At 71.4% G+C, this 57,671-nt stretch carries 49 protein-coding genes (2 of these 49 only partly in view); 20 read left to right on the top strand and 29 right to left on the bottom strand.

The features are described from left to right. The 4 genes from L3078_RS16040 to L3078_RS16025 all read right to left on the bottom strand — a co-directional run. Positions 1-1,127 carry the 5' portion of an ABC transporter substrate-binding protein gene (locus tag L3078_RS16040; protein WP_239754345.1) on the bottom strand. The gene continues 211 nt to the left of window position 1, outside the view, so the window shows 1,127 of its 1,338 coding nt (coding positions 1-1,127); it begins with the start codon at positions 1,125-1,127; its stop codon lies beyond the left edge, outside the window. A 122-nt stretch (positions 1,128-1,249) separates the two neighbouring features. Then, complete coding sequence (locus tag L3078_RS16035; RefSeq protein WP_239754344.1) at positions 1,250-2,506, bottom strand: ROK family transcriptional regulator; 1,257 nt, start codon at positions 2,504-2,506, stop codon at positions 1,250-1,252. Between the two features lie 175 nt (positions 2,507-2,681). Further along, entirely contained in the window at positions 2,682-3,515 is an 834-nt protein-coding gene (locus L3078_RS16030; RefSeq protein WP_239754341.1) for a hypothetical protein, read from the bottom strand. A gap of 223 nt (positions 3,516-3,738) precedes the next feature. Next, positions 3,739-4,275, bottom strand: coding sequence for an HNH endonuclease (locus L3078_RS16025; protein WP_033526416.1), 537 nt, complete (start codon positions 4,273-4,275; stop codon positions 3,739-3,741). A 314-nt stretch (positions 4,276-4,589) separates the two neighbouring features. Here L3078_RS16025 and L3078_RS16020 point away from each other — a divergent pair, with 314 nt between their 5' ends. Continuing rightward, a complete protein-coding gene (locus tag L3078_RS16020; RefSeq protein WP_239754338.1) occupies positions 4,590-5,687 on the top strand; it encodes a mechanosensitive ion channel family protein in 1,098 nt (365 codons plus the stop codon). Between the two features lie 157 nt (positions 5,688-5,844). Continuing rightward, positions 5,845-6,465: a Uma2 family endonuclease gene (locus L3078_RS16015; protein WP_239754336.1), complete on the top strand. Its 621-nt coding sequence runs from the start codon at positions 5,845-5,847 to the stop codon at positions 6,463-6,465. A 74-nt stretch (positions 6,466-6,539) separates the two neighbouring features. On the opposite strand, the gene L3078_RS16010 is transcribed toward L3078_RS16015, so the two are convergent. From L3078_RS16010 to L3078_RS16000, 3 genes are read right to left on the bottom strand one after another with little or no spacing between them, the layout of a single operon-like run. Further along, positions 6,540-7,901 carry an ABC transporter permease gene (locus L3078_RS16010; protein ID WP_420864066.1) on the bottom strand — a complete coding sequence of 454 codons (1,362 nt, stop codon included), beginning with the start codon at positions 7,899-7,901 and terminating at the stop codon, positions 6,540-6,542. Next, positions 7,898-8,611: an ABC transporter ATP-binding protein gene (locus L3078_RS16005; RefSeq protein WP_239754334.1), complete on the bottom strand. Its 714-nt coding sequence runs from the start codon at positions 8,609-8,611 to the stop codon at positions 7,898-7,900. The genes L3078_RS16010 and L3078_RS16005 overlap by 4 nt, the downstream gene beginning before the upstream one ends. Next, positions 8,608-9,141, bottom strand: a complete 534-nt coding sequence (locus L3078_RS16000) for a PadR family transcriptional regulator (protein ID WP_239754333.1) — start codon at positions 9,139-9,141, stop codon at positions 8,608-8,610. Before L3078_RS16000 ends, L3078_RS16005 begins: the two co-directional genes overlap by 4 nt. A 195-nt stretch (positions 9,142-9,336) precedes the next feature. Here L3078_RS16000 and L3078_RS15995 point away from each other — a divergent pair, with 195 nt between their 5' ends. The 3 genes from L3078_RS15995 (at position 9,337) to L3078_RS15985 (ending at position 12,253) form a co-directional block, all read left to right on the top strand. After that, on the top strand, positions 9,337-9,573 hold the full coding sequence (locus tag L3078_RS15995; RefSeq protein ID WP_239754332.1) for a hypothetical protein: 237 nt from the start codon (positions 9,337-9,339) through the stop codon (positions 9,571-9,573). After that, positions 9,574-11,688, top strand: coding sequence for a 4-alpha-glucanotransferase (malQ, locus tag L3078_RS15990; protein ID WP_239754331.1), 2,115 nt, complete (start codon positions 9,574-9,576; stop codon positions 11,686-11,688). Positions 11,689-12,001: 313 nt separating this feature from the next. Beyond that, positions 12,002-12,253, top strand: a complete 252-nt coding sequence (locus tag L3078_RS15985; RefSeq protein ID WP_239754330.1) for a hypothetical protein — start codon at positions 12,002-12,004, stop codon at positions 12,251-12,253. 106 nt (positions 12,254-12,359) lie between these two features. On the opposite strand, the gene L3078_RS15980 is transcribed toward L3078_RS15985, so the two are convergent. After that, entirely contained in the window at positions 12,360-12,959 is a 600-nt protein-coding gene (locus L3078_RS15980) for a TetR/AcrR family transcriptional regulator (protein WP_239754329.1), read from the bottom strand. Positions 12,960-13,069: 110 nt separating this feature from the next. Between L3078_RS15980 and L3078_RS15975 the strand changes: the two genes are divergently transcribed. After that, entirely contained in the window at positions 13,070-14,620 is a 1,551-nt protein-coding gene (locus tag L3078_RS15975; RefSeq protein ID WP_239754328.1) for an FAD-dependent monooxygenase, read from the top strand. A 34-nt stretch (positions 14,621-14,654) separates the two neighbouring features. Here L3078_RS15975 and L3078_RS15970 read toward each other — a convergent pair whose 3' ends face one another. Beyond that, a complete protein-coding gene (locus L3078_RS15970) occupies positions 14,655-15,173 on the bottom strand; it encodes a MarR family winged helix-turn-helix transcriptional regulator (RefSeq protein ID WP_239754327.1) in 519 nt (172 codons plus the stop codon). 125 nt (positions 15,174-15,298) lie between these two features. Between L3078_RS15970 and L3078_RS15965 the strand changes: the two genes are divergently transcribed. Then, positions 15,299-16,318 (top strand): EamA family transporter, encoded by a 1,020-nt coding sequence (locus L3078_RS15965; RefSeq protein WP_239754326.1) that lies wholly within the window; start codon positions 15,299-15,301, stop codon positions 16,316-16,318. Between the two features lie 10 nt (positions 16,319-16,328). Here L3078_RS15965 and L3078_RS44575 read toward each other — a convergent pair whose 3' ends face one another. The 3 genes from L3078_RS44575 to pepN (L3078_RS15950) all read right to left on the bottom strand — a co-directional run bounded on the left by L3078_RS44575 (position 16,329) and on the right by pepN (L3078_RS15950) (position 20,788). Further along, positions 16,329-17,399 (bottom strand): CU044_5270 family protein, encoded by a 1,071-nt coding sequence (locus L3078_RS44575; protein ID WP_275593147.1) that lies wholly within the window; start codon positions 17,397-17,399, stop codon positions 16,329-16,331. Then, entirely contained in the window at positions 17,396-17,950 is a 555-nt protein-coding gene (locus tag L3078_RS15955) for an RNA polymerase sigma factor (RefSeq protein ID WP_239754325.1), read from the bottom strand. Before L3078_RS15955 ends, L3078_RS44575 begins: the two co-directional genes overlap by 4 nt. A gap of 258 nt (positions 17,951-18,208) precedes the next feature. Then, on the bottom strand, positions 18,209-20,788 hold the full coding sequence (pepN, locus tag L3078_RS15950; protein WP_239754324.1) for an aminopeptidase N: 2,580 nt from the start codon (positions 20,786-20,788) through the stop codon (positions 18,209-18,211). Between the two features lie 114 nt (positions 20,789-20,902). On the opposite strand from pepN (L3078_RS15950), the gene L3078_RS15945 reads away from it, so the two are divergent. Further along, complete coding sequence (locus L3078_RS15945; protein WP_239754322.1) at positions 20,903-21,406, top strand: DUF1203 domain-containing protein; 504 nt, start codon at positions 20,903-20,905, stop codon at positions 21,404-21,406. A gap of 102 nt (positions 21,407-21,508) precedes the next feature. On the opposite strand, the gene L3078_RS15940 is transcribed toward L3078_RS15945, so the two are convergent. Further along, positions 21,509-22,528 carry an aspartate-semialdehyde dehydrogenase gene (locus tag L3078_RS15940; RefSeq protein ID WP_239754319.1) on the bottom strand — a complete coding sequence of 340 codons (1,020 nt, stop codon included), beginning with the start codon at positions 22,526-22,528 and terminating at the stop codon, positions 21,509-21,511. Positions 22,529-22,885: 357 nt separating this feature from the next. Between L3078_RS15940 and L3078_RS15935 the strand changes: the two genes are divergently transcribed. Further along, positions 22,886-23,416, top strand: coding sequence for an RNA polymerase sigma factor (locus L3078_RS15935; RefSeq protein WP_392311432.1), 531 nt, complete (start codon positions 22,886-22,888; stop codon positions 23,414-23,416). Between the two features lies 1 nt (position 23,417). Continuing rightward, the gene (locus L3078_RS15930; protein WP_239754317.1) at positions 23,418-24,386 is read left to right on the top strand and encodes a hypothetical protein; all 969 of its coding nucleotides are present in this window, start codon (positions 23,418-23,420) and stop codon (positions 24,384-24,386) included. A gap of 134 nt (positions 24,387-24,520) precedes the next feature. Here the strand turns inward: L3078_RS15930 and L3078_RS15925 are convergent, their stop codons facing one another. Next, entirely contained in the window at positions 24,521-27,835 is a 3,315-nt protein-coding gene (locus L3078_RS15925; protein ID WP_239754316.1) for a S8 family serine peptidase, read from the bottom strand. 224 nt (positions 27,836-28,059) lie between these two features. Between L3078_RS15925 and L3078_RS15920 the strand changes: the two genes are divergently transcribed. From L3078_RS15920 to L3078_RS15910, 3 genes are all read left to right on the top strand, one after another. Then, positions 28,060-28,524 carry an NUDIX hydrolase gene (locus tag L3078_RS15920; protein ID WP_239754315.1) on the top strand — a complete coding sequence of 155 codons (465 nt, stop codon included), beginning with the start codon at positions 28,060-28,062 and terminating at the stop codon, positions 28,522-28,524. Positions 28,525-28,851: 327 nt separating this feature from the next. Further along, positions 28,852-30,633, top strand: coding sequence for a TIGR03767 family metallophosphoesterase (locus L3078_RS15915; RefSeq protein ID WP_239754314.1), 1,782 nt, complete (start codon positions 28,852-28,854; stop codon positions 30,631-30,633). Positions 30,634-30,746: 113 nt separating this feature from the next. After that, entirely contained in the window at positions 30,747-31,943 is a 1,197-nt protein-coding gene (locus tag L3078_RS15910) for a serine hydrolase domain-containing protein (RefSeq protein ID WP_239754313.1), read from the top strand. Between the two features lie 88 nt (positions 31,944-32,031). On the opposite strand, the gene L3078_RS15905 is transcribed toward L3078_RS15910, so the two are convergent. Then, complete coding sequence (locus tag L3078_RS15905) at positions 32,032-33,108, bottom strand: hypothetical protein (protein WP_239754312.1); 1,077 nt, start codon at positions 33,106-33,108, stop codon at positions 32,032-32,034. A gap of 283 nt (positions 33,109-33,391) precedes the next feature. Next, the gene (gene pepN, locus L3078_RS15900) at positions 33,392-35,986 is read right to left on the bottom strand and encodes an aminopeptidase N (protein ID WP_239754310.1); all 2,595 of its coding nucleotides are present in this window, start codon (positions 35,984-35,986) and stop codon (positions 33,392-33,394) included. A gap of 156 nt (positions 35,987-36,142) precedes the next feature. Here pepN (L3078_RS15900) and L3078_RS15895 point away from each other — a divergent pair, with 156 nt between their 5' ends. Next, positions 36,143-36,796, top strand: a complete 654-nt coding sequence (locus tag L3078_RS15895) for a mycothiol-dependent nitroreductase Rv2466c family protein (protein WP_239754309.1) — start codon at positions 36,143-36,145, stop codon at positions 36,794-36,796. Positions 36,797-36,992: 196 nt separating this feature from the next. Here the strand turns inward: L3078_RS15895 and L3078_RS15890 are convergent, their stop codons facing one another. The 9 genes from L3078_RS15890 to L3078_RS15850 all read right to left on the bottom strand — a co-directional run bounded on the left by L3078_RS15890 (position 36,993) and on the right by L3078_RS15850 (position 46,448). Then, positions 36,993-37,211 (bottom strand): SH3 domain-containing protein, encoded by a 219-nt coding sequence (locus L3078_RS15890; protein ID WP_239754308.1) that lies wholly within the window; start codon positions 37,209-37,211, stop codon positions 36,993-36,995. A gap of 224 nt (positions 37,212-37,435) precedes the next feature. After that, positions 37,436-38,077 (bottom strand): superoxide dismutase, encoded by a 642-nt coding sequence (locus L3078_RS15885; protein ID WP_239754307.1) that lies wholly within the window; start codon positions 38,075-38,077, stop codon positions 37,436-37,438. A gap of 171 nt (positions 38,078-38,248) precedes the next feature. Then, entirely contained in the window at positions 38,249-39,634 is a 1,386-nt protein-coding gene (locus tag L3078_RS15880; RefSeq protein WP_239754306.1) for an amino acid permease, read from the bottom strand. A gap of 112 nt (positions 39,635-39,746) precedes the next feature. Beyond that, positions 39,747-40,664 (bottom strand): TauD/TfdA dioxygenase family protein, encoded by a 918-nt coding sequence (locus L3078_RS15875; protein ID WP_239754305.1) that lies wholly within the window; start codon positions 40,662-40,664, stop codon positions 39,747-39,749. A 35-nt stretch (positions 40,665-40,699) separates the two neighbouring features. Next, a complete protein-coding gene (locus L3078_RS15870) occupies positions 40,700-42,082 on the bottom strand; it encodes an LLM class flavin-dependent oxidoreductase (protein ID WP_239754304.1) in 1,383 nt (460 codons plus the stop codon). 65 nt (positions 42,083-42,147) lie between these two features. Beyond that, complete coding sequence (locus L3078_RS15865; RefSeq protein WP_239754303.1) at positions 42,148-42,924, bottom strand: ABC transporter ATP-binding protein; 777 nt, start codon at positions 42,922-42,924, stop codon at positions 42,148-42,150. After that, complete coding sequence (locus tag L3078_RS15860; protein WP_420864065.1) at positions 42,900-43,832, bottom strand: ABC transporter permease; 933 nt, start codon at positions 43,830-43,832, stop codon at positions 42,900-42,902. Before L3078_RS15860 ends, L3078_RS15865 begins: the two co-directional genes overlap by 25 nt. After that, a complete protein-coding gene (locus tag L3078_RS15855) occupies positions 43,829-44,893 on the bottom strand; it encodes an ABC transporter substrate-binding protein (protein WP_239754302.1) in 1,065 nt (354 codons plus the stop codon). Before L3078_RS15855 ends, L3078_RS15860 begins: the two co-directional genes overlap by 4 nt. 250 nt (positions 44,894-45,143) lie before the next feature. After that, a complete protein-coding gene (locus tag L3078_RS15850; RefSeq protein WP_239754300.1) occupies positions 45,144-46,448 on the bottom strand; it encodes an ROK family protein in 1,305 nt (434 codons plus the stop codon). Positions 46,449-46,909: 461 nt separating this feature from the next. On the opposite strand from L3078_RS15850, the gene L3078_RS15845 reads away from it, so the two are divergent. Next, the gene (locus tag L3078_RS15845; protein WP_239754298.1) at positions 46,910-47,494 is read left to right on the top strand and encodes a biotin transporter BioY; all 585 of its coding nucleotides are present in this window, start codon (positions 46,910-46,912) and stop codon (positions 47,492-47,494) included. Positions 47,495-47,546: 52 nt separating this feature from the next. Here L3078_RS15845 and L3078_RS15840 read toward each other — a convergent pair whose 3' ends face one another. Then, the gene (locus L3078_RS15840) at positions 47,547-48,302 is read right to left on the bottom strand and encodes a cell wall protein (RefSeq protein WP_239754296.1); all 756 of its coding nucleotides are present in this window, start codon (positions 48,300-48,302) and stop codon (positions 47,547-47,549) included. 261 nt (positions 48,303-48,563) lie between these two features. On the opposite strand from L3078_RS15840, the gene L3078_RS15835 reads away from it, so the two are divergent. Next, positions 48,564-50,564 carry a serine/threonine-protein kinase gene (locus L3078_RS15835; protein WP_239760337.1) on the top strand — a complete coding sequence of 667 codons (2,001 nt, stop codon included), beginning with the start codon at positions 48,564-48,566 and terminating at the stop codon, positions 50,562-50,564. Positions 50,565-50,772: 208 nt separating this feature from the next. Here L3078_RS15835 and L3078_RS15830 read toward each other — a convergent pair whose 3' ends face one another. Next, positions 50,773-52,239, bottom strand: a complete 1,467-nt coding sequence (locus L3078_RS15830) for an amino acid permease (protein WP_239754294.1) — start codon at positions 52,237-52,239, stop codon at positions 50,773-50,775. Between the two features lie 277 nt (positions 52,240-52,516). Between L3078_RS15830 and L3078_RS15825 the strand changes: the two genes are divergently transcribed. Next, entirely contained in the window at positions 52,517-53,002 is a 486-nt protein-coding gene (locus tag L3078_RS15825) for a ribose-5-phosphate isomerase (protein ID WP_239754293.1), read from the top strand. A 133-nt stretch (positions 53,003-53,135) separates the two neighbouring features. Then, positions 53,136-53,960 (top strand): Fpg/Nei family DNA glycosylase, encoded by an 825-nt coding sequence (locus L3078_RS15820; RefSeq protein ID WP_239754292.1) that lies wholly within the window; start codon positions 53,136-53,138, stop codon positions 53,958-53,960. A 17-nt stretch (positions 53,961-53,977) separates the two neighbouring features. On the opposite strand, the gene L3078_RS15815 is transcribed toward L3078_RS15820, so the two are convergent. Next, positions 53,978-55,225 carry a GNAT family N-acetyltransferase gene (locus L3078_RS15815; RefSeq protein ID WP_239754291.1) on the bottom strand — a complete coding sequence of 416 codons (1,248 nt, stop codon included), beginning with the start codon at positions 55,223-55,225 and terminating at the stop codon, positions 53,978-53,980. A 225-nt stretch (positions 55,226-55,450) separates the two neighbouring features. On the opposite strand from L3078_RS15815, the gene L3078_RS15810 reads away from it, so the two are divergent. Continuing rightward, positions 55,451-56,623, top strand: coding sequence for a PP2C family protein-serine/threonine phosphatase (locus L3078_RS15810; protein WP_239754290.1), 1,173 nt, complete (start codon positions 55,451-55,453; stop codon positions 56,621-56,623). A gap of 253 nt (positions 56,624-56,876) precedes the next feature. Then, positions 56,877-57,353 (top strand): HD domain-containing protein, encoded by a 477-nt coding sequence (locus L3078_RS15805; protein ID WP_239754289.1) that lies wholly within the window; start codon positions 56,877-56,879, stop codon positions 57,351-57,353. Between the two features lie 72 nt (positions 57,354-57,425). Here the strand turns inward: L3078_RS15805 and L3078_RS15800 are convergent, their stop codons facing one another. Further along, positions 57,426-57,671 carry the 3' end of an acyltransferase family protein gene (locus tag L3078_RS15800; protein WP_239754288.1) on the bottom strand. It continues 960 nt past the right edge of the window, so 246 of the gene's 1,206 nt are visible here — the last part of the coding sequence; its start codon lies beyond the right edge, outside the window; the stop codon is at positions 57,426-57,428.

The following is a 57,671-nucleotide window of genomic DNA, read 5'->3' as shown; positions in this document are numbered from 1 at the left end:
TCGGGCGACTTCAGGGCCGCGAACGTGGACGGCACGTTGTGGATGGCGTTGGCGAAGGAGACGACGGCCTCGGTGTCGGTCGTCAGGTACTTCACCAGCTCCCAGGCCGCGTTCTGCTTCTCGCTCTGCGGGGCGATGCCGATGATCGTGCCGGAGAGGAAGCCCTTGCCGTACTCGTCCACCTCGTCGTCGGCCACGGGCAGCGGGGCGGTGCCGATCTTGAAGTCCGTCCCGGCCGCCTCGGCCATCCCGAGCCGCCACTCGCCGTCCAGCTGCATGGCCACCTGCCCGGTCTGGAACGGGTGCTTGGCGCCCCACTCGTCACCGAAGGTGTTCCGGTACTTCTCCAGCTTCGCGAAGCCGCCGAGCGAGTCCACGAGCTTCTTCTGGTACGTGAACATCTCCGCGAACGCCGGGTCCTTGGCGATGTTCGACTTGCCGTCCGCGTCGAAGTACGCGTGGTCCCACTGCGACATGTAGTGGTCCACGACCGTCTCGTAGCCGTGGTAGTTCGGCATGAAGCCCAGCTGGGAGTAGCTGTCGCCCTTGGTCTTGGTCAGCTTCTCCGCGACCTCGGCGAACTCCGACCACGTCTTCGGCGGGGCCTTGATGCCCGCCTCCTCGAACGCGTCCTTGTTGTAGTACAGCCCGTACGCGTCCCCCAGCAGCGGCAGCGCGCACCGGGTGCCCTCGAACTGGGTGTAGTCCAGCATCGGCTTCGGGATGATCTTGTCGAGGTCGAGCTTCGACTTCTCGATGAAGGGCTTCAGATCGGCGAAGGCCCCGGAGGAGCAGAACTTGCCGATGTTGGACGTGGTGAACGAGGACACGACGTCCGGACCGTTCGAACCGCCCGCCCGCAGCGCCTGGTTGAGCTTGTCGTCGTTGATGTTCCCGACGACCTTCACCGTGATGTTCGGGTGCTCCTTCTCGAACCGGTCCACGTTCGCCTGGATCGCCTTCACCTCGCCGGGCGCGCTCCACCCGTGCCAGAAGGTGATCGTCGTCCTGGCGTTCGGGTCGTCGGAGGCGGTGGACTCGGACTGCCCCGTACAGGCGGTGGCGAGGAGGGCGAGGGAGGCGGTGGCGGCGAGAGCGATTGCCGCGTTCTTGGATATTCCGGACATGGCGGAGTCTCCTGAGGGAGGGGAGAGGTGATCTGGAAGGAAGGGGGCGCGCCCGGGAAACCCGAGGGGCGCGGGGAACTGCGCGACCAGCCACTGACGGCCCGCAGCTTCTGAACGATCAATCAGCGCGAGGTGTCGAAGACTTCGTCACGGGTCGCCGCGAGCGCACTCTCCAACGCCCCCCGCAGTACGGGGTGTTCGAGTACGGCACCGAGAACCAGCCGCGGTCGGGACGCGGCCAGTTCCCCCAGCTCGGCCTCCACGAGAGCCCGCAACGGCTCCCCGCCGGAGATCAGCGCCGAACCGCTGAGAACGATCAGCTCGGGATCGAGCACGGTCACGAGTGCGGCCAGACCGGTCGCGACGCCCGTGGCGTACGTGGCCAGAAGTTGACGGTGAGGTGCGGCGTCGATGTCGGCGGCTGCCCGGGCGACGAGCTCCGCCGCGACCTCGGTGTAGGACCCGTCCGGGATCGGGGAGATCCCCAGCTCGCGGGCGAGCCGGGGAATGATCTGCGAACCGGCGAGCTCCTGGAAGCCCCCGCTGTTCGCCTTGGTGACCTGGCGGACCAGCGGCACGCCGGGGACCGGCAGGAAGCCGACCTCGCCGGCGCCCCCGGTGAACCCCCGGTGCAGCCGACCGCCGAGGACGACCGCGGCGCCGAGGCCGCCCTCGTTCCACAGCAGCACGAAGTCGTCGTGGCCCTTGGCCGCGCCCAGCCGTTGTTCGGCGAGCGCGGCGAGGTTCACGTCGTTCTCGTACTCCACCGGCATCGGCAGCGCGGCGGCGAGTTCGTCGAGGAGGGTGGGGGAGTGCCAGCCGGGCAGGTGCGAGGCGTACCGCAGCCGGCCGGTGGTGGGGTCGAAGGCGCCCGGCGTGCCGATGACCGTCCGGCGCACGTCGGACCGGGTGAGCCCGGCGGCCTTGATCGCCCCGTCGAGGGCGGTGGTGACCTGCCGTACGACGGGTTCGGCGGGGCGGCGTCCGGGGGTGGGGACGGCGTGCTCGCCTACCGTGCGGCCGGTGATGTCGGCGACGGCGGCCAGGACGCGTTCGGGGGTGACGTCGAGGCCGGCGGCGTACGCGGCGGTCGGGTCGACCGCGTAGAGCTGGGCGTTGGGGCCGGGTCGGCCCGTACCGGATCCTCTTCGGCCGGACCCGTCCTCGCCCGGACCGCCGTCGCGGGGTCCGTCCGCGCCGGTGCCCGTGGCGACCACGAGTCCGGCCGCTTCGAGGCGGGCCAGGAGCTGGGAGGCGGTCGGCTTGGACAGCCCCGTCAGCCTGCCGAGCCGGGTCCGCGAGAGCGGGCCGTGCTCCAGCAGCAGATCGAGTGCGGCGCGGTCGTTCATGGCGCGCAGTACGCGCGGGGTTCCTGCCATGGGTCCGCCACCTGCCCAACTGTTAGGAAAGTTTCCTATCGGATGCCAGGACGATAGGACTAGACCAGACCGCCGTCAATATCCGGCCACGAAAAAAGCCCCCGGGAGGCGAGGAGTCGTCTCCCGGGGGCCGGTGCCCGCGAGACCGCGGGCGCGGCCTCGCGGACGGTGGTGGCTACTTCACGTCGACGAAGTCCGCCGCCGACGTCTTCGCCGCGGTGGTGGACGTGCCGGCGAACTTGTACCGGAACGAGCCGTCCTTCGCGGCCTTCACGGTGGTGGACAGGGCCCCGCCCGTGCCGGAGGTCACCGTCTTCACGTCGGTGTAGGCGGTGGCGCCCTTGGCCTTGAACTGGAGGGTGACCTTCTGGCCCTTGTAGCCCGCGTACTTGCCGGTGTTCCAGTCGGCCCGGGTGAGCGCGCCCTTGACCGTCAGGGTCTTGCCCTTGGCGACCGGCTCCGGGGTGGCGTTCACCGTGACCTTGGAGATCCGCTGGAGCTTGGCGGTGCCGAGGTTGCCCCAGACATCGGTGCCGCTGTGGAAGCCGATGTGCCCGTCGGAGTCGTCCTCGTCGATCGCGGCCTCGACGTAGAGGGCGGCGGCCTTCCAGTCGGTGGCGTCAGCGGCCGCGTAGAGCTGGCGGGGGTCGATGGTGAGCTTCGTCGAGCAGGACTCGGTCACCGTGGTGTCGGTCGTCGCCGTCGTCGTGCAGGTGGGCTTCCGGGAGGAGCTCTCGACCGCGTTGTCGGGCTCCGCGAGCCGGCCCCGGTAGAGGGCGACGCCCAGGAAGTTGTTCTTGTAGTCGATGACGAAGTCGTCCGGCCGGGTGAAGCTGTACGTGACCGGCACGGTCACCGCGGCCCGGGTGCCGACCGCGATCGGCTTGCCGTTGTTGACCGTGATGGTGCCGAAGGTCAGATCCGGCGAGTCGGCCAGCGCGGCGGGCGCGGCCAGGCCGGTGAGAGCCAGAGCGCCGGACACGACGGCGCCTATGGCGAGCTTGCGCATGAGTCCCCACATTCGTGGCGGGCCCCTGGGCGTTGCGCTCCAGAACAAGGGCCCGCTGTTGGGGGTGACACTAGGCGATCATGTGTGCGAGGGGAATGCGGGGTACCTGTGAAGACGGTTCCGAAGGTGCAGGTCAAGCGGATGTGAGCGTTCCAGAAGCACCCGCGACGCGTACCGGGTGCCCCTGCGGCGAGGGCACCCGGCCATGCAAAAACCCGGACCGTCAGGCGGAGATGCCGTCGATCCGGGCCAGCGCGTCGTCCGCGCCGTACGGCTGCAGGTAGGGCAGCCAGCGCGGGTCCCTATGGCCCGTGCCGATGATGCGCCAGGCCAGCCCGGTGGGCGGAGCGGGTTTGTGGCGGAGCCGCCAGCCGATCTCGACGAGATGACGGTCTGCCTTGACATGGTTGCAGCGGCGGCACGACGCGACGACGTTGTCCCAGACGTGCTTGCCCCCGCGACTGCGCGGGATGACGTGGTCGACGCTGGTTGCGACGCCACCGCAGTACATGCACCGGCCCCCGTCACGGGCGAACAGCGCCCTACGGGTCAGAGGAACGGGCCCCCGATAGGGAACCCGGACGAATCGCTTGAGCCGGACCACGCTGGGTGCGGGGACTGTGACGGTCGCGCTGTGCAGATAGGCGCCGGATTCTTCCAGGGAGACGGCCTTGTTCTCCAGGACGAGGACGAGCGCGCGGCGGAGCGGTACGACGCCGAGCGGCTCGTACGACGCGTTGAGGACCAGGACGTGCGGCACGGATGCCTCCTTGTACGCCGGCGGCGCGTGGCTCGCGCCGTGGACGATCCGTAGTCAGTCTCCCCTCAGGCCTGGTGGAAGCGCCACCATGTCCCGGTAACGGGCTGGGAGTGTTTTCGACCACACCTCATTCATCCCCCGCCGTGTGCGCCCTTCACTCCCTGGTGAGCGCCCTGTCTCCCTCGGACATGGCGGGGACCTCCACACAATGCCCCGTTAGTGTGGTGGGCCTGCCCGTCCGGTGACCTTTCCGTGACCCGACGGATCTTGACCGCCGTGCCGGAGGGCAGATAACGCACCTGGAGGTATCCGCCGTGTCGCCCGTTTCTTCCCTGCCCCTCCTACTGGCCGCCGCCACGCCGTCGCCGTCCCCCTCGGAGACGACGACACCGGCCGTGCCGTCGCTGGAGGACGCCCAGGAGAGCGCGACCAACGCCGCCAGCTGGGTCGAGGAGAACTGGTCCACATGGCTGGCCATCGGTCTCCGCGTCCTGCTGATCGTGGTGATAGCGGCGGTGCTGAGAGTGGTGGTCCGGCGGGCGATCACCAAGCTGATAGACCGGATGAACCGCTCCGTCCCGGGCGTCGAGGGCACCACACCGACCCTCGGCGGTCTGCTGGTCAACGTCGAGCGCCGCCGCCAGCGCTCCCAGGCCATCGGCTCGGTCCTGCGCTCGGTCGCGTCCTTCCTGATCCTGGGCACCGCCGCCCTCATGATCCTCGGCACCTTCGAGATCAACCTCGCTCCGCTGCTGGCCTCCGCCGGTGTCGCGGGCGTCGCCATCGGTTTCGGCGCCCGGAACCTCGTCACGGACTTCCTCTCCGGCGTCTTCATGATCCTGGAGGACCAGTACGGCGTCGGCGACACCGTCGACGCGGGCGTCGCCTCCGGCGAGGTCATCGAGGTCGGCCTGCGCGTCACCAAGCTGCGCGGCGACAACGGCGAGATCTGGTACGTCCGCAACGGCGAGGTCAAGCGCATCGGCAACCTCTCCCAGGGCTGGGCCACGGCCGGCGTCGACGTCACCGTCCGCTACGACGAGGACCTCGACAAGGTCCGCCGCACCCTGACGGAGGTCGGCGAGGCGATGAGCAAGGAGGAGCCCTGGAACGAGCTCCTGTGGGGCCCCATCGAGGTCCTCGGCCTCGACGACGTGCTGCTGGACTCGATGGTCGTCCGCGTCTCCGCCAAGACCATGCCCGGCAAGGCCCTCACGGTCGAGCGGGAGCTGCGCTGGCGCATCAAGAAGGCCTTCGACGCGGCCGACATCCGCATCGTCGGCGGCGTCCCCGCCACCGCGCCCGACGCCACGGACGACCCGACCGCCGCGGTCGCCGCCCCGTCCGTCTACGCCAACACGGCCTCCCCCCAGTCGGAACGGGCGACCCCGATCGCCCCGGCGACGAAGTAGGCGGTACGGGAAGCGCTGTCGCCGTAACGGTTGAGCACGCTCGTTCGAGTGAAGGGAGCGGAATTCCGGCACAACGGTCTCTCGGGGCGGGTCACGCTCATGCCGGGGCGCCCGACCCGGGCGTAGCCTGACACCAGTACGGCGAGGAGGGCGAGGGATGAGCGCCGAACCGATCGCGGAAACGGTGATGACGCAGGTGGACCCCATTGACCTGTTGATCGTGTTCGAAGAGGCGTCACCGATGCCGATTCGGCCGGAATACGTCGAGGGGACGGTCATCGTGCCGCCGCAGCCGGACTTCAATCACAGCGACGGCGCCTTCCGGTTGGCTTGTCAGCTCCGTACCGGCGGCTTCGAACTGGCCGCCATCGGTATGGGTTTCCGCGCCGCCCACCAAGACGGCACCACGATGTCCCTGCTGATCCCCGACTTCTACGTCCTGCGTCGTGAGCCGAGTGAACTCGACACCTCGTACCGCAAAGCCCACAAGGGCTGGTACCCCATGGACATGATCGACATGGTGGGCGAGGTCACCTCCACCAACCACGAGACGGACACCGGACCGAAGCTCCGCACCTACGCCGCCGCCGGTGTCCCCGTCTACGTCCTCATCAACCGTCACGCCAAGACGGCCCACTGCCACACCGACCCCGTCCTCCCCGGCGAGGACCCCACTGAGGCCTATTACGCCTCCGAGGTCAAGGTCGACCTCGGGGACCCCCTTCCGCTACCCGCCCCGTACCCCACGTTGGACACCGCTCCTTTCCGCGAGGCCTGACCGGCCCCGCGTACGGCGGCGTCCCAGGAAGCCCCCCGTGGCCTCCCGGGACGCCGGGTCTCATGCGGTCGCCGTCACGTGTAGCGCAGCTCCGTGGGGCGGACCGTGCGGCGGAGCAGCGGTAGGGACGTGGCCGCCGCGAGGATGCAGGCGGCGTAGACCGCCACCGGTACCAGCAGGGCCCCGAACGGCATCACCGTCAGGTCGCTCATGCCCATCGCGTACACGAAGGCGATCGCCGTGCCCCCGGCCCCGCCCACCAGCACCGCGGGCGCCAGCGGCAGGGCGGTCTCCAGCAGCAGCGCGCGGCCCAGCACCTCGTACGGGACCCCGGCGGCGACCTGCGCGGCCAGGCCCCGGCGCCGGGTGGCGAGGGACTCGGCGGTGCCCACCGCCAGCCCGAACAGGGTGACGGCGAAGCCGAGAATGATCGCGGCGGCTGTGAAGTTCAGGCCGGCGATGTAGAAGTCGTCGCGTTCGGCCAGGTAGTCATGGCCCTCGACCTGCGCGAGCAGTGCCTGCCGTACGCCGATGTAACCGCTGCCGACCACGGCCCCCATGATGACGGCCGCGTGGGTGCGGGCCGCTGCCCACGGATCGTCGCGCAGCCGCTCCGCCGCGATCAGCACCGCCGGGTCGCCGGTGCGCGCGGCGAGCAGTCGGCCGGTGAGCTTCGCGACCAGGCCGGACAGCAGCACCGCACCGGCTCCCACGGCGAGCAGCGCGCCACAGACGATCAGCGGAGCCTGGCCGGCGGCGCGGTCGGGCATGTTCCGGGTGGTGCCGGCCACGGCGAGGAGCGCCGCGACCACGAGCAGCGCCACCCCTCCCAGGAACACCCACCCGGGCCCCCGGCCCGTGCCCGGCTTCACCCGTCGCACCCAGCCCAGCGGCGAGGCGACCACCCGGCGCAGTGCGAGCACGCTCGCCACCGCGCCCAGCACCGGCACACCCAGTGCGACCAGCGCGACCGCGAACCATGCCAGGACAGTGGCGTTCTGCCAGGTGATCAAGAGGAACGCCACGAAGACGACCGTCGTGATCAGCGAGCCGGCCAGGCAGGCCAACCCCGTCTCCAGTGCCGCGATCCGGCGCACCTGGCCCGCCGACGCGCCGGCCAGTCGCAGCCCGGCAAGCCGTCTGTCCCGGTGGACCGCGCCCACACGGGTGCACTGGCCGAGGAAGCCGAGCACCGGGACCAACAGGAACAGCAGGGTGACGATCACCCCGGAGCGCTCGCCGGCGTTGTCCAGCAGGCCATCGGCCATGCCCACCCGGTAGTGGCCCTCCAACGACGTCAGCACCCCCGCCGCCATGCCGAGCCCCGTCGCCAGCGCCGCCCCCAGCCCTGTCAGCGCCACTCGCCACCGCTCCCGCCGGTCCGAGCCCCGGACCAGCAGCAGGGCCAGGCGCAGATCGCCCACCAGCGCCTTCACCAGGTCACCTCCAGCGAGGCGTCGGCCTCCGACGCCACGACGCCGTCCTTCAGCACGACCTCCCGGTCCGCGTACGCCGCGGTCTGCGCGTCGTGGGTGATCAGCAGCACCGCCGCACGGGACTCCCGGGCCGCGTGCGTCAGCGCCGCCATCACCTGCTCGCTGGCCAGCGAGTCCAGCGCCCCGGTCGGCTCGTCCGCGAAGATCACCTTCGGCGTGGTCACCAGCGCCCGCGCCAGCGACACCCGCTGCGCCTGGCCGCCGCTCATCTCCCCGGGCCGCTGCTCCTCCTGCCCCCGCACCCCGAATCGCTCCAGCCACTCGCCGGCCCGCTCCCGCGCCGCCCCGCGGTCCGTGCCGGCCAGCAGCAGCGGCAGGGCGACGTTGTCGAGGGCCGTCAGCTCGGGTATCAGCTGCCCGAACTGGAAGACGACCCCGAAGTCCGTCCTGCGCAGTTCGCTGAGCTGCTTCTCGGGAAGCTGGTCGAGCCGCTTCCCGGCGTACGCCACCGCGCCCTCGTCCGGCCGGACGATGCCCGCCAGGCAGTGCAGCAACGTGGACTTCCCGCTGCCGCTGGCCCCCGTGACGGCGAGGATCTCGCCCTCCCGCAGCTCCACCGAGGCGCCCCGCAGTGCCCGGGTCCTGCCGTGTTCCTTGACCAGTCCCCGGGCCGTGAGCAATGGCCCGGTGCCGGTGTGCTTCTCGTTCACGCTGCGTCGACCTCCGCGGTCAGGGTGGTCAGCCGGGCCGCCGTGGTGTTCATCCAGCGGAGGTCGGCGTCGAGATGGTTGAGGGCGTAGTCCGCCGCGAGCACGGTCGAGAGGTCGGTGCCCGGCGCGGTCTTCACGGCGGTCAGATCCCGCATGCGCGCCATGTGCGCGGCGCGCTGCGCCCGCAGATAGGCGGCCGGGTCGCCGTCGGAGAGGATCGAGACGACGAGCTTGGCGAAGATCTCGTTCGTCACGAACGGCGCGGGCGCGGTGATCTCCCCGGCCCATCTGGCCAGCTCGCGCGCCCCCTCGTCCGTCGAGCGGTACATCGTCCGCTCCGGGCCGCTGTCCGCCTCGGTGCCGTCGACCTCGGCGAGCCCGTCGCGGACCAGCCGCTGCAGGGTCGTGTAGACCTGCCCGTAGGCCAGCGGACGGGCCTGCGGGAAGCGTTCGTCGTGCCGTCGCTTGAGGTCGTAGCCATGGCTCGGCCCCCCTGCGAGCAGCCCCAACAGGATGTGACGGGTGCTCATGCCCCCAGTATGCACTGAGTATATGTACTGAGTGAATAGTGGGGCGGGTTCGGGTTCGGTTCGGGTTCGGGACGCGTCGCGGAAGTGAACAAGACCACGATGTCCGCCCACCCACGTCTGCGGCGGCGTCCACTGGGTAGGGCTGGAGTACCCCGGACCCGCACCTCATCGCCGTACGACGACTAGGAGGCCCCCGTGGCCACGTCCACCCCCCTCCCTACCCCGGTCCGCTCCAAACGCGAGGCGGAGCCCTACGAGCTCCATGAGCCCCACGTGTGCGTCTTCAGCGCCGAGGGGCCCTGCGCCGACGTCCCGCTCACCAGCGAACCGCCGCTCCCGGACGCGGCCCCGCTCACCAGCGAGCCGCCCCTCGCCGACGCGGCTCCCCTCACCAGTGAACCCACGTCCCACGGCGCCGCATCGGGGGTCTAGATGACAGAAGATCCAGGGGGTTCGGGCCCGGCGCCCGGAACCCCGCTGGCCCGGCTCGCCGCCCTGCACGGCGTCGCCACCTCCTACAGCCCCTCCCCGGACCGTACGGTCGCGGCCTCGGACGGCGCGGTCGTGGCCGTCCTCGCCGCGCTGGATGTCGACGCGAGCACCCCCGAGGCCGTGCGCACCGCCCTCGCCGCACGCGAACGGCAACTGGACGCCCGGCTGTTGCCACCCACCCTGGTCCAGTGGGCCGACGGCGAGCCCCCCGCCGCGCTGACCGCCCTCCCCGACGGCACCCTGCTGAGCGTCGAGACCGAGCAGGGCGAGACGCACTCCACCACGCGGGAGCTGCCCCCGGGCGTGCACACCCTGCGCGCCACCGCCCCCGACGGCCGCACCGCCGAGGCCCACCTGGTCGTGGCCCCGGCCCGGCTGCCCGCCCCGCCCGAGCGCACCTACGGCATCCTCGTCCAGCTCTACTCCCTGCTCTCGCAGCGCAGTTGGGGCATGGGCGACCTCGGCGACCTCGCCGAGCTCTCCGCCTGGGCCGGCCGCGCCCTCGGCGCCGGATTCGTCCAGGTCAACCCGCTGCACGCGGCCGTACCCGGCGCCCCCACCGACCCCTCCCCGTACCGCCCCTCCTCCCGCCGCTATCCGGACCCCGTGCACCTGCGCGTGGAGGACGTACCCGAATACCCGTACGCCCTCTCGGAGGCCGCCGCCTCGTCCACCGACGACCGCGACCATGTCGGCGCGCTGCTGGAGCGGGCCGCCCGCCTGCGGGAGTCCGTGCTGGCCAAGGGCGAACTGATCGACCGGGACGCGGTGTGGGACCTCAAGCGCGAGGCGCTGGAACGGGTGCGCGCCGTACCCCTCGGCCCCGGGCGGCGCGCCGCGTACTGCAACTTCCTCGCCGAGGAGGGCCAGGCGCTGGAGGACCACGCCACCTGGTGCGCGCTCGCCGAGGTCCACGGCTCCGACTGGTCGCGCTGGCCCACGGCCCTGCGCGACCCACGCTCCGCCGAGACCGCCCGTGCCCGCGGCGAGTTGATGGACCGCGTCGACTTCCACACCCGTCTGGCCTGGCTCACCGACGCCCAACTCGGCACCGCGCAGCGCTCCGCCCGCGACGCGGGCATGCCCATCGGCCTGGTGCACGACCTGGCGGTCGGGGTCCACCCCGGCGGCGCGGACGCCTGGGCCCAGCAGGAGTACTTCGCGGCCGGCATGTCCGTCGGCGCGCCCCCCGACGCCTTCAACTCCCGGGGCCAGGACTGGGGCCTGCCCCCCTGGCGCCCCGACCGCCTCGCCGAGTCCGGATACGCCCCCTACCGCCGCCTCCTGCGTGCCCTGCTGCGCCACGCGGGCGCCCTCCGCATCGACCACGTCATGGGCCTGTTCCGCCTCTGGTGGGTTCCGCAGGGCCAGGCCCCCACCGAGGGCACGTACGTCCGCTACGACGCCGACGCCATGCTCGCGATCCTGGTCCTGGAAGCCGCGCGGGCCGGCGCCCTGGTGATCGGCGAGGACCTGGGCACGGTCGAGCCGGGCGTGCGCGAGGCGCTCGACGCGCGTGGGGTGCTGGGCACGTCCGTCCTCTGGTTCGAACGCGACTGGGAGGGCACGGGCCGCCCGCTCCCGCCCGAACGCTGGCGGGCGAACTGTCTGGCCACCGCCACGACGCACGACCTGCCGCCCACCGCGTCCCGGCTGACCTGCGACCACGTCGACCTCCGCCACGGGCTCGGCCTGCTCACGCGGTCCCTCGACGAAGAGCGGGCGGAGGCGGCCGCCGACGCGGGGGAGTGGCTGGCCCTGCTCGCCCGGCTGGGGCTGCTGGACGGGGCCGGGGGCGGTATCTCCACGACCTCCGAGGAGGCGCAGATCCAGGCCCTCCACCGGTTCCTGCTCCGCACGCCCGCCCGCATGATCGGCCTCTGGCTCCCGGACACGCTCGGCGACCGGCGTCCGCAGAACCTGCCCGGGACGTGGGACCAGTATCCGAACTGGCGCCTCCCGATCGCCGACGCGGCGGGGCGGCCGGTGACGCTGGAGCAACTCGCGGCGTCGCCTCGGCTGTGGGCGCTGGTGGATGTGCTGCGGGGCGGGTAGGTGGCTCGGGGCGCCTGGGAGCTCGGGGGTGCGGGTTTCGTCGGCGGGTGCGGGTGGTTCGTGGCTGGTCGCGCAGTTCCCCGCGCCCCTGAAAAGCAGGGGCTGCGCCCCGTGCTTTTCAGGGGCGCGGGGCCGTGGTCTTTCCAGGCCCGCAGGGGCCTGGTCTTTCAGGGGCGCGGGGAACTGCGCGAGAAGCCCCACCGGACCCGCACCCGCCGACGAAACCCGCACCCCCGAGCTACTAGGCGCCCCCGCCCAACCGTTAGGCGCCCCCGCCCGCGCGCGGCTCACCCACGTTCGTTACCTTTAGCGCGTGGACAAGAAGAACGCCCTGCGCGCCGGCGCCCTGGCCGCCGGTACGACGCTGATGATGCTGCTCATGTCGTCCCCCGCCCTCGCGCTGGTGCCCGACGACGGTGACGACCCGGGCCCGGGCCTCAGCGTGTTCGAGACGCTCGGCCTCTTCGTCGTGGCGCCGCTCGCCCTGTTCGGGGTGATCGCCGGCCTCGTCATGGTCCTGGACAGGTCCACGGACCGTCAGCCGAAGGCCAAGGCGAAGGCCTGACCGCCTCCGTCCTCCCCCTTCTCGACACGTCTTCCGCGAGGGCACCCTCCGCACACCAGTGCGCCGAGGGTGCCCTCGCCGCGTGTCGGCCCTTCCGGAGGGCCGGCTACGCCCGGTGCGCCGTGAGATACCGCTGCACCGTCGGCCCCAGCCACTCCACGATCTCCTCGCGGCTCAGCGCAACGGTCGGCCGGAACCGCAGGACGTAACGCGTCAGGGCCAGCCCCAGCACCTGTGACGCGCAGAGCGCCGCCCGGGTCGCCGCCTGCTCGGGGTGGGGGCACACATGCCGGGCGAGCGGCAGCAACTGGTCCCGGAAGACGCCCTGCATCCGTTCGGCGCCCGCCTCGTTCGTGGTGCCGACCCGGAGCATCGCCGTGAGCATCTCGTTCTCCTCCCAGAGGTCGAGGAAATGGCTCACCAGCACCCGGCCCACGTCCCGCGCGTCGAACGCGTTCGGGTCCGGCAGTCGCAGGTCGACGTCGAGGGCCGCGGCGTACAGCCCCTCCTTCGAGCCGTAGTACCGCATGACCATCGACGGATCGATCCGCGCGTCCTTGGCGATCGCCCGGATGGTGGCCCGGTCGTAGCCGTCGGCGGCGAACCGCTCGCGCGCCGCCTGGAGGATCGCGTGCCGGGTGGCGTCGGAGCGGCGGGGGGCTCGTGCGGGAGGGGAGGCGGGAGGCGCGGGTTCCGTATCGGTCATGCCAACAAACGTAGGCCAACACCTGTTGACAGTCCAGAACGGCGTCTCTACGTTTGACAACAGGCGTTGGCCAACAATCGTTGACCAACACGTGTTGGCAGGAGGCCGCCATGAACGGCAAGCGCGACGACAACACCCCGCACGGCGTCATCGTGGTGGGCGCCGGGCCCACCGGGCTGCTGCTGGCCGGCGACCTCGCCGCCGCCGGCGTCCCCGTCACCCTCGTCGAGAAGCGCGAGCACCGGATCAGCAACCTCTCCAGGGCCTTCGTCGCACACGCCCGCACCCTGGAGCAGCTCGACGCCCGCGGCATCGCCGACGCGCTGGAGGCCAAGGGCCGGCCCCTCGACCGCATCGCTCTCTTCGGCCGCCTCTCCGTCCGCCTGGACACCCTCCCCTCCCGCTTCAACCACCTCCTGGTGATCCCGCAGTACGAGGTCGAGAAGGTCCTGGAACGGCGGGCGGTGGAGGCCGGGGTGCGGTTCCGCTACGAGACGGAGGTGACGGCGGTCCATCAAGGCGGAGGCGTGGGCGGGGACCCGCACGGTGGCGTGGGCGGGGACCCGCACGGTGTCACGGTCGACGTGCGGACGGCGGACGGCGCGACGGACCGGCTGACCGCCGCGTACGTCGTCGGGACGGACGGGCACCGCAGTGCGGTCCGCGAGGCGGTCGGGCTGCCGTTCCCGGGGAAGTCCGTCATCCGTTCCGTGGTCCTCGCGGACGTACGGCTCGACGAGCACCCGGAGGAGGTGCTGACCGCGAACGCGGTCGGCGACGCCTTCGCCTTCATCGCGCCCTTCGGCGACGGCTACCACCGGGTCATCGGCTGGCACCGGGGCCGCGACGTCCCCGACAGCGAGCCGCTGGACCTCGACGAGGTCAGGGAGATCACCCGGCTCGCGCTCGGCCGCGACTACGGCATGCGGGACGCCCGCTGGATGTCCCGTTTCCACTGCGACGAGCGTCAGGCCCCGGCGTACCGGGTCGGCCGGGTCCTCCTCGCCGGTGACGCCGCCCATGTCCACACCCCGGCTGGCGGGCAGGGCATGAACACCGGCCTCCAGGACGCCGCGAACCTCGGCTGGAAGATCGCCGCCGTCCTGGGCGGCCACGCGGACCCGGCGCTGCTCGACAGCTACGAGGCCGAACGCCACCCCGTCGGCAGGGCCGTGCTCCGCAGCAGCGGCGGCATCGTCCGTCTCGCCATGGCCAAGTCGCCCTGGGCGCTGGCGCTGCGTGCCGCCCTGACGACCTTCGTCAACCACGTGCCCCCGGTCCGCACCCGCGCGATCGGCCAGATCACCGGCATCGGCTACCGGTACCCCGCCCCGCGCGGCGCCCACCGCCTGGTCGGCACCCGCGTGCCGGACGTCGCGCTCACCACGGGCCGTCTCTACGAGTCCCTGCGCGGCGGCCGCTTCGTCCTCATCGGTCCGCGCGGCGCGGACCGGACCCATGCCGTCGCCGGGGCGCCGGGCGCGGATCAGCCCCCGGTGCTCGGCGCCCGCAAGGACCGCCTCACCGTGGCGGCCTGGACGAGCGACCGCCGTACGACCGTCCTCGTCCGCCCCGACGGCTACGTGGCCTGGGCGGCGGAGGACGCGGACGACGCGACGGTCAGGGAGGCGCTGACGGAATGGCTGGGCGCGGCCGTGTGAGCCGCCGCCGCACCGGTGGTGGCACGGGCGGCGCTCACGACCCCGTGCCCACCACCAACAGCCTCAACAGGTCGGCCAGTTGGCCGGCCTGTTCGTCGTTCAGGTGGGAGAGCGCCTCGGTCTGGACCGCGAGGCCCGCTGTGACGGCCTCGTCGATCAGGCGCAGGCCCTCGTCGGTGAGGGTGACCTGGAGGGCGCGGCGGTCGTGCGGGTCGGGGGAGCGGCGCAGGAGGCCCGCGCGTTCCAGCTTGTCGAGGCGGCCCGTCATGCCGCCGGTGGTGAGCATGAGCGTGGCGGAGAGCTGGCGCGGCGAGAGCGTGAACGGCTCACCGGACCGCCGCAGGGTCGCGAGCACGTCGAACTCGCCGCGCGAGATCCCGAAGCGCGCGTACGCCTTCTCCATCCGGTCGCCGAGGGTCCGCGAGAGCCGGTAGACGCGGCCGAAGACCTCCATCGCCGTGGTGTCGAGGTCGGGCCGCGCCTCCGCCCACTGGTCGATGACCGCGTCGACGGGATCGCGGAGGGGCCGGCCAGGCTCGGAACGCGGGTTCATGGGGTGAGTATCGGACGCCGATGGGTCGGCCGCAAGAAAGTGGCTTGACGGAAAGTTGCTTAGCGCTAAGCTAATCGCAAGCAAGCAATCCGTCCGAGGAACCCACGCCGCGAAGGACGCGTCCCATGACCGCGCACACCGCGCACACCGCGCACACCGCGCACACCGCGCACACCGCGAATGCCCCGCACACCGGGAGCCGTCTCTCCCTCATCGCCCTCACCGCGCTCGCCCCCATCTCCTGGGGCACCACCTACGCCGTGACGACGGAGTTCCTGCCCGCCGACCGCCCCCTGTTCACGGGTCTGGTGCGGGCGCTCCCGGCCGGTCTGCTGCTCCTGGCGATCTCGCGCACGCTGCCGCGCGGGATCTGGTGGGGGAAGGCCGCGGTGCTGGGCGCGTTGAACATCGGCGCCTTCTTCCCGCTGCTCTTCCTCTCCGCGTACCGGCTGCCGGGCGGGATGGCGGCGGTCGTCGGCTCGGTCGGCCCACTGTTCGTCGCCGGCCTGGCGACCGTGCTGCTGGGAGAGCGGCCGACCCTACGCACCCTGCTGACCGGGATCGCGGCGGCCCTCGGTGTCAGCCTGGTCGTCCTGAAGGCGGCGGGGGCCTTGGACCCGGTCGGCCTGGTCGCCGCGCTCGCCTCCACCGCCTCCATGTCCACCGGCACGGTCCTCACCAAGCGCTGGGGCCGCCCCGCCGGTGTCGGGCCGCTCGCCCTCACCGGCTGGCAGCTGACCGCGGGCGGCCTGCTGATCGCTCCGCTCGCCCTGCTCGTCGAGGGCGCGCCCCCGGCTCTGGACGGCCGCGCGATCGGGGGCTACCTCTACCTGGCCCTCGCCAACACGGCCGTCTCCTACTGGCTCTGGTTCCGGGGCATCGGCCGGCTCTCCGCCACCCAGGTCACCTTCCTCGGCCCCCTCTCCCCCCTGACGGCCGCCGTGGTCGGCTGGGCGGCCCTCGGCCAGGCCCTCACACCCCTCCAGCTCCTGGGCATGGCCATCGCCTTCGGCGCGACCGTCCTGGGCCAGCTCCAGCCGCGTACGGCGTCGTCGCCCACGCCGCGACGAGAACCGGCACGCGGGGGAGCGCCGCGCGGGGGCGTGTCGCACGATGGTGCGCCGCATCGGGCGCCTGCCGCCTAGGGCCGGGGGCTCAGCCGATGCGGTCGGCCGGGCCCGCCGTGAGCACGGTGACGCGGTTCTCTCCCAGCGCCGTGCCGCTCGACTCCAGGATCCAGCCGGTCGACGGGTCGATGATGCTGCGGGCCGTATGCCAGACGACGGTCGGCTCGCCCCCGTCGACCGAGTGCCAGAGCACCTTCGTGGGGATCGTGACCGCGGTGCCCGAGCGCCCCCTGCTGTCCTTGACGCCGGGCTCCAGTTCCACCCCCGGAAGCTCCGCGACGACCTGGAAGAGAGCGGACCGCAGCGCCGGACTCGCGGGCGACTCGTCCAACAGGTTCACGATCTGGAAGAACCGCGCCTCCGCGTCCTCGGGGAAGTGGGCGGTCAGCGCGTCCGGATCGGTGGGCAGCTCGTCGAGGTCGGGCCAGGTCAGCCGCCGGTCGCCCACGCGCCAACTGGCGTGGTTCTCCCACTGGTACGCCTTGCCGTTCTTGTCCACCCGCCAGGTCCGGCCCTCGCGGTCGGCCCACCAGGTCTCCTCCCTCGGCTTGCCTCCCGTCACGGTCACGGCGGTGACCCTCCAGTACGGCGCCCGCGTTCCCCGCGCGTCCTCCGAGACCTCCGCCATCTCCTTCAGGAACCGCGACGCCGGAGAAGCCGTGGACGCCGGCTTCCCGCCCAGGTCCAGCACCGGATAGGCGACCGCCCCGGCGGCGAACGCCGCCACCGCGGCCCCCGCGATCAGCACCCTGCGCCGGCGCGAGACCCGTCGGTGCGGCGCGCCCGGCCGTCGAGCGCCCCCGATGACGACCAGGGTGTCCTCGGGCGGCGCGAGGGCCGCCTCCGGACGGCCCCGGCGCGCCGAGGGCCCCAACACCACGAGGGCGTGCGCCGAGGCGTGTGTCCGCTCGGCCTCACGCTCCGCCAGCAGAGCCAGTACCTCGCGTACGGCGGTGACCCTTTGCGGCGCGGGAGGCGCCACGGCTCCGGCCGCCACCAGCTCGTCGGCACCCGGGAAGTCGAGAAGGTCGTCACGTTCGGAGCTGTGGGCGGTGTCGGCACGGTCGACACCGTCGATGTCGTCGGCGCTGCTGGTCATGCCGGTCCTCCGGTCAGATCGAGGGGGGCGCCCGCGCGCATCCGGTTGCGGGCGCGGTGCAGACGGGTACGGGCCGTCGCGGCCGGGATCCCGACCACGGCGGCGGCCTCGCTCGGGGTCAGCTGCTCCCAGGCGACCAGGAGCAGCAACTCCCGCTCGTCCGGCGGTAACCGGGTGAGGAGCTCGCGCAGCCTGGGCGCCACGGCGGCCGCGACGAGCCGGTCGTCCACCGCCTCCCAGGGGTCGTCGTCTCCGGCCCCGCGCGCGAGGTCGGGGCGGGTCGCGGCGAGCCGCCGCCAGTGCGCGGACAGCACGTTCCTGGCCACGCCGAACAGCCAGGCCCGTACGGACCCCCGGTCGCGGTCGAAACCGCGGCGCGTGGCGTACGCCTGCAGCCACAGCTCGGCGAGCAGGTCGTCGGCGGCCGTGGGGGCGCGGCGCGCGAAGTAGCCGTGCAGGGCCCGCGAGTGGCGTTCGACCAGTGGCTCGAAGGCCGCCGGGTGGCGTGCCGCGCGGTCCAGCAGCTCTTCGTCGTCCAGGCCCGTGGTCATGGGACCTCCGTCTCCGGACCGCCGGTCGGCGGCCTCACCCCGTACTTGGCACGAGCCGCCGACAGCGTTCGCGGGCCGCGATCGGATCGGCCTACGCGGCGTACGGGCCGGGCGTACGCGGTGGCACTCGGGCGCGCGGCGGCACGCGGGTCGGCCTACGCGACGGCACACGGGACGGCGCACGCCGCCTGCACACGCCGCGGGGCGCCCGGTGAAGTCACCGGGCGCCCCGTCGGTACCGCGTCTGTTCCCTGCGCCCTACTGCTCCGTGGCCGCCGCGTCGGCCTCCTGGGCCTTCAGGGCGCGCTCCACTCCCGAGCGGGACTCCGAGACCAGGCGGCGCAGGGCCGCGTTGGGCTCGGCGGAGGCCAGCCAGGTGTCGGTCTTGTGCAGGGTCTCAGCCGAGACCTGGACGGTCGGGTAGAGACCGACCGCGATCTGCTGGGCGATCTCGTGGGAGCGGGAGTCCCAGATGGACTTGACGACCTCGAAGTACTTGTCGGTGTACGGGGCGAGGAGGTCGCGCTGGTCGGTCTGGACGAAGCCGCCGATGACCGCTTCCTGGACCGCGTTGGGCAGCTTGTCCGACTCGACGACCTGGGACCAGGCCTCGGCCTTGGCCTCCGGCGTCGGCCGGGACGCACGGGCGGTGGCCGCGTGACGCTCACCGGCGGCCGTCCTGTCGCGCTCGTACTCGCCGGCGATCTCCGCCTCGTCGTAGCGGCCCACCGCCGCGAGCCGCTGCACGAAGGACCAGCGCAGCTCGGTGTCGACGGCCAGCCCCTCGATCGTCTGCGTCCCCTCCAGCAGGGCCTCCAGCAGGTCCAGCTGCTCGGGCGTGCGGGCGGTCGCGGCGAACGCGCGGGCCCACGCCAGCTGGTGGTCGGAGGCGGCCTCGGCCGCGCGCAGGTGCGCGAGCGTGGCGTCCGTCCAGCGGGTCAGCAGCGCCTCGCGGGCCGTCGGGTCGGCGTACAGCTCGATCGCGAGCTTCACCTGGCGGTGCAGGGACTGCACGACACCGATGTCGGACTCCTTGCCGATGCCGGAGAGCACCAGGGACAGGTAGTCGCGGGTCGCGAGCTCGGCGTCGCGGGTCATGTCCCAGGCCGAGGCCCAGCACAGGGCGCGCGGCAGGGAGGACTCGAAGTCCCCGAGGTGCTCGGTGACCAGGGCCAGCGACTGCTCGTCCAGGCGGACCTTGGCGTACGACAGGTCGTCGTCGTTGAGGAGGACCACGGCCGGGCGGCGCTTGCCCACCAGCTGCGGCACGGCGGTCAGTTCACCGTCGACGTCCAGCTCGATCCGGTCGTCCCGGACCAGCTTGCCGCTCGCGTCGTCCAGCTCATACAGGCCGACCGCGATGCGGTGCGGGCGCAGCGTCGGCTCGCCCTTGGCGCCCGTGGGCAGCGCCGGGGCCTCCTGGCGGATCGCGAAGGAGGTGATGACGCCGTGCTCGTCCGTCTCGATCTCGGGGCGCAGGACGTTGATGCCGGCCGTCTCCAGCCACGCCTTCGACCAGGCCTTCAGATCGCGGCCGGAGGTGTCCTCCAGGGCGCCCAGCAGATCGGACAGGCGCGTGTTGCCGTACGCGTGCGCCTTGAAGTACGCCTGCACGCCCCGGAAGAACTCGTCCTGGCCGACGTAGGCGACGAGCTGCTTCAGCACGGAAGCGCCCTTCGCGTACGTGATGCCGTCGAAGTTGACGAGGACGTCGTCCAGGTCGTTGATCTCGGCCATGATCGGGTGCGTCGACGGAAGTTGGTCCTGCCGGTACGCCCAGGTCTTCATGGAGTTGGCGAACGTGGTCCAGGAGTGCGGCCAGCGCGAGCCGGGGGCGTCCGCCTGGCAGGCGATCGACGTGTAGGTGGCGAACGACTCGTTCAGCCACAGGTCGTTCCACCACTCCATCGTCACCAGGTCGCCGAACCACATGTGGGCCAGCTCGTGGAGGATGGTCTCGGCGCGGACCTCGTACGCGGCGTCCGTCACCTTCGAGCGGAAGACGTACTGGTCGCGGATGGTCACCGCGCCCGCGTTCTCCATCGCGCCCGCGTTGAACTCCGGTACGAACAGCTGGTCGTACTTCTCGAACGGGTAGGCGTAGTCGAACTTCTCCTGGAACCAGGCGAAGCCCTGCCGGGTGACCTCGAAGATCGCGTCGGAGTCCAGGTACTCGGCGAGCGACGGCCGGCAGTAGATGCCGAGCGGCACGCTCTGGCCGTCCTTCTCGTACACGCTGTGCACGGAGTGGTACGGGCCGACGATGAGCGCCGTGATGTACGTCGAGATCCGGGGCGTCGGCTCGAAGACCCAGACGTCGTCCTTGGGCTCCGGCGTCGGCGAGTTGGAGATGACGGTCCAGCCGGACGGGGCCTTCACGGTGAACTGGAAGGTGGCCTTCAGGTCCGGCTGCTCGAACGACGCGAAGACGCGGCGCGCGTCCGGGACCTCGAACTGCGTGTAGAGGTAGGCCTGCTCGTCGACCGGGTCGACGAACCGGTGCAGACCCTCACCCGTGTTGGTGTAGGCGCAGTCGGCCACGACCCGCAGGATGTTGCGGCCCTGGAGCAGGCCGGGGAGCGCGATCCGGGAGTCCGTGAAGACCTCCGCCGGGTCCAGCGCGTCGCCGTTGAGGGTCACCTCGTGGACGGTCGGGGCCACCAGGTCGATGAAGGACGTCGCGCCGTTCTCCGCGACGTCGAAGCGCACCGTGGTGACGGACCGGTAGGTGCCGCCCTCCTGCGCGCCGGAGAGGTCGAGATCGATCTCGTACGAGTCGACGCTCAGCAGCGCCGCCCGCTGCTGAGCCTCGTCGCGGGTCAGGTTTGTGCCAGGCACGCGGTCATCTCCTCGGTATGTGTGGGTTGCGCCATCCTTCCACGGGACCGGCGGCGAGCGCGATGTCCGCTTCCCGCCGGTGAACAGGTCATCGGGCGCGCGAGCCTGGAGCACATGACGACGCACACGGCGACGACGTACACCGCGCGCCCTCTCACCCCTCAGGCGCTGACGGAACTCCGCGCGGCCGATGACTCGGGGCGCTCGCACGAGCCGTTCACGGACGAGGAGGGCGGCGTGCCGCTGCGCTGTTGTCTGCGGCACGGTGCGCCGGGCGAGCGGATCGTCCTGGTGTCCTACGCGCCCCTGCGCCGCTGGGCGGCGGAGACGGGAGCCGATCCGGGTCCGTACGACGAGCAGGGGCCGGTCTTCGTCCATGCCGAGGCCTGCCCGGGGCCCCCGGCCGACGACGGTCACCCGTTCGACAACGCCCCCCGGACGGTGCGTAGCTACTCCGCCGAAGGGCGCATCCTCGGCGGACGGCTGGTCGGGGAGCCCCGGGGATCCGAGGGGCTCGACGCCGCCTTCGCCGAGGCCTTCGCGGACCCCGAGGTCGCACTCGTGCACGTACGGGCCGTCGAGTACGGCTGCTTCCTGTACGAGGTGCGGCGGCCCTGACGGTCCCGGGCCCTTCCCCCGCCCGGGATCCTCCGCCCCCGGGACATGCCGAAGGGGCGGCCACCCACAGCGAGTGACCGCCCCGTCCGCTCGTACGGCGGCCTACTTCTCGTTCAGCTCCGCCGCCACCAGCTCCGCGATCTGGACCGCGTTCAGCGCGGCGCCCTTGCGGAGGTTGTCGTTGGAGATGAACAGGGCGAGGCCGTTGTCCACGGTCTCGTCGGCGCGGATGCGGCCGACGAAGGAGGGGTCCTGGCCGGCGGCCTGGAGGGGGGTCGGGATGTCGGAGAGGGCGACGCCCGGCGCGCCGGCCAGCAGCTCCGTCGCGCGCTCCACGCTGATCGGGCGGGCGAAGCGGGCGTTGACCTGGAGTGAGTGCCCGGAGAAGACCGGGACCCGGACGCAGGTGCCGGAGACCTTGAGGCCGGGGATCTCCAGGATCTTGCGGGACTCGTGGCGGAGCTTCTGCTCCTCGTCCGTCTCGTGCAGACCGTCGTCGACGATCGAACCCGCGAGCGGGATCACGTTGAAGGCGATGGGCCGCTTGTAGACGCCGGGCTCGGGGAAGTCGACCGCCGAGCCGTCGTGCGTCAGCTTGTCCGCGTCGGCCACGACCTTCTGGACCTGGCCGTGCAGCTCCGCGACGCCCGCGAGACCGGAACCGGAGACCGCCTGGTAGGTGGCGACGACCAGCGCTTCGAGGCCCGCCTCCTCGTGCAGCGGACGCAGCACCGGCATCGCGGCCATCGTCGTGCAGTTCGGGTTGGCGATGATGCCCTTGGGGCGGTCGGCGATCGCGTGCGGGTTCACCTCGGACACCACGAGGGGCACCTCGGGGTCGCGGCGCCACGCGGAGGAGTTGTCGATCACGACCGCGCCCTGCGACGCCACCTTCTCGGCCAGCGCCTTCGAGGTCGCGCCGCCCGCGGAGAACAGGACGATGTCGAGGCCGGAGTAGTCGGCGGTCGCCGCGTCCTCGACCGTCACACCGTCGATGACCGAACCGGCCGAGCGGGCGGACGCGAACAGGCGCAGCTCGCGCGTCGGGAAGTCGCGGTCCTTGAGGATCTTGCGCATGACCGTGCCGACCTGTCCGGTGGCTCCGACGATTCCGACCCTCACGGCGACTCCTTTGACGTGGCTTGTGTGTGTCTGCGGCATGGCCGAGGCCTTTCCATCATGCGGTCAGCCCGGGTCCGCCTGTCCAATCCTTTGACCGGAACGCTCGAAGGGCGGGACGGGGCCACCCCCGCCGCGCGAGGCGCTTCTTTGCTCGGCACCCCCGCTGAGCTGGAGAAATTCGCCCTACGGCGGCTCCGTGCCGCAAGCTGTGCTGCCTCGACCCTGCCCACGCCGACCGGGCGCACGCGAATGTGTGACGTACGCCTCTGCGCCACACCGGGAAAGTCGTGCCGAACCCGCCGAACGTTTCGGCCCGCGGCGGCGTCGTAGGGGAAACGCGGGAGGGGAGGGGTGGCTGTGCTGCGCAGAAAGGCGCGCCACGTCGAGGGGGTCCAGGAGCCGGACGACCCACTGGACGCGGCCCAGGAGCGGCGGGTGCGGGCCGTGCTCGCGCTCGGCGGTGTGCCGCAGTCGGACCTGCTGGACGGGGTACAGCAGGTACGGCTGCGGCTGCTGGAGCGGGCCGCGAGCGGCCGGGAGGCACCGCGGGACGTGTCCGCGTGGGCGGCGGTGGTCGCCTCCAACCTGGCGATGGACTGGCACCGCGCCAAGCGCCGCCAGGAGCGTCTGGGGGAGCGGCTGGCCTCGCTGCGCCAGCACGAGCACCCCTCGGGCGAGGACTCCAGCGTGCTCTCGCTCGCCGTCGCCCGAGGCCTGGACGAGCTGCCCGACGCCCTGCGCCAGGTTCTCGTCCTGCGCTTCTACGTCGACCTGCCGGTACGCGGGATCGCCGACGAGCTCGGCATCCCCGAGGGCACGGTCAAGAGCAGGCTCCACTCGGCGGTCCGCGCCCTGCGCACCCGCCTGCACGAGGACGAGGTGGTGTGACATGACCGCCCGAGACGACAGCCGACGCGACACCGAGCCCGAGGCGCTCCCCGCACACGACGGGCCCCCGCACGACGGGCCCCAGCCAAGTGACGAGGCCACCACCTATGACGGCGCCACCTACGGCGGTATGGACGCGCTGATGGCGGCACTCCTGGACGAGCCGCTGCCCGAGGACGCCCGGCGGGACGCCGAGTTCGTGGCCTCCCACGAGGCGGCCGTCGCCGACCTCGCGCTGCTGAGGGAGCAGCTGGGGCTGATCGGCGAGGCGCTGGCGGTGTCGGGCGAGGACACCGTGCACGGGGTCGCGCCGGGGCGAGACGGGGCCGCGCGGCCGGGGGACACGGCCGGTGCCGAGACGGACCCCGGGCAGGTGTCCGGGGCCGCGACGGCCCCCACCGCGTCGGTGATCCCCCTGCCGTCGCGGCCGTCCCGTGCCCGGCGCGTCCGGCGGATCACCGCCGGCACCCTCGCCGCCGCGGCCGCCGCCTCCGTGGTCCTCGGCATCGGCTGGGGGATGCTGCAGCCCGGCAGCGGGGCGAGCAGCTCGAAGTCGTCGGCCGACGCGGGTGTCTCCGACGAGTCGGCGAGCAAGGACGGCGGGAGACTGGAGGACAGCGGCGGCGGGGACGGGTCCGCCTCGCTCAGCCGGGAGGGGTACGTCGCCTGCGCCCGCACGATCGTGGAGGGCACCGTCACCGAGGTCGAGGCCGTGCCGGGGATCGAGCAGGACCGGATCACGGTGGAGGTGGACCACTGGATCAAGCCCGACAAGGGGGAGGAGCAGATCGTCTTCCCCATGAGCCAGAACGTCGACCCCCGCCTGAAGAAGGGCGACCACGTCCTCCTCGGTATCCCCCGGGACAGCGCGCAGCCGGACATCTGGACCACGAAGGAGGCGGAGATCGCCCAGGAACGGGCCTGGATCGAGGCGGCGCTGCCGGAGTCGAAGAAGATCACGTGCGACTGAACCACTGAACCGCGCATCCGCTGAACCGCTGAACCGAGGCGGCAAGGCGAAGGGGCGGGTGTCCATCCGGACACCCGCCCCTCCGTTCGCCTCGAGTACGTTCGCCCGAGTAGGGCTCACGCACTACCGGCGCACTACGGCGTGACCTTCTCGATCCGCACGCTGCCGGTGCCCGCGGCGGTACCGCGCGAGTTCACCAGCTGCACCTGGCCGAAGAACTCCCGGCCGGCCGGGGCCTCGGCGGCCGCGACGACGTCACCGGAGACGGTGGTCGACTGGCCCGTGCCGAGCTTGACGGCGGTGTCCGCGACCTTCACCTCGCCGAGGGCGGAGGAGAAGAACACGTCGCGGTAGTCGTACGCGGTGGACCCGGCGGGCACCGCGTAGCCGACGACCTCGATGGTGTACGTACCGGCGGCCGGCTTCGGGATGGAGACGGACTCCTCGGAGTCGCCGTCCGCGGAGTCCGCGATCTGCGTGCCCGCGGCGTCGTAGACGTACAGGTCGAGGTCCGCGCCCGTGTCCGCGGTGCTGCCGATGGCGACGTCCAGGGACTCGGCGCCCGCGGGCACCTCGACCGTGGTGGTCTGGGTCTCACCGGTCGCGATGGTCGGCCGGCCGGTCTTGGCCGAGCCCAGCGGGCCGCCCGTCAGCTTGCCGTCGACGGGGGCGAGGCCGTTGGTCACCTTCCAGGAGGCGGCGGTCGGGGTGCCGACCTTGGCCTCGGGGACGGTGACGACCTCCGGGTCGAAGCTCGCGCCGTAGACCGCGAAGTTCAGCTTGTAGGGGTTGTCGAGCAGCGGAGACGTCCGGCGCGACTCGACCTCGATCTCCCAGACACCGGGCTGCGGGTTGGCGTACGAGCGCACGTCCGGCTTGCAGCCGCCGCCGTCCTGGAAGTTGCTGTAGCAGGTCAGGGAGCTGGTGCTCTCGACCGCGACGCCGTACGGGTGGTTGGCGATGAACCGGGTCTGGCTCTTGCCCTTCAGCCCGCTGATCGCGACCTCGAGGCTCTTGGCACCCTCGGGGACGGTGATGAAGTACGACTTGAAGGCGTTGCGCTGGACGACGCCCGACGCCGAGTGGGTGTACTTCAGCGGCGCGGAGACGACCACCGTGTTGAGGACCTGACGGTCGATGCCGACCGTCTTCGGGTCGTCGACCTCCAGGATCGCGCTGCTGATACCGGAGTTCTCCGGCTTGGCGGCGATCTTCACGGTGACCGGCTTGTTCAGCGGCAGGGAGACCACGTCGTCGCCGACGATCCGGAACGTGTCGTCCCGGTTGTTCTCCAGGTGCAGCTCGTGGCGGATCGCCTTGTCGGCGCCGGAGGTACGGGTGATCGTCACCTCGTACGTCTTCTTCTGCCCGACCTTCAGGCCGCCCTCACGGTCGTAGATGCCGGTGCCGAAGCCCGGCGTCTTCAGCGCGAAGTCGATCGCCGTGTCGACGGGGGCCTTGACCGAGTACTCGTGCGCGGTCGCGCCCGCCTTGACGGACTTCCACGCGTCGACGATGTTCATCAGGCCCGCGCCCTCGGCGTACGCCTGGACACCGCTGATGTGGTCGGCGGTCGAGGTCAGCGCGGTGCGCAGCTTCGCGGGCGTCAGGTCGATGCCCTTCTGCTTCGCGGCGCTGAGCAGCAGCGCGGAGGCGCCGGCCGCCTGCGGGGAGGCCATCGAGGTGCCGTTGAGCATCTGGTAGCCGGCCGGGAGCGTGTAGCCCGCCTCGGGGGCGATGACGCCCGGCAGCCAGGTCTGCGCGGTGTTCACCGCGGCGCCCGGCGCCACCAGGGTCGGCGTGAAGCCGCCGTCCTCACGCGGGCCGCGCGAGGAGAAGTTGAACAGCTGGTAGTCCTTGGCGACCTGCGAGCCGTAGTTGGAGGCCCAGGTCTCCTTGGAGATGGACGCGCCGACCGAGATCACCTTGTCGGCCAGGCCGGGGTCGCCGATCGTGTTGGCACCCGGGCCCGAGTTGCCGGCCGAGATGACCAGCTGGACGCCGTAGGTGTCGATGAGGCGCGTGTAGAGCTCGGCGCGCGCGTTGTTGCCGTCGTTCAGCGCCGGGAGGCCGCCGATGGACATGTTGACGATGTCGACGCCACGGTTGACGACGAGGTCGATCATGCCCTCGGTGAGCGCCACGTTGGTGCAGCCGGGGCCGAACTCGCAGGCGCGGGAGGAGACGATCTGCGCGCCGGGGGCGGCGCCGTTCATCTTCCCGCCGAACAGGCCCTTCGCGGCGGTGATGCCGGCCACGTGGGTGCCGTGCTCGCTGGAGATCAGACCGATGTTGACGAAGTCGGCCTTCTTGCCGACCCAGTCGCCCCCGAAGGGGTCCATCGGGACGTCCTTGCGGTACTCGACGACGAACGGCTGGCGCTCGGCGACCTCGGTCGCCGGGTCGTCCGTGCCGAAGTAGCCGATCTGGTAACCGTCCTTGTACGGCTTCATCGGCTTGTCGTCGGTGAAGTCGAAGTTCTGGTTCACGTCCACGGTGACCGTGCCGGCCGCCGCGTCGTAGAGCACGCCCCAGGCGTCGGTGGTGTCGCCGTCCCGGTTCACGTCACCGGCGGCGTCACCGGCCGCCGTGATCGACTCACGGAAGAGGTTGACGGAGTACGAGCCCGCGGGCGCCGTCCAGGTCCGGCCGCCGTAGGTGAAGGTGGGCCCGGCGACCGAGTTCGTCATCGGGCGCCAGCTGCCGTCGCCGTCGACGATCGGGTCGGTCGACGTCACCCAGTCGACGATCTTGCGCTCGCCGGTGGAGGTCTTCTGCAGCGCGGGGTGCGCGAGGTCGACGCCGGAGTCCAGGACGCCGATGGTGATGCCCCGGCCGTCCGCCTTCGGGTTCTGCTTCACGAAGTCGACGGCGCCCGTCTCGAAGGACGGGTTGTACGGGTTCTCGGCGGGGGTGTTCTTGCCCGGCGCCGGGTACGTCTTCGCCGCCGTGGCCTGCGACTTCGCGTCCTTGGCCGAGACCGGCGAGGGGTCGTCGAGGACGATCTCCTGGCGCAGGTCGATGCCCTGGACGGAGGAGAGCTTCGCGGCGGCCGAAATGGCCGAGTCGGCGCTCTTGGTCGGGACCGTGGCGCGGACGTAGCCGAGCTTGTCGTAGGTGCGGCCTACGGAGCCGCCCTTGACCGCGTCCAGCTGCTCGGCGACCTGTTCGGTCTTGCCGGGCGTGGTGGCGATCATCATCGTGACGTTCTTGTCGCCGTCGGCCTTGGCCTCGGCGAGCAGATCGGCGTCGGTCGAACCGAGCTTGTCGTGCGCGGACTTGACGCCACCGTCCGACGGGACGGAGGCGGACGGGTCGTCCGCCGAGAAGGCCAGGGGTATCGGCCCGGCCGCGGAGAGCGCGGCGACCAGTCCCGCGGCCACGGCTATGCGGGCCACGCGTCTCGCACCCGGGCCAGAGCCGGGGTGGGGGGTGAGGGTCATCAGCATCCCTGTAGGTAAGGAATTCAGGTGAGAACGAACATGTGTGATCCGAGCGGCGGGTTCGGATCGGTCCGGTCCGTTATGCGGTGCCGGATGGTCGCTCAGCCTTACCGAAGTGACACATGTTTGGGGAGAGTTGACCGAGGCGGAATTGTGTCATGGCGTAAACCCGCCACCCGCCATGGGTGCGATGACCGCGCATGAGCGGACATTTTGGTTAACGTCTGTGCATGCGCGAGGAGTTGAGGGTGGCGGCCTACGCCGTCTGTGTACGCGACGGCCACCTGCTGCTGGCCCGCTGGGTCTCCCGGGACGGCAACGAGAAGAAGTGGACCCTGCCCGGCGGCGGCATGGACCACGGCGAGGACCCGTACGCCACGGTCGTCCGCGAGGCCGCCGAGGAGACCGGCTACACCGTCGAGCCCACCGCCCTCCTCGGCATCGACACCGACCGACGCGCCTACCCCCTCCGCCTCGGCGCCGTCGCCGACCACCAGGCGCTCCGCATCGTCTACGAGGCCCGCGTCACCGGCGGCGACCTCCGCCACGAGACGAACGGCTCCACGGACATGGCCGCCTGGCACCCCCTGGACGAGGTCCCGACCCTGGAGAGGGTGGGCCTGGTGGACGTGGCCCTGCGCCTGTGGCGGGAACGCCCGGCCAACGGCCACCTGACCCCACCGGCGCCCCATTAGGGGCGCGGGGAACCGCGCGACAAGCCACGACGCACGCGCGGACCGCTCATCCCCGAAGCCCCACGGCGAATAGGTGCTGTACCCCGCCAGATGAACAAGGAGTGACCCCCTCCCTACCCTCCCCCTCACATTCGGGAACCCCCAGTGAACGCGCACCGTCCCCGAAGATCGACGTACGGTGATCGGCGCCACCCGTTGCGACGTCGTTAACGTCCAGGCCACCCCGGCTGCCAAGCATCAAGGAAGAGCGGGAACCCCACTCCGGCCCCACCGCGGAGCGGACCCGTGGACCACTTCCGACGCGTTCGCACTCGGGGAGACCGCGCCATGTCGCGCATACGCTCAGTCGCTGCCGCCGCCACCAACCCTGACCGCCGGGCCTTCCTCGCCGCCACAGGCGCGGTCGGCCTCGCCGCGGGCGTCGGCTTCGCCCTGCGGCCGGAGACCGACGCCCACGCCGCCGCCTCCACCGCCGACCGGGCCGCGGCCACCGAGGTCCCCTTGGCCAACCTCTCCAACAGAGAGGCCCCGGCGGCTCCCCTGGCCCCGTACACCCGCGGCACCACCCTCGCCTCCGTCGCGGCCCCCCGCAACGCCTCCGGATACCGCCGCCTCGGCAGCGGCCCGGCCTGGGCGCGGGTCGTCCGCGGCGACCTTGCCACCCCCAAGTCCGGCCGCGAGAAGCGCCGTACGGCCCTGGCGTCGTTCGTGCAGTTCACCGACCTGCACGTGGTGGACGTCCAGCACCCGCTGCGCTACGAGTACCTGCGCGCCCAGACCGCCAGCGCGTGGCGTCCGCAGGAGGCGCTGTCCGTGGCCGGCGCGGTCTCGCTCGTCGAACGGGTGAACGCGCTGCGCGGCGCCCCGGTCACCGGCTCGCCGCTGCACTTCGTGATGACGACCGGCGACAACACCGACAACAACTCCAGGACCGAACTGGACTGGTTCCTGAAGGTGATGAGCGGCGGCCGGGTCACCCCCAACTCCGGTGACCCGCGCCGCTACGAGGGCGTCCAGAGCAGCGGCCTCAAGCTCTACTGGCAGCCGGACGCGGCCCTGCGCGACGCCGACAAGCAGCTCGGCTTCCCCCGCCTGAACGGCTTCCTGGCCGCCGCGATCCGCGAGGTCAACAGCCCCGGCCTGAACGTCCCCTGGTACTCCACCGTAGGCAACCACGACTCCCTCCCCGGCGGCTGCTACGCCCCCGGCGACTCCTTCTTCGCGGACTTCGCGGTCGGCGGCAAGAAGCTGATGACGCTGGACGAGAAGGTCGGCAAGGCCATCTGGGACAACGTCAAGAGCGGCGGCGACCCCAAGGGCGCCGAGTGGAAGGCCATCATGAAGGCCCAGGCGAAGAAGATGCGTTCGGTCACCCCGGACGAGAACCGGGCGCCCTTCACCCCGCAGGAGTACCTCAGGGCCCACCTGGACCCGGCCCACACCGGCCCCGGCCCGGTCGGCCACGGCTACTCGCAGGCCAACCTCGACGCGCGCACCCAGTACTACGCCTTCCGCATCGCCGACGACGTCATCGGTATCAGCCTCGACTCCACCGACCCCGGCGGCCACTACGAGGGCTCGCTCGGCACGGCCCAGCTCAAGTGGCTGGAGCGGACGTTGAAGGAGGCGGCCAAGGACGGCTCGTACGCCGTCGTCTTCAGCCACCACACCAGCAAGTCGATGCGGAACCTGCGCAAGGACCCCGCCCGCCCCACCGAGGCCCGCCACGACGGCGACGCGGTGCTGGCCCTGCTCGGCCGTCACCGCAACGTCCTGGCCTGGGTGAACGGCCACAGTCACCGCAACCGCATCACCCCGCACACGGCCTCGGGCGGCGGCTCCTTCTGGGAGATCTCCACGGCCTCCCACATCGACTTCCCCCAACTGGCCCGGGTGATCGAGCTGGTGGACAACAAGGACGGCACGCTCTCCCTGTTCACCACCCTGATCGAATCGGCCGCCCCGCACGCCACCGACTTCACCGACCTCTCGCAGACCGGCCTCGCCGCCCTGTACCGCGAGCTCTCCTTCAACGCCCCCGGCCGTCGCGACACCCTCACCGGCACGCCCGGCGACCGCAACACGGAGCTGGTGCTCCGCAAGGGCTGAAAACCGCTCAACCGGCGGTGGCCCGCTCAACCCCAGCGCGCGCCGCCGTGTCCCCCTTCGCGACCGGACGTTCTCGGAGTCACCGAGAATGTCGGCCGAAGGGGGAGAACCACATGTCAGCACGTACGGCCCGCACCGTCCGCACGGCACGCATGGCACGCACGGGCCTGGTGGCCGCCACCGCCGTCGTCGCGGCGCTGGCCCTTGCCGCGCCGGCGATCGCGGCGGCACCGGCCACCACCGGCTCCGCCGCGCCGTCGAGGGGTGACCACCGCGCGACGCAGAAGGCCATGGACGCCAACGTGAAGGACGGTGTCGTCGGCATCGCCGTCCAGGCGAAGGACGAGCACGGCGTCTGGAAGGCCACCTCGGGCGTCGGCGACCTGAAGTCGGGCAAGCCGCGCTCCGCCCACGACCACTTCCGCGTCGGCAGCATCACCAAGACCTTCGTCTCCACCGTCCTGCTCCAGCTGGAGGCCGAGGGCAGGCTCTCCCTGGACGACAAGGTGGAGAAGTGGCTGCCGGGCGTGGTGCGGGGCAAGGGCTACGACGGCCGCACGGTGACGCTGCGCCAACTCCTCAACCACACCAGCGGGATCGCCGAGTACACCTCGGACGAGCAGTTCGTGAAGGACGTCTTCCTCGCCGAGGGCTTCCTCAAGAACCGCTACCGCACCTGGACCCCGCGCCAACTCGTCGGCATCGCCATGAAGCACGAGCCCACCTTCGCCCCGGGCACCGACTGGAGCTACTCCAACACCAACTACGTGCTCGCCGGCATGGTGATCGAGAAGGCCACCGGCAACCCGTACGGCGACGAGATCCGCGCCCGCGTCATCAAGCCCCTCGGCCTGCACGACACGAAGGTCCCCGGCACGGTCCCCACGCTCCCGGGCCCGCACAGCCGCGCCTACTCCAAGCTGGCGGAGACCTCCGAGGGCAGGACGTACGACGTCACGAAGCTCAACCCCTCGATCGCGGGCGCGGCGGGCGAGATGATCTCCAGCCCCGGTGACCTCAACCGCTTCGTCTCGGCCCTCCTGCGCGGCAAGCTCCTGCCGAAGAAGCAGCTCGCCGAGATGAAGACCGTCGTCCCGATCGACGGTGAACGCGGCGGCTACGGCCTCGGCCTCATCACCTACAAGCTCTCCTGCGGCGTCCAGCTCTGGGGCCACGGCGGCGGCATCCACGGCTCCCTCTCCGAGACCGCCACCACCACCGACGGCCGCCACACCCTCACCTACAACTTCAACAGCGACTGGACGGGCGACAGCCTGCCCATCATGGAAGCGGAGTTCTGCGCCAAGTAGCCCCCGCCTCCGGCCGGATGACATGAGGAAGGGCCGCCGAAGCACCGGCGGCCCTTCCTCTCCCCTCCTGTTGGTACGAGTTACCCGATCACCGGGGAAGCACCACGACGTACGCCGCCGGATCGCGGTCGCACGACGCCATCAGCGCGGTGCGGACCACGGCCGCCTGCTGTTCCAGGGAGTCACGCAGTTTGCGGGGGGTGACGTGGACGACGGTGATGCCGAGCCGCTCCAACATCTCGCGCTTGCGGGCGTACTCGGACCACAGCGCGTCGTCCTCCTGGCGCGGGGCCCGGGTGTCCAGTTCGAGCGCGACGGCCTGCTCCGGCCAGTACGCGTCGAGGCCGCCGAGGTGCGGGCCGCCGGGAAGGCGGAGGTCCACGTTCCAGACCGGGTCGGGGAGGGCGTGTTCGCGGACCATCCGGTACAGGAGGTCCTCCGCGACGGCCCGCCCCTCCGCGAGCAGCGACTCCACCGCGTCGGCCACGTGCGGACGGTTCAGCAGCCGTGCCTCCGTCAACTCGCGGATGACGGCGGCGGGTTCGGTGTGCCCGCCGCGCACCGCCTCCGTCAGCAGCCTGCGCACGGTCGCCGCGTCGGAGATCTCCCCGACCGCGTCCGCCAGGGCGCGCGGTACGGGGGCGACGGGCAGCCCGGTCACATACGTCGGCGTCGGTACCGCCGGCGTGCGGACGATCCGCGCGCACCCCACGGTCCGCAGCCGGCGCAGCCGGGGGACCAGGACGTCGATCGTGTCGAGGGACGGCAGCGGGGGAGCGGAGGCGAAGCCGTGCAGCGTCAGGGCGGCGAGCCCGGTGATCACCGCGTCCGTGTAGCGGGGCGTCGCCGCCGGGCGGGGCTCGTCGGCGTTCGGCTGCGCGGGGACGCCGGTGACGCCGGCGGCCCCGGTGGAGGTCTCGCGGAACGGGGAGCGGGCCGCGTACGAGAGCACCGCGTGCAGGCGCTCCTCCGAGGTCGGCGGGCCCGGGTGCAGCAGGAACACACCCGGCAGGATCTGCTGCCAGGAGCCACCGGGCCGGCACTGCTCGTTCGTCTCGGCGGCGGTGACACCCTGCGCGCGCAGCTGCGCGGCCGTCAGCACCCGGCGCGTGACGTCCGAGAGGCGACGGAGGGGGCGGGGGGAGAGCGGGGTGTTGTGCGTCATGACCGGGAGGTTCCCGCGTCGGGCCCGCCCAGGAACCTCTGTTACACGCCCGTCGACAAATCCGGACAAGACCGCACTAAAGTACGTGCGTTCGAGTGCCGATATCCGCTGGTCCGGACGGGGGCCGAAAAAGGTTACGGCTCTGATTACCCGAATTTCGTAACCCTGAACCGGGTCAGGCGCCCAGTGGCTCGGGGGCGCGTGCGCGCAGGCGGACCGTCGCGCACCCGGCCCCGCCCAGCGGCGGTCGCCGGGTGCGCAACATCCAATGCCCCGGCGGCAGTTACCCCACCGCCGCGTCACACTCCTGCCCCCGCAACGCCCGGGCCAGATCGTCACGCGCCTCGATCACCAGCCGCCGCAGCGCCGGCGGCGCCGACTCGTGCGAGGCGAGCCACGCGTCCGTCGCGTCCAGCGTCGCCTGCGAGTCCTGGAGCGACGGGAACAGCCCCCGGACCACATCCATTCCGATCTGGATGGACCGCTCGGCCCACACCCGCTCGATCACGTCGAAGTACTTCACCGCGTACGGCGCCACCAACTCCCGCTGGGACGGCCGCGAGAACCCCGTGATCGTCGCCTCGACCAACGCGTTGGACAGCGTGTCCGACTCCACCACCGACGCCCACGCCTGCGCCTTCACCGCGGCGGACGGCCGCGCCGCCAGGCACCGCACCTGGTGCCGCTTCCCGGAGGCCGTGTCGTCCCGCGCCAGCTCGGCCGCGAGGACCCCCTCGTCGGCGACCCCGTACGTCGCCAACGGCTCCAGGAACGCCCACCGCAGCTCCTGGTCGACCTCCAGCCCGTCGACCTTCTCGGTCCCGGCCAACAGCCCCCGCAGCACCGCCAGTTCGGCCTCGCCCGAGGCCACCGAGGCGAAGAACCGGGCCCACGTCAGCTGGTGCTGACTGCCCGCCTCGGCCGCCCGCAGCTCCCGCAGCGCGCCCTCCGCGAGCAGTCGGCCCCCGGTCTCCCGCCATGCGGGCGCCGCGTAGTGGGTGAGCGCCGAGCCCGCCCAGGCGTGCAGCATCTGGAGCACACCGATGTCGGACTCCCGCCCCGCGAACCGCAGCACGAGGTCGACGAAGTCCCGAGCCGGCAGCAGCGCGTCCCGTGTCAGGTTCCACAGGGCCGACCAGCACAGCGCCCGCGCCAGCGGGTCGGTGATGTCGCCGAGCCCGGCCCGCAGCGTGTCCAGCGACGCCGCGTCGAACCGGATCTTGCAGTAGGTCAGGTCGTCGTCGTTGACCAGCACCAGCGCCGGCGCCTCGGCCCCCGCCAGCTCGGCGACCACCGTACGCGGCCCGTCCACGTCCACCTCGGCCCGCGCGTACCGCTCCAGCGGGCCCGAGCCGTCCTCCCCGTTCGCCCGCCGGTACAGGCCGATCGCCACCCGGTGCGGCCGCAGCTCGGGGTGCGACTCCGCGGCCTCCTGCACCACCGCCAGCTCGTCGATCCGGCCCTCGGGGTCGAGCAGCACCTGCGGGGTGAGGGAGTTGACGCCCGCCGTCTGCAGCCACGCCCGCGACCAGGACGCCATGTCCCGCCCGCTGGTCTCCTCCAGGACCGACAGCAGGTCGCCCAGCTTCGTGTTGCCGTACGCGTTCCGCTTGAAGTAGCGCCGGGCGCCCTCCAGGAACGCCTCGCGCCCCACGTACGCCACCAGCTGCTTCAGCACGGAGGCGCCCTTGGCGTAGGTGATGCCGTCGAAGTTGAGCTTGGCGTCCTCCAGGTCACGGATGTCGGCCGTGATCGGGTGGGTGGAGGGCAGTTGGTCGGCGCGGTACGCCCAGGACTTGCGGTTGTTGGCGAAGGTGACCCAGCCGTTGGTGAAGCGGGTGGCCTCGACCATCGAGAAGGAACCCATGAAGTCCGCGAAGGACTCCTTCAGCCACAGGTCGTCCCACCACACCATGGTCACCAGGTCGCCGAACCACATGTGCGCCATCTCGTGCAGGATCACATTGGCCCGCCGCTCGTACGACGCCCGCGTGACCTTGCCCCGGAAGATGAACTCCTCGCGGAAGGTGACCAGTCCGGGGTTCTCCATCGCGCCGAGGTTGTACTCGGGCACGAACGCCTGGTCGTACTTCCCGAACGGGTACGGGTAGTCGAAGTGGTCGTGGAAGAAGTCCAGGCCCTGCTTGGTGATCAGGAAGACGTCGTCGGAGTCGAAGTAGGGCGCGAGACCCTTGCGGCACATCGCGCCGAGGGGGATCTCCAGCCGCGTACCGTCCTCGAAGGTCCGCTCGTAGGTGTCCGTCACATAGTGGTACGGGCCCGCGACGATCGCCGTGATGTACGTCGAGATCGGCTTGGTCTCCGCGAAGCGCCACACGCCGTCCGTCTGTTCGCCGACCCCGTTGCTCCACACGACCCACCCCTCGGGGGCGCGCACCTCGAAGCGGTACGGGGCCTTGAGGTCCGGCTGCTCGAAGTTCGCGAAGACCCGGCGGGAGTCGGCCGGCTCGTACTGGGTGTAGAGGTAGACCTCGCCGTCCTCGGGGTCGACGAAGCGGTGCATGCCCTCGCCGGTGCGGGAGTAGGCGCACTGGGCGTCGACCACCAGCTCGTTCTCGGCGGCCAGGTCGTCGAGGGTGATCCGGGAGCCGTCGAAGACCTCGCTCGGGTCGAGGTCCTTGCCGTTGAGGGAGACGGCCGTCACCCGTGGCGCGACCAGGTCGGCGAAGCTCGTGGCGCCCGGGTCGGCGCACCGGAAGCGGATCGTCGTCACCGAACGGAAGGTGCGCGGTTCGCCGGCCAGGTCACCGGGGTCCCCGACGGCGGACCGCAGGTCGAGGGAGACCTCGTAACCGTCGACGGACAACAGCGCGGCCCGCTCCTGGGCCTCGTCACGGGTCAGATTCTCACCGGGCACGGGCGGCACTCCCTCGGGGTGGTGTTCAGTATGCGGACATCCCGATCCTGCCATGCGACGCGGGAATGGCCGGGGCGGTCCCCGGTGTTGCCGGGTTGTCGCCCGGTAGACCGAGCCCGCACGACTTCGCCTTATCGATCTCTTCCGAGGAGAACCATGACCGAGCAGACCTCCGGCAAGGCTCCTGTCGACTTCTGGTTCGACCCGCTGTGCCCCTGGGCCTGGATGACCTCGCGGTGGGTGCTGGAGGTGGAGAAGGTCCGGGACATCGAGGTCCGCTGGCACCTGATGAGCCTCGCGGTACTGAACGAGCCCAAGCTCGACGAGCTGCCCGAGGAGTACCGCGAGCTGCTGGAGAAGAAGGCGTGGGGTCCGGTGCGGGTCGTCATAGCCGCCCAGGAGGAGCACGGCGCCGAGGTCCTCGGTGACCTCTACACCGCGCTCGGCACCCGTATCCACAACCAGGGCGAGGGCCCGGAGAAGGAGACGGTCGCCGCGGCCCTGAAGGACGTCGGCCTGCCCGACTCCCTCATGGACCACTGGGACTCCACCCCGTACGAGCCGCAGCTGCGCGCCTCCCACAAGGAGGGCATCGACAAGGTCGGCCAGGACGTCGGCACGCCCGTCATCGCCGTCCCCGGCGCCGACGGCGAGCAGATCGCCTTCTTCGGCCCGGTCGTCACCCCCGCCCCGAAGGGCGAGGAGGCCGCCAAGCTCTGGGACGGCACCCTCCTCGTCGCCTCGGTCCCCGGCTTCTACGAGATCAAGCGCACCCGCACCCAGGGCCCCGACTTCAGCAACCTTCTTTAAAGGGCTCGGTTCGCCTCCGGGGCGCAGAAGCCTGTGTCGAGACGGCGATCGTGCTCAGCCCTCCTTCGTCGGGCCTGCGCGCGTTCGCCGTCTCGACACAGGCGCGCCCCTTCGGCTCACTCGCCGTAGGGCGCCCGGTGGTTGGTCACGGGAAGGGCGACCGGTGGTTGGTCACCGGAGGGCGACCGGTGGTTGGTCACCGGAAGGACTCGGGGAGGGTGAGGCCCTCGCTCTGTTTGCCGTACGGCTGGACGAACAGACAGCGGCCCTTCTCGCCGTGGTTGGCGCAGCGCCACCAGCCGGCGGGGTTCTTGCCCAGGGACTCCAGGTACAGCCGCACCGCCTTGTCCGCCTTGTGGAAGGGCAGGGGCTTGCCGCCGCCGCACGGAGGGCAGTGCTTGTAACTCACGTCCATACGACCTCCCGGTCCGGTGCGCCGGATCGGGAATCCGGCCGGAACCGGGAGCATAGGGCGAAAGCCGGGGAACCGGTCAGACCGGAACGCGTCCCGCCGTGGCGTTTTTCCGGCCCGGACGGCGAGAACCCCCGCGAGTCACGTCCTCGCGGGGGTTCTCCCTTTTTCCGCCTGCCCGGTGAAGGTTGAGAAGACGATCACGAGCAGGGCGTCCGGTCGCCGGCTCAGGGGGCCAGCAGCAGCACATCCGCGCGCGATTTGGCGGCGGCGTAACGGCGGGCCACGTCCTGCCAGTTGACGACGGCCCACATGGCGTCGATGAAGTCGACCTTCTGGTTCTTGTACTGCAGGTAGAAGGCGTGCTCCCAGGCGTCGAAGACCAGGATCGGGGTGGAGCCCTGGCCGACGTTGCCCTGGTGGTCGTAGACCTGCTCGACGACCAGCCGCCCGCTGAGCGGCTCGTAGGCGAGGACACCCCAGCCCGAGCCCTGCGTGGTCGCGGCGGCCTTGGTCAACTGGGCCTTGAAGCCCGCGAAGGAGCCGAAGGACTCGGCGATCGCGTCCGCCAGCTCGCCGACGCCGTCCTTCTCCAGGGGCTCGCCGCCACCGTCACCGGTCATGTTCTGCCAGTAGATCGAGTGCAGGATGTGGCCGGAGAGGTGGAAGGCCAGGTTCTTCTCCAGGCCGTTGATCGCCCCCCAGGTCTCCTTGTCCCGCGCCTCGGCCAGCTGCTCCAGCGTGTCGTTGGCTCCCTTGACGTACGCCGCGTGGTGCTTGTCGTGGTGCAGCTCGATGATCTCGGGGCTGATCACGGGCGCCAGCGCCGCGTAGTCGTACGGCAGTTCGGGAAGCGTGTAGACGGGCATGGGGGTCCCCTCCGACCTCTTATTGCAAAGTACTTGCAAGTGCACGCTAGCAGCAAGAGACTGTGAGGGCGTGCCCGGGCACGCGAAAGGGCCCTCGCGCGAACCGACCGTCCGTCCTCCGCGCGAGGGCCCTGAAGTGTGCGTGCGACGCCGGCGTGCGCCGCGCCGAGGTCAGCGCGTGGCGCGCACCCGCTGCCGGGCGTACCCGGCCACCGCCAGGACCAGCGTCATCCCGCCCGTCCAGTACAACTGCGTCCGCGTCCCCGGCTCCCGGGCCATCAGGACGAAGATCGCGGCCATCCCCGCGAGCGCCACCCACGTCAGCCAGGGGAACGCCCACATCCGCACGACCAGCCGCTCCGGGGCCTCACGCTCGATACGGCGGCGCAGGAGCAACTGCGAGACGGCGATGAGGATCCAGACGACGAGGACGACCGCCCCGATCATGTTGAGGAGCCAGGGGAAGACGTCGTCGGGGCGCCAGTAGCTCAGCAGGACGCAGAGGAAACCGAAGACGCTGGACGCCAGCACCGCGATCCGGGGAACCCCGCCCGAGACCCGGCCGATCACCTTCGGGCCCTGCCCGCGCGCCACCAGCGAGTAGGCGATCCGGGACGAGCCGTAGATGTTGGCGTTCATCGCGCTCAGCAGGGCCACCAGCACGACCACGTTCATCACCTGACCGGCGCCGGGGATGCCCAGGTGGTCCAGGGCGGCGACGTACGGGCCCTTCTCCACGACCTCCTTCGAGTCCCACGGGACGAGGGTCACGATGACCGCCATGGAGCCGATGTAGAAGAGGGCGATGCGCCACATCGCCGTACGGACCGCCATGGCCACGCCCTTCACCGGGTCATCGGACTCGGCCGCCGCGATCGTCACGGTCTCCAGACCGCCGTACGCGAAGATCGACGCCAGCAGTCCGATGACCAGGCCGTCCGCACCGCCGGGCAGCAGACCTCCCTCGCCGGTGAGGTTGGTGAGGCCGGGCGCCTCGGTGCCGGGCAGGACACCGGCGACGGCCAGCACGCCCAGCACCAGGAACAGGGAGATCGCGCCGACCTTCAGCGCGGCGAACCAGAACTCGAACTCGCCGAAGTTCTTCACGGCGGCCAGGTTGGTGCCGAGGAACACCAGCATGAACAGCGCCACCCAGGCCCACTCGGGCGTCCCGGGCAGCCACCCCGTCACGATCTTCGCGGCGCCGATGCCCTCCAGGCCCACGGCCGTGCAGAGCAGCACCCAGAACGACCAGCCGGCCGTGAAGCCCGCCCACGGACCGATGGCGCGCTCGGCGTGCGCGGAGAAGGAGCCCGAGGAGGGGTACGCGGCGGACATCTCACCGAGCATCCGCATCACCAGCATGACGAGGAGCCCGGAGAGCGCGTACGCGAGGACGATCGACGGACCGGCGGCGGCGATGCCCGCCCCGGACCCGACGAAGAGGCCCGCGCCGATCACACCGCCGAGGGCGATCATCGAGAGGTGGCGCTGCTTGAGGCCGTGGGACAGGGACGCGTCGGGCTCTTGTGGAGCCTTGACGGAGGTGCTGGGCATGGGCGCGGTTCGTCCAATGCGTGAGATCGGCAAAAACGCCGACAGTCTGGACAGCCCCTCCACCGCGCGGAGGGGCTGTCCGCTATCCGGACGCGACCGGTACGGAAGGTGACTACGCGGCTACGGGCGTCGCCTCCTCCCGGGTGGCCACGGACGTATAGTGCGAGGCGTCCCCCTCAATCGAGTAGCTCTCCTTGCCCTCGATGCCGACCGGAACGTCACCGGCGACGGTCACCCGGTGCAGCCGGCGCGGCAGACCGTCGTAGTTGTCGATGGCGTAGTGCTGCGTGATGCGGTTGTCGAAGACGACGAGCTGGTTCTCCGACCAGCGGTGCCGCAACACGTTCTCCGGGCGGGTCACGTACGACTGGAGCAGATCGAGGACCTTGCGGGACTCGCCGAGCGACAGCCCCACGATCCGCTGCGCGAACCCGCCGATGAACAGGCCGCGTTCACCGGTCAGCGGGTGCACCCGGACCACCGGGTGGGCCGTGCGGTACGTGATCGACGTGAACCGGGCGCGCTGCTCGGCCTTCTCCGCGTCGATCTCCTCGTCCGGCACCGCGTAGTCGTAGTCGTTGGTGTGCTCGGCCCACAGGCCGTCGGCCAGCCGTCGCAGCGGCTCGGGCAGGTCCCGGTAGGCCGCCGCCGCGTTGGCGATCAGTGTCTCGCCGCCGTACGGCGGGATCGTGATGCTGCGCAGGGTGGTGGCCTGCGGCGGGTTGAGGACGAACGTGACGTCGGTGTGCCAGTGGTTGGCACGGCCCCGCTCGCTGTCCACGGGCAGGACGTTCGCGGCGCCCTCGACGGCGGCCACCGTCGGATGGGCGGTGGTGATGTCGCCGAAGTGCCGGACGAAGGCCTGATGGCTGTCGTCGTCGAGGTGCACGTCGTCGAAGACGAGCGCCTTGTGGACGTTGAGCGCCTCGCGCAGCTCCGCGACCGTCTCCTGGTCGAGGGGCCGGGCGATGTCGACGCCGGAGACTCGGGCGCCGATGTTCCCGGTGACCTTGCGGATGTCGATGGCCATGGTGTGGTTCCTTTCGGGGCCGGGCTCGGGAGGGTTCAGACGAGGGCGGGGGCAGAGGCAGAGGCGGAGGTCGGGGCGGACGAGGACGCGGCCGCGCCCACGTGCTGGTTCGCGGGACGCGGCAGGCCGTAGCGGTCCCGCAGCGTCCGGCGCGGCCCGTATTCGGTGCGCAGCAGACCGCGGGCGCGCAGGATCGGGACGACGTGTTCGACGAAGGCGTCGAGGCCGGAGGGCAGCACCGCGGGCATGATGTTGAAGCCGTCGGCGGCGCCTGTCGTGAACCAGGTCTCGATCGTGTCGGCGACCTGCTCGGGCGTCCCGGCGAACGTGAGGTGCCCGCGCCCGCCGCCCAGCCGCCCGATCAGCTCCCGCACGGTGAGCCGGTCGCGCCGGGCCAGCTCGACGATGAGGGTGTAGCGGCTCTTGGCCCCCTCGATCGCGCTCTCCGGCGGCAGATCGGCGGGCAGCCGGGCATCCAACTCCAGGGATCCGGCGGGCAGTTGCAGCAGCCGCTCCAGATTGCCCACGCCGTGCGTGTACACGATGTGGTCCTCCAGGACCTGCTCGGCGGCCCGTGCCTCGGCCTCCGTCGATCCGAGCACGGGGACGATCCCGGGCAGCACCTTGATGTGCTCGGGGTCCCGGCCGGCCGCGACCGTACGGGCCTTGAGGTCGGCGTAGAACGCCCGCGCGTCCTCGACGGTCTGCTGCGCGGTGAACACGGCCTCCGCGTACCGCGCGGCGAACGCCTTGCCGTCCTCGCTGGACCCCGCCTGCACCAGCAGCGGGTAACCCTGCGGCGAGCGCGGCACGTTGAGCGGGCCCTCGACGCTGAAGTACGTCCCCCGGTGCCGGGGCGGATGGATCTTCCTGTCGTCGCCCCAGACGCCGGTCTCCTTGTCGGCGACGATCGCGTCGTCCTCCCAGCTGTCCCAGAGCTTCAGGGCCACGTCGAGGAACTCGGCGGCCCGCGCGTACCGCTGGGCGTGTGCCGGCTCGGCGTCCAGACCGAAGTTGCGGGCCGCCTCGGCGCCGGCGGTGGTGACGATGTTCCAGCCGGCCCGGCCGCCGCTCAGGATGTCGAGCGAGGCGAACTTGCGGGCCAGGTTGTAGGGGGAGTTGTAGGAGGTGGAGGCGGTGGCGATCAGACCGATGTGCTCGGTGGCCGTCGCCAGCGCGGTCAGCAGGGTGAGCGGCTCCAGGGCGCCCGCCGGACGCTGGCCCACGCTGCCCCACAACTGCGGCCCGTCGGCCAGGAACAGCGAGTCGAACGTACCGCGCTCCGCGATCCGGGCGAGGCGCACGTAGTGGTCCAGCTCGACGTGCGCGTACGGGTCGGACTCGGGCAGCCGCCACGAGGCCTCGTGGTGCCCGGTGTTCATCAGGAAGGCGTTGAGATGGAGCTGTCGGCGCGGCACGTGTCTGTTCTCCCGGGTCACTGGTGGTTCTGCGTAGCCGGTCACTGGGGGTTCTGCGGAGCCGGTCACTGGTGGTCCTCCGTCACACCGAGCGCGGCCAGCAGCCGCTCCCGGTACTCGCCCAGCAGGGGATCCCGGTACGAGCGCGGGTGCGGGCGGTCGATGGTCAGGTCGAGGCCGATGCGGCCCTGTTCGAGCACGAGGACCCGGTCGGCGAGCACGATCGCCTCGTCGACGTCGTGGGTGACGAGCAGCACGGAAGGCCGGTGCCGCTCCCACAACTGCCGCAGCAGGGTGTGCATCCTGATCCGGGTGAGCGCGTCGAGCGCGCCGAACGGCTCGTCGGCCAGCAGCAGTTCGGGTTCACGGACGAGGGAGCGGGCCAGTGCCGCGCGCTGGGCCTCACCGCCGGACAGCTCGTTCGGCCAGGCGCGCTCACGGCCCCCCAGACCCACCTCGGCAAGGGCCGCACGGCCCTTGTCGGCGGCGTCCCTGCCCTCCGCGCCGAGCAGCACGTTGTCGAGGACGCGGCGCCAGGGCAGCAGCCGGGAGTCCTGGAAGACGACCGACACCCTGGTCGGCGCGGTCAGCCGACCGCTGCCCGCCACCTCGTGATCGAGCCCGGCGACCGCCCGCAGCAGGGTGCTCTTGCCGGAGCCGCTGTGCCCGAGCAGGGCGACGAACTGCCCGGCGGGGATGTCGAGGTCGACACCGTCGAGGACCTTGCGTCCGTCGAACGACCGCGTCAGCTCGCGCAGTTGTACGGCGGGACGGTCGACCGTGGCCGTGGCCGTGGCCGTGGCCGTGGCTGTGGCTGTCAGCTGCTCAGTGTGCGTCGCCATGACAGCACCCTCCGTTCGATGAGACGGACCGCGCTGTCGGAGACCAGACCGAAGATCCCGTAGACGGCCAGGCCGACGAGGATGACGTCGCTCTGGCCGTAGTTGGTGGCCTGGAACATCATGTAGCCGAGTCCGTTGGTGGCGTTGATCTGCTCCAGCACGACCAGGCCCAGCCAGGAGCCGGTCACCCCGAGCCGCAGGCCCACGAAGAAGCCGGGCAGCGCGCCGGGGACGACGATCTGCCGGACGAACTGGTACCGCGACAGCCCCTGAACCTCGGCGAGTTCGACGAAACGGCTGTCGATCCCGGCCAGCGCGGCATGGGTGTTGAGGTAGATCGGGATGTAGACGACGATGGCGATGATCGCGATCTTGAAGGTCTCGCCGATGCCCAGCCAGAGGATGAACAGCGGGATCAGACCCAGCGTCGGGATCGCCCGGTTGAGCTGCACGGTCCCGTCGATCAGCGCCTCGCCCGTCCGGCTCAGCCCGGAGGCCAGGGCGAGTACGATCCCGGCGGTCAGCCCGATCGCGAACCCGGACCCGGCCCGCTGCAACGAGGTCACGATGTCCGTCGGCAGCGTCCCGTCGGTCCACAGCCGGACCCCGGTCTCCAACACCGTCCAGGGCGCCGGGATCGCCGCCGGGTCGAGCTGACCGGCGGCGGAGGCGACGGCCCAGAGGACGAGGAACAGCACCGGCCCGACCAGCCGGGACGCGGGCAGCCGCTTACCGGGGGAGAGCCGACGACGCCTGCGCACCTGGACGGTCTCGTCCTCCACGACCGCCACGGTCGCGGCGCCCACGGCGGTCGTGTCGGGCGCCGGCGTCGTGTCGGTCACCGCGCCGGCCGCCGTCGTCTCGGCGGCGGTCGCGTCCGCGGCCGCGCCCGTGGTCACGGCGCTCACTTCCGGTACTCCGCGGTCACGGCCTTCGCGGCGATCCCCTCGAACCGCCGGTCGAAGAGCGTGCCGACGTCGAACTTCTTCACGAAGCCGCCCTCCGCCAGCAGATCGGCGGTCTCCTGCTCCCACTTGATGGCCTCGTCCCAACTCGGCGGGAACAGCGGCTTGTTGGCGAGCTCACTGATCGACTCGGCCTGGGCGGACGTCAGGTTCTGGGTCTTCACGTAGAACTCCTCGTTCCAGATGTCGGGGTTCTCGTACTGCCAGACCGCGCCCTTCGCCCAGTACGGGATGTACGCGGCGACGGCGGCGGCCTTCGCGGAGTCGCCCAGCACGGAGGCCGGCGCCCACAGCAGGTTGAGCAGGTCCACCACGTCGGTGGGGATCGTGCGGGCGCCCTTGGACTCGTACTGCTGGAGATAGGCGGGCGCCTGCTGGTTGGCGAGCGGCGCGACGTCCACCTGGCCCGACTGGAGGGCAGTCAGGAACTGGTTGCTGGTCAGCGGGACCAACTCGGCGTCGTCGTAGGCGAGCCCCGCCTCCTTCAGCGCCCGCAGGAGGACGACGCCCTGCGCCTGCCCCTGGGAGAAGGCGAGCTTCTTGCCCCGGAAATCCTTCACCGTGGTGATGTCGCTGCCGGGTTTGGTGGCGAAGAGATAGTTCGGCTTCCGGGTGATGTTGATCGCGACGATCTTCGCGTCGTATCCCTGGTAATACGCCTGGATCGGCGGGATTCCCGCATTGTTGGCGACGTCCAGCGAGCCCGAACGGAAAGCGTTGATGACATCGGGACCGGCGCCGATGTTCGCCCAACTGCTCACCTTGAACGGAAGATCGTCGAGTTTCGCGAGCTTGAGCTGCAACTCCTGTTGATTCTGGAACGAGGAGATCTTCAGGCTCGTACCCGGCGGGACCTTGGTGGGCAGCGGCGCGTCGGCCGCCGTGGCGGCGGTCGCCGCGCTGCTGTCGGCGCAGCCGCTGAGCCCGGCCGCCGCGGCCGTGACGCCGAGCAGAGAGGTGAGGAAGAGTCGCCGGTCGAAACCGGGCGCGGCGGAAGAAGGCATGGGAGAACCCCCAGAGGTGAACGGTGGGACGGCGCACGGAATCGCGCACGGGGAAACCGCGGAAAAGGGCGGGACAGCAGGGAGCCGCGGAAGTGAATTTCACGCAGGAAGAAGTGCCGCGTAGGCCGGAGTGCGCGGGGCACTCCGGGACGTCAACGTGTCAGCAACACAGGGTGCGACAACTCGTGAGCAGCATGAATACGATGTTCCCGGTCTTCGGCAAGGCCTGTCAACATTCGGAGTTTCTGAATTAACCGACCCCGGCCGAGGCGTGCTCCAGACGCTCCACGGACCCCAGCGGATCCCGGAACAGCACGTCCAGGGCCACCGCCCCGCCCGCCGTCGCCAGCACGGAGTCGGGGAAGCTCGTCGGCCCCACGGCCGCCGCCCGGCCCGCCCCGACCGCCTCGTGCAACGCGGCGAGACAGTCCGCCCGGGCCATCACCCCGATCTCGGTGACGACCACGGTCTCCGGGTTCAGCACGTCGAGCAGCAGCTCCGCCGCCCGCCCCACCATCCGGGCCCGCTCCACCAGCAGCCGTACGGCCGTGGCGTCGCCGGCCTCGGCGGCGGCCAGCACCCGCGTCGGGTTCGCCCCGTCGATGACCCCGGCCTCCCGGGCACGCCGGCACAGCGTCCGCTCGCTCAACTCGACCTGGAGGCAGCCGACCCGCCCGCAGTCGCACGGCTCGGTGCCGCCGGGCAACGGCAGATGGGCGACCGACCCGGCCTGCGAGCGCGGCCCGTGGTGCACCTCGTCGTTGGTCGCGAACGCCGCGTCGACCATGTTGCCGACGAACAGATGCAGCACACTCCGGCTGCCCCGCGCCCGCCCGAACAACTGCTCGGCTCCCACCAACGCCCGTGCGTGCCCGTCCACATGGACCGGCAGCCCGGTCAGGGCGCCGAGCACCTCCCGCACCGGCACCTCGCGCCAGCCCAGCAGCGGATGTTCGACGACGGTCCCGCTCTCCCGGTCCACCCAGCCGCCGGCCGCGAAGCCGACGGCCAGGGCCCGGCAGCCCGGCGTCGCGTCCAGCAGGACCCGGAGTTCGTCGGCGGCCCGCGCCAGGACCGGGCCCGGTTCGGTGGACGTGTGCTTCAACCGCCGCTCCACGAGCACCCGTCCGCGCAGATCGAGCAGGGCGACCGTCGTGTACGGGACGGCCACGTGCACCCCGCCCACCACGAACCGCGAGTCGTCCAGGTCGAGGGGAACGTGCGGACGCCCCGCCCCCTTGGAGCGCCGGGGCGGTTCGGCCTCCCGGAGGAGACCGAGGCCGGCGAACCGGGCGCAGTAGTCGGTCACCGAGGCCGGCGACAGCCCCGTCACCCGGGCGATGATGCTGCGCGCCACCGGTCCGTGCTCCAGCACGGACCGCAGGACCACGCTGGCACTGGTCCGCCGCCGGTCACTGTCGGCGGCACGCGGTACCGGAGACCCGGCGGCGACGGACGGGGACGCCGGCGGGGGAGCGGCCCGAAGGGCGCCCGGCGAAGCGGGAGTTGGGGGATGGGGGGCGTGAAGGGTGGGTGCTGTCGCGGCACGCGGCATGGCGATCATCCTCGGGAACGGGTCCGACACTGCGCCTCACGGAAGGCGAGGCGTGCCGGAGCCGCCTCACCCGGGTCGGCGACAGGTGGCAGCGCCCACGCGTCGCAGGTCGACGTAGCGACGCGACGAGAAGTACCGGGCCTGGGCAACCATGCGTCCGAAGCTAGCAAAACGGCCCACCGCTGCCCAGACGGCGACCGACGGGCGAGACGGCACCCGTCCACGCCTCCGCCCCGATTGGTGAAACCCTACAGAGGGGAGACGACGCCCCGTCAGGGCCCCAGTCGCACCACCTCAGTGACCGGTGTCACCTCGTATCAGGTGTAACCCACATTCTTTGTGTGAAGCCCACCAAGCCGTCGTTCCACCCTTTGTCGACCGCTGACGGTGCCCTGCGCGCGGGGCCTGGGATAGCGTCGCCGAGTCCCCGCCCCCGTCACCCGCCCGGAGTGAGCCCGAACATGAGCACCGCCGCCGCCACGTCAGTCCGCCCCGGCGAGGTCCTCGCCGACCGTCTGCCCTTCTCCGGCGTCCGCGCCCGCGATGTCGCGCTCGTGGTGGGCGGCGCCGCGCTCACCGGGCTCGCGGCCCAGATCGCCGTGCCCGTGCCGGGCTCGCCGGTCCCGGTCACCGGCCAGACCTTCGCGGCCCTGCTCGTCGGCACCACCCTCGGCGCGGGCCGGGGTGTCGCCGCCCTCGCGCTGTACGCGCTGGCCGGCCTGGCCGGCGTGCCGTGGTTCGCGAACGGCACGTCCGGCGTCGGCGTCTCCTTCGGCTACATCCTCGGCATGATCCTGGCGGTCGCCGCCGTGGGCGCCCTGGCCCGCCGGGGTGGCGACCGCTCCACGCTGCGGATGGCCGGCACGATGCTCGTCGGCGAGGCGATCATCTACGCCGTCGGCGTCCCGTACCTCGCCGCCACCGCCGACATCAGCCTCTCCTCCGCCGTCGCGCTCGGCCTCACCCCCTTCCTGATCGGCGACGCCGTCAAGGTCGTGCTGGCCATGGGGCTGCTGCCGACGGCATGGAAGCTGCTGAAGAAGTGACGCCGTCGGCTCACCGCCGCTGACCGGGCGCCGGGCCCTCCGGCGTCCCGGGTCAGGACCCCTGTCGGGCCCGCCGCTGGTTCCACCACAGGCCGGCGGCACCGGCGGAGATGAGCGCGGCGCCCGCCATGCCCAGCGGCAGGACGCGGTCGGCCGGTCCGGTCTGCGGCAACTCGTCCGGCGCGTCGTCCTTTCCGCCCCCACCACTGCCACCGCCGCCCGGGGTGACCGGACTGTTGTCGGTGCCGAGCAGCAGCGGCGTGGCGGGCTCGTTCGGTGACTGGTTGGTCGTGCCGAACGGGACCGGCCCCTGCTGCCAGTACGTCTTCGAGCCGTCGGCGTTCTGCACGGGCAGACAGATCTTGCCCTGCTTCCCCAGGTCGTACGTGGCGTCGATCGCATAGGTCTTCGACTTTCCGGCCGCCAGATCGTCGATCGTGCACGCGAAACCGCTGTTCGCGCCGTCGGGAAGATCCCCCTCCGGAATTTCCGAACAACCCTTCACGTTCTTGACCGTCAAGCCGTCGAAACCGACCACGAGCATGCGGATTTCGCCGCTCGCCTTGCTGCCGTCGTTCTTCACGACGCCGGTGATATCCGTTTCCCCGGACTTGTTGTCGACTTTGATCTCCTTGGACAGCAGCGTCGAGAGCTTTACGTCCGCCGGTGCCGCGTCCACGGTCTTTCCGCCATGATTGCTCAATCCCCCCTCGTCGTCCGCCGAGGCCGTGAAGCCGAGGATCATCACCGACGTGAACGACGCGGTGAGCAGCGATCCGGCGATGGCAGCCTTACGATGAGAACTCATGTTCCATCCCCCTCGGGTCCCCCTGGCCGTGCCTGAATTCACGGCCTATGAAGAGGTACCACAAGATTTCCCGCCACTATGCTGGTGCGGCACGAAGTGTGACCAATGCGCGACGATGTGGTTCCGCTGTGGCGCGTGCGGTCGGTTGGGAAAGGGTTGTCGAAGGGGGGCATGGGGGTGCCGGAAATAACACGGGGCGGTGTTCCGGGTCTTATCGTGGCCGACCGATATCGACTGGTCGAATGCATCGGCCAGGGCGGAATGGGTCGGGTCTGGCGGGCCGTCGACGAAATACTCGACCGGCAGGTGGCCGTCAAGGAAATGCGTATCGACGGCCAGGACCCGGAGGACAGCCGCACCCGACGCGAGCGAACCCTGCGCGAGGCCAGGGCCACGGCCCGGATCGACCACCCCAACGTCGTGCGCGTCTACGACGTCGTCGACGCGGGCGAACGGCTCTGGATCGTCATGGAACTCATCGACGGCCGCTCCCTGGAACGGCTCGTGGCGGAGGACGGCCCCCTGGACCCGTACGACACGGCCCGGATCGGCCTCGAACTCGTCGACGCGCTGGGCCAGGTGCACGCCCAGGGCGTCCTGCACCGCGACATCAAACCGGCCAACGTCCTCATCAAGCGCACGGGCACCCACCGGGCCGTCCTCACCGACTTCGGCATCGCCGCCATCCAGAACGCCGAGGCCCTCACCATGGCCGGCATGCTCGTCGGCTCCCCCGACTACATGGCCCCCGAGCGGATCTCCGGCCGCCCCCAGGGCCCGCCCTCCGACCTCTGGTCCCTCGGCGCCACGCTCTGCGCGGCCCTCGGCGGACGCTCCCCCTTCTCCCGCACCACCACCCTCGCCACCCTCCACGCCGTCCTCTACGAGGAGCCCGAACTCCCCGCAGCCGCGGGCCCCCTCGGACACCTCCTGTCCGCCCTCCTGGCCAAGGACCCCGAGGCCCGCCCCGGCCTGCCCCAACTCACGGAGACCTTGCGGGCCGTCGCCACGGGGGCGGCGGAGCCGGGACGACGGGCAACGGCGGAAGAAGAGCCCGCCGGTGAGCCGACTTACCCGGGCGAACGAGGTGAACCAGGTGAATTGGGTGAACCAAGCGAGTTGGCTGAGCCGGGTGACCTGACCGACCCGATCGAGCCGACCGACCCGGATCCCGGAACCGGAGACGCCACAGCGCGGCGCGAGGAGGCGAATTCCGGCATCACGGAGCCCGCCCCCGCCGAGCAGACGCCCCTCTCGCCCGTACCGCGCCCCACCCCCACAGAACGCACCGCCCCGGCACCGGAGCCGACACCCCCCGCACCCATACAGCACCCCACCCCCACGGCACGCTCAGCCCCGGAACCCGACCGAGCCACCACCCCCGTCCGCCGCCGCACCCCGCTCCCGTCCCCGCAACCCTCCGCGTCCCAGCCCCCGGTGGCCGCCCCCCACCCCAACACCTCGCCGGAGGCTCCCGCACCCTCCGCCGACAGCGATCTACCGACCCGGCCCAGGCCCACCCCGACGCCCATTCCCTCGCCCGTTCCGGCGCCCGCCCCCATGCCCCCCGGCGAACTCCCGGGCCCACCCGTACCGTCCAGCCGTACGGAACCGGACGATGCCGCGAGCCCCGTAGCCCCCCGGCGCGACCACCGCCGTATCGGCCTCGTCGCGGCCGCCGCCGTGGCCGTGACCGCCGCCGTGGCCGCGGTCGTCGTACCGGCGATGAACGGCTCCCCCGACGGCAAGGGCGACAAGGCGTCGTCGACGACCTCCTCGCCCTCCGGCCCGTCCCCCTCTCCCACCGTCGCCGGCACCTCCCGCCCGCCGAAGCTCCCGCCGGGGGCCCGTACGGAGGCCGGTGTCTTCGCCTGGGTCCCACCCGACGGCTTCTCCCGTGAGGTGCACGCCGGCGCGGAGGTGCACTACACCTCGCCGGACGCCCGGCAGGAGATCGTCGGCAAGGCCTCCCTCGCCCGCGGCGACCTGCTGGAGCAGTGGCGGAAGAAGGAGAAGAGCACCAGCCAGGGGCCGGGGTACCGGCGGATCCGCCTGGAGGAGACGGAGTTCCGTGGCAGGCCCGCCGTCGTGTGGGAGTACACCGTCACCGCCCAGGAACTGCCCTGGCACGTCCGCTCCCTGGGCTTCAACACAGACGGCAAGTCCTACCAGCTGACCACCTGGTACCACCCCGACATCGAGGACCGCGCCCTCCCGATCTACGAGAAGGTCGAGGAGAGCTTCACCGTTCCTGTGAACTGAGCAGGGGGTGAGCCCACTCAGCCGCACGCCCCGAACGGTCTTGGGCGTACTGGTCCCCGGCGTACTCGACCCCGGGGCAGCGACACGCATCCTGTACGTGGTCCGATCCCGGGAAGCCAGTTCCCTTGTAGAACCTCCAGGGGCGCGCGAAGAGGGCCCGGCGGCGGAAGAACCACCACCAGACCCCTCATCCGGACCTACGAGTCGGTCAGTGCACCGTGTCGGAAACCTTGTCGGCGGAGTCGGTGGCGGCCTTCCCGGCCCCGACCTTCTCCTTCACCAGCGCGATGCCGACGACGACCGCCGCGACCAGCAGCGACAGCAGCAGGATCTCGCGGTTGCCGTGCTCGGTGTCGGTGAGCATGTAGCCGAGGACGAAGAGGATCAGCCCGATGGTGGCCCACGTCAGATACGGGTACAGCCACATCTTCACGACGAGCTTCTCCGGCGTCTCCCGCTCGATGATCCGCCGCATGCGCAGCTGCGAGAAGCAGATGACGAGCCACACGAACAGGGCGACCGCACCGGAGGAGTTGACCAGGAAGAGGAAGACACCCTCGGGGAAGAAGTAGTTGAAGATGACGGCGACGAACCCGAAGACCACCGAGGACAGAATGGCCGCCATCGGCACACCCCGCGTGTTCGTACGGCCGAAGGCGCGCGGCGCGTCCCCGCGCGTACCCAGCGAGAACGCCATCCGCGACGCGGTGTAGAGGCCGGAGTTGAGACAGGACAGCACCGAGGTCAGCACGATGAAGTTCATGATCTGCCCGGCGTGCGCGATCCCCAGGGAGTCCAGGGCGGCCACGTAGGAGCCCTTCTCCTTGATCGACGGGTCGTTCCACGGCAGCAGGGTCACCACGACGAAGATCGAGCCGAGGTAGAAGACGCCGATCCGCCAGATGATGCTGTTGGTGGACTTGGTGACCGCCTTCTGCGGGTCCTCCGTCTCCCCGGCGGCCAGCGTGGCGATCTCGCTGCCCATGAAGGAGAAGACGACCAGCAGCACACCGATGAGGATGGCGCCCGCGCCGTTGGGCAGGAACCCGCCGTGCTCGGTCAGGTTGGCCAGCCCGGCCTTCTCGGTGTCGGCGCCCGGCAGCAGCCCGAACACCGCGAGACCGCCCACCACGATGAACGCGGCGATCGCGACGACCTTGATCCCGGCGAACCAGAACTCGAACTCGCCGTAGGAGCCCACCGACACCAGGTTCGTGGCGGTCAGCACGACCATCACGATCAGCGCCCACCCCCACTGCGGTACGGCCGGGATCCAGCCCTCCAGGATCACCGCACCCGCGGTCGCCTCGACCGCGAGCACGACGACCCAGAAGAACCAGTACAGCCAGCCGATCGAGAACCCGGCCCAGCGCCCGAGCGCGCGGTCGGCGTGGGCGGAGAACGAACCCGAGGTCGGGTTGGCGGCGGACATCTCACCGAGCATCCGCATCACCAGCACCACCATGGTGCCGACGAGCGCGTACGACAGCAGGATGCCGGGGCCGGCCGTGGCGATGCCGGAACTGGACCCGACGAAGAGACCGGCGCCGATCACACCACCGATGGCGATCATCGACAGATGGCGGTTCTTGAGACCGGCGTGCAGCCCGGGGGAGGGGGGTGTGGAGGAGCCTGGGGTGTCCGCCTGATGCGGCAGAGTCGGCTGGGAGGTCATGGGGGGAGGTTTCCTTTGCGCCGTTGTGGGGACTTCCGTGCGTCTGCCCAAGGACTCCCCGATCGACTCTCATCAGAGCGGGAGACGAGAGTGCGCAGCTGGGGGCCGAATGGGCCGCTGTAAAGATCGGTCCAGTGAATCGGAGGTGAAAGCATTCCTGAACCTTTGAATCCAGATCGTTACTTGAGGTTTACTTGAGCTTCCGTGGTCAAGCTCATGGTTTCCCGGTCCCGCACCCCGTCGTGCCGCCCCGAAACACGCGTGTCACACTCGGACCATGCGCGTCTACCTCGGCTCGGATCACGCCGGATACGAACTCAAGAACCACGTCGTCGAGTGGCTGAAGGCCGCCGGCCACGAGCCCGTCGACTGCGGGCCCCACATCTACGACGCCCAGGACGACTACCCGCCGTTCTGCCTCCGCGCGGCGGAGCGTACGGCCGCGGACCCCGGGTCCCTCGGCATCGTCATCGGCGGCTCGGGCAACGGTGAGCAGATCGCGGCGAACAAGGTGGCCGGCGTCCGCGCCGCCCTCGCGTGGAGCGCCGAGACCGCGGCGCTCGGGCGCGAGCACAACAACGCGAACGTGGTCGCGGTCGGCGCCCGCATGCACTCCCAGGAAGACGCGACCAAGTTCGTCGAGACCTTCCTCAACACCCCGTTCTCCGGTGACGAGCGTCACATCCGCCGCATCGACATGCTGGCGTCCTACGAGACGACGGGCGACCTGCCCCCGATCCCGGCCCACCACCCCCAGCCGTAGAGGTCGAAAAGCACGGGGCGCAGCCCAGGCTTTTCAGGGGCGCGGGGAACTGCGCGAGAACCCCCACCCACCCGCACCCGACAACGCACCCCCGACGGCCCCCACCCACCCTGCCGAACCCCCGGAGGACCCCGTGCCGGAGGGGCACACCATCCACCGCCTCGCCGAAGACTGCCTGACCCACTTCGGCGGCGGTGACCGGCCCACCCACGTCACCAGCCCCCAGGGCAAGTTCGCCGACGCGGCCGCCCTCCTCACCGGCACCCCCCTCCACACCGCCGAAGCCCACGGCAAGCACCTCTTCCTGCGCTTCGGCGACCCGGACGCCGAGGAATGGGTCCACATCCACCTCGGCCTCTTCGGCAAGGTCACCTTCGGCCCGGCCCCCGCGCCCCCGCCCACGGACACCGTGCGCCTGCGGCTGCGCAACGACACGGCGTACATGGACCTCCGCGGCCCGACGACCTGCGCCCTGATCACGGACGCCGAGAAGCAGGCCGTGCACGCCCGCCTCGGCCCCGACCCCCTCCGCCCCGACGCCGACCCGGCCCGCGCGTACGCCAGGATCTCCCGCAGTCGTACGACGATCGCCGCGCTCCTCCTGGACCAGAAGGTGATCGCGGGCGTCGGCAACGTCTACCGCGCGGAGGTCCTCTTCCGGCACGGCGTCGACCCGTACCGCGCGGGCAAGGACCTCACCCCGGCGGAGTGGGACGCGATCTGGGCCGACCTCGTCGCCCTGATGCGCGAGGGCGTACGCCACAACCGCATCGACACGGTCCGCCCCGAGCACCTCCCGGAGGCGATGGGCCGACCGCCCCGCGTCGACGACCACGGCGGTGAGGTGTACGTGTACCGCAGGGCGACCCTGCCCTGTCACATCTGTGGCGGCGAGATCCGCACCGCCGATCTCGCCGCCCGCAACCTGTTCTGGTGCCCGTCCTGCCAACAGCGGTGAACCGGCGCCGCCCCGCCCTAGAACCCGTGCGGCAGCCAGGGCGCGAGCCCCGACGCCAGGAACGCCGTGGACGCCTCCGCCAGCGCCCCCTCCCGCAGCTCCCGCACCCGCCCGGCCGCGGCCAGTGAGGTCAGGCTCACGCCACCCAGATAGGCCGCCCCCAACTCCCGTACGGAGAGGGAGAGATCGGCGGCGTCGGCGGTCCGGTCGCAGGTCGCGCCCTTGGTGTCGCCGGTGAGTCGCCAACGCCCCTCGTTCCAGGGGCAGAAGGCGTCCTCGACCTCGAACACGACGTCCACCGGCGCCTGATAGGTCCGCGCCCGCAGCGCCGCGCCGACCTCGACGAGCCGCAGGTGCAGATCGTCCTTCACCCGCAGCCCGCACCGGCGGACGTCCGACACCAGATGCAGCACCGGCTCGTCCACCGGCAGACGGTGGGCGACCACGCACTGCGTCAGGTCGATGTCGAAGAGGAACCGCCACAACGCGGCCCGCGCGGCGGGGTCCGCGGCCTCCAGCGAGCTCAACTGGACCACGCCCTGCGGCCCGGCCTGCCCCCAGTCGGACTTGATCCGGTAGCGGGCGTACCCCACCACCTCGGACCCGCCCCCGTCACCGGCCCGCTCCGCCACCACGCACTGCAGCGGAGAGGCCCCGTCCCGGTGGCGTTCCGTGTCGAGGAGATCCACCCGCTCCCAGCCGGGCCGCCGCTCCAGCATCCCCGGCCGCTCCGGCACCCGGCGCGCGTACACCGCCTCGCACACGTCGAGCACCTCGGCGGGATCCGCGTACCGCAGCCGTACGTCGTCCGTGCCGGGCGGTACGGACAGCCGTACCCGGGCGGTGTCGATGTCGGCGGAGACCCGGTGCGTGGCCAGGCCGTACCCGAAGCGGCCGTAGATCACCGGCTCGGACGCGGTCAGCACGGCCAGCGGCTCGCCCCAGGAGCGGATGTCGTCCAACTGCCGCCGCATCATGGACGTCAGCACCCCGCGCCGCCGGTGCGTGGCCGCGACGCCGACCATCGTGACGCCCGCCGCCGGGACGACGGCGCCGCCGGGCACCGTGAGCCGGAAGTCGAACGCCCCGGCCGTGCCCACGCATTGATCGCCGTCCCACACGCCGATCGAGCGGTCGTACGGAGTGAGTGCCTGCCACAACTCCCGTTCCTCGACGGGTTCGGTGGCGCCGCCGAAGGCGCGGAGGAGGTTGTCGTACCAGACGTTCCAGTCTTCCTTGCGCAGCGTCCGCAGCTCAGTCGTCATACGCCATGCCTAGCAGGGCAATCCGGTACGAGCGAACGAATTTGCCCCGCGCGTCGCCGTTCGACGTGGGATCCTTCCCAGGTGCCGCACGGAGGGCGCACGGGGGCCGAACGACGCGTTCCGGTGTGAGATCTGTGTGAGATTCGTCGTGAACCGGCCCTCGGAAGGGGGACAAGTAGGACCTCCTGTGCACAGGGGCTGGTCCGATGGATAAGGTCCCGAACAATGGCAGCAGGACGAGAGCGGCGCGCGGCGGCCGATACGCTCACGGCCCGGATGAAGAAGCTGGTTCACCGGGCCCGCACCGGCGTGCGCAAATCCGCCGTCGACTACTTCCGCGGGGACGGCTCCGACTGGATCGCCCTCGCCGGTCTGCTGCTGATGATCCCGCTGATCGCCTGCTTCACGATGATCAACGAGGTCTGGTTCTCGCCCGCCGCGCTCGTCCTCCCCATCGTCGCGGGTGGTCTGCTGCTCCGGCCCGCCAGCCTCCTCGGCCTCTACGCGGCCGCCGCGACCGCGCTGATCGTGGAGTCCGTGCAGCTCGGCCCCTACACCGACGGTCCGGCCCGGGTCACGCCCGGCACCGTGCTGGTGGTCGCCGCCTGCGGTTTCTTCGGCCTCCTCATCGCCCAGTTCCGCAGCCGCGTCGGCGTCCCCTGGCGACGTGGCGGCACCATGCTCTTCGACCTGCGCGAACGCATCCGGGTGCAGAGCAAGTTGCCGCAGCTGCCGACCGGTTGGCACCGCGAGATGGCCCTGCGGCCGGCGGGCGGCCAGTCCTTCTCCGGCGACTTCGTCGTGGCCGCCCGGACGAACGGCGGCCGCACCCTCGAAGTCGTCCTCACCGACGTCTCCGGCAAGGGCATGGACGCCGGCTCCCGGGCCCTGCTCCTCTCCGGCGCCTTCGGCGGCCTGCTGGGATCGCTCCCACCGCACGCGTTCCTCCCGGCCGCCAACGGCTATCTCCTGCGCCAGGACTGGGACGAGGGCTTCGCGACCTCCATCCACCTCGTCCTCGACCTCGACTCCGGCGACTACGAGCTGTTCTCCGCGGGCCATCCGCCGGGCCTCCAGCTCAGCGCGGGCACCGGCCGCTGGGAGGAGAAGGCCGCCGAGGGGCCCCTCCTCGGTGTCTACGACGGCGCCCAGTTCGACCCCGTCAAGGGCTCGCTGCGCCCCGGCGACGTCCTGATGCTCTTCACCGACGGCCTCGTCGAGACCGCCGACCGCGACATCGTCGAAGGCATCGACCGCCTCACGGGCGAGGCCGACCGCTACGTGGCCGGCGGCTTCCACGGCGCCGCCTGGCACCTCATCGAAGCGGTCGCCAAGGACGTCAACGACGACCGAGCCCTCCTCCTCATCTGCCGAGAAGGCCCGACATCAACAAGGTGACACCCGCCCGTTGCAAGGTGGCGGGGCCGCGGGCCTGAAAAGCATGGGGCGCAGCCCCTGCTTTTCAGGGGCGCGGGGAACTGCGCGAGCAACCCCCATGCACCCGCACCCGCCCACGAACCCACCCCTCCCCTCCCATAAGGCGCCCAAGGGGGTCAAAGGGGCACAGCCCCTTGAGGACGGGAAGGGTAGGGGCGGCGGGGGCGACAACAAAAACCGCAACCACCCACACACAGGAGCCGGAGCCACCCTCATGCCCCCAACCCCCCTCTCCCTCCCCGAAGTGGAGACCCTCGCAAGAACCGCCCACGCCACCCAGACCGACAAGGCCGGCCACCCCTACACCGAACACCTCCAGGCCGTGGCGAACGGCGTCAGAGCAAGAGGCGGCGACGAGGACCAGATCGCCGCAGCCTGGCTGCACGACGCCATCGAGGACCACGCCCTCACCGAGGAATGGCTCACCGACGCCCCCCTCACCCCCCGCACGAAGGCGATCGTCCGAGCCCTCACCAAACACCCCGGCGAACCCCCGGAGACCTACGCCGCCCGCATCCTCGCCACCCCCGGCGCCCTCCTGGTCAAACAGTCCGACCTCGCCCACAACGCGAACCCCGCCCGCCTGGCCGCCCTGGACACCCCCACCCGCACCCGCCTGACCGCGAAGTACGCCCACATGCGAAACCTCCTCGACCTGCCGGACGAACCGACGACCGAGGAGGCCACATGACGCACCCGGCGAGACAGCGGTGAGACGGCCTGCGGCCCGCCCGCCCGGGAGACGGGCGGGGAGGCCGCGAGGCTAGGAGGCCTTGGCCCCGACCTTCCCCCGCTCCCGGGCCAGTTCGGCGGCGTCCCTCTTGAACGCCCACTCCATCTTCGGCTCCATGGCGAACCGGAACATCCGCTGCACCGGCGGCGTGCACAACACGGTGATGACGGCCGCGGCGAAGACCGTGACGACGAGCTCGCCCAGCGGCTGGTACACCCACGCGTTCGCGTCGTACCAGTCCCAGAAACGCGAGCCCTTCGCGAGGAACCCGTGCAG

The sequence above is a fragment of the Streptomyces deccanensis genome, from assembly GCF_022385335.1.
Lineage (GTDB): Bacteria > Actinomycetota > Actinomycetes > Streptomycetales > Streptomycetaceae > Streptomyces > Streptomyces deccanensis.
Note: the sequence above shows the minus strand (reverse complement) of the source record. Positions and strands in the feature narration are given on the sequence as shown.

Coding starts and splice junctions, on each gene's coding strand:
- L3078_RS16035 (WP_239754344.1), bottom strand. CDS start 2,506: ATGGCAGGAACCCCGCGCGTACTGCGCGCCATGAACGACCGCGCCGCA.
- L3078_RS16030 (WP_239754341.1), bottom strand. CDS start 3,515: ATGCGCAAGCTCGCCATAGGCGCCGTCGTGTCCGGCGCTCTGGCTCTC.
- L3078_RS16015 (WP_239754336.1), top strand. CDS start 5,845: ATGAGCGCCGAACCGATCGCGGAAACGGTGATGACGCAGGTGGACCCC.
- L3078_RS16000 (WP_239754333.1), bottom strand. CDS start 9,141: ATGAGCACCCGTCACATCCTGTTGGGGCTGCTCGCAGGGGGGCCGAGC.
- malQ (WP_239754331.1), top strand. CDS start 9,574: ATGACAGAAGATCCAGGGGGTTCGGGCCCGGCGCCCGGAACCCCGCTG.
- L3078_RS15980 (WP_239754329.1), bottom strand. CDS start 12,959: ATGACCGATACGGAACCCGCGCCTCCCGCCTCCCCTCCCGCACGAGCC.
- L3078_RS15975 (WP_239754328.1), top strand. CDS start 13,070: ATGAACGGCAAGCGCGACGACAACACCCCGCACGGCGTCATCGTGGTG.
- L3078_RS15970 (WP_239754327.1), bottom strand. CDS start 15,173: ATGAACCCGCGTTCCGAGCCTGGCCGGCCCCTCCGCGATCCCGTCGAC.
- L3078_RS15965 (WP_239754326.1), top strand. CDS start 15,299: ATGACCGCGCACACCGCGCACACCGCGCACACCGCGCACACCGCGCAC.
- L3078_RS44575 (WP_275593147.1), bottom strand. CDS start 17,399: ATGACCAGCAGCGCCGACGACATCGACGGTGTCGACCGTGCCGACACC.
- L3078_RS15955 (WP_239754325.1), bottom strand. CDS start 17,950: ATGACCACGGGCCTGGACGACGAAGAGCTGCTGGACCGCGCGGCACGC.
- L3078_RS15945 (WP_239754322.1), top strand. CDS start 20,903: ATGACGACGCACACGGCGACGACGTACACCGCGCGCCCTCTCACCCCT.
- L3078_RS15930 (WP_239754317.1), top strand. CDS start 23,418: ATGACCGCCCGAGACGACAGCCGACGCGACACCGAGCCCGAGGCGCTC.
- L3078_RS15925 (WP_239754316.1), bottom strand. CDS start 27,835: ATGCTGATGACCCTCACCCCCCACCCCGGCTCTGGCCCGGGTGCGAGA.
- L3078_RS15920 (WP_239754315.1), top strand. CDS start 28,060: ATGCGCGAGGAGTTGAGGGTGGCGGCCTACGCCGTCTGTGTACGCGAC.
- L3078_RS15915 (WP_239754314.1), top strand. CDS start 28,852: ATGTCGCGCATACGCTCAGTCGCTGCCGCCGCCACCAACCCTGACCGC.
- L3078_RS15910 (WP_239754313.1), top strand. CDS start 30,747: ATGTCAGCACGTACGGCCCGCACCGTCCGCACGGCACGCATGGCACGC.
- L3078_RS15905 (WP_239754312.1), bottom strand. CDS start 33,108: ATGACGCACAACACCCCGCTCTCCCCCCGCCCCCTCCGTCGCCTCTCG.
- L3078_RS15895 (WP_239754309.1), top strand. CDS start 36,143: ATGACCGAGCAGACCTCCGGCAAGGCTCCTGTCGACTTCTGGTTCGAC.
- L3078_RS15890 (WP_239754308.1), bottom strand. CDS start 37,211: ATGGACGTGAGTTACAAGCACTGCCCTCCGTGCGGCGGCGGCAAGCCC.
- L3078_RS15885 (WP_239754307.1), bottom strand. CDS start 38,077: ATGCCCGTCTACACGCTTCCCGAACTGCCGTACGACTACGCGGCGCTG.
- L3078_RS15880 (WP_239754306.1), bottom strand. CDS start 39,634: ATGCCCAGCACCTCCGTCAAGGCTCCACAAGAGCCCGACGCGTCCCTG.
- L3078_RS15875 (WP_239754305.1), bottom strand. CDS start 40,664: ATGGCCATCGACATCCGCAAGGTCACCGGGAACATCGGCGCCCGAGTC.
- L3078_RS15865 (WP_239754303.1), bottom strand. CDS start 42,924: ATGGCGACGCACACTGAGCAGCTGACAGCCACAGCCACGGCCACGGCC.
- L3078_RS15855 (WP_239754302.1), bottom strand. CDS start 44,893: ATGCCTTCTTCCGCCGCGCCCGGTTTCGACCGGCGACTCTTCCTCACC.
- L3078_RS15850 (WP_239754300.1), bottom strand. CDS start 46,448: ATGCCGCGTGCCGCGACAGCACCCACCCTTCACGCCCCCCATCCCCCA.
- L3078_RS15845 (WP_239754298.1), top strand. CDS start 46,910: ATGAGCACCGCCGCCGCCACGTCAGTCCGCCCCGGCGAGGTCCTCGCC.
- L3078_RS15840 (WP_239754296.1), bottom strand. CDS start 48,302: ATGAGTTCTCATCGTAAGGCTGCCATCGCCGGATCGCTGCTCACCGCG.
- L3078_RS15835 (WP_239760337.1), top strand. CDS start 48,564: ATGGGTCGGGTCTGGCGGGCCGTCGACGAAATACTCGACCGGCAGGTG.
- L3078_RS15830 (WP_239754294.1), bottom strand. CDS start 52,239: ATGACCTCCCAGCCGACTCTGCCGCATCAGGCGGACACCCCAGGCTCC.
- L3078_RS15825 (WP_239754293.1), top strand. CDS start 52,517: ATGCGCGTCTACCTCGGCTCGGATCACGCCGGATACGAACTCAAGAAC.
- L3078_RS15815 (WP_239754291.1), bottom strand. CDS start 55,225: ATGACGACTGAGCTGCGGACGCTGCGCAAGGAAGACTGGAACGTCTGG.
- L3078_RS15810 (WP_239754290.1), top strand. CDS start 55,451: ATGGCAGCAGGACGAGAGCGGCGCGCGGCGGCCGATACGCTCACGGCC.
- L3078_RS15805 (WP_239754289.1), top strand. CDS start 56,877: ATGCCCCCAACCCCCCTCTCCCTCCCCGAAGTGGAGACCCTCGCAAGA.